Below are 57,101 nucleotides of genomic sequence, written 5' to 3'. Positions count from 1 at the left end.
CTGGTGCTTGCCAGGGCTGGGCAGACTCCCATCCCTCATCTTCTGATCGCGTGGCCCGATCTGCTTCCGTTGCCGCCCGCGGCCTGTGCGGCCGGGCTGCTCGGCGCTCTCGCGTTCGGCGAGGAATTCCGGTATCCGGCGCTAGCCGTGGTCCATGGCATTGTTCCGAGACGATTCGGCCTGCTGGCCGCCAAACTCGCCGTCTCGGGTGCGGCAGCCCTTCTGCTCGCGCTGCTCACTGCCGCTGCGGACGCGGGAATTCTCCGCCTCGTGTACGGCGGTGACTTGGCCGGTGTTCCACACAACTGGCTCTCGCTGGTCGTGGGTTGGGCGGGGCTGGCGGTCGGCTGTGCCTGGGCGGGGCTGCTGGGTGCGGGTGTCTTCAGGAGTACGACCGCCGGGCTGGCCGCCGTTCTGTCCGTCCCCGTTGCCGTCGTACCGCTGGTACAGGCGGCGCTGGCGGCACCGGCCGCCCGCTCTGTCACCGGGCTCTCCGCCAAGCTCCGTGAACTCGCCTGGGGCTGGCCCCACGAAGCGGACCGGTGGCTGATCGCGGTTCTCCGCCTCCTGGTGCAGCCCGTAGGTACGGCCCTGGCCCTGTCGCTCACCGCTCTGCTCTGCGCATATCTGCTCACGGGCCTTTGGGGCAGAGCTCGTTGGTGACCTTCCTGGCCCGCTTCGCGACGCCTTGAAAGCAACTCCTGGGATAATGCCTGGTTCTTTCCGATAAGGCGTCAATTGCAGGGAGGTCGATGATCACCCTTTCGTGTGCTTTTCACCAAAGACCTCAAGGGGCGCCCGAGGCACGCCGACAAAGGATGCGTGACTACCCTTGCGCACTCCATGATGACCAACGCCCGCTCTGCCGAGTCCGGCCTCGCAGGCTCGGGTGAACTCGACCGCTATCCGTACGCAGAGGCGCCCGGTGCCGGGCGTGCCGGAACTCCTTCCTGGGGCGGCGACGCCGAGATGGCCAGGGCTGGTCGGCGGGCTACCGGCAGCCGCGGCCGCGGACTGCACGGCCAGCTGGTTCAGCAGCTCGGCCAGATGATTGTCTCCGGCGACCTCGGTGCCGACCGCCCGCTGGTTCCCGAGGAGATCGGCCAGCGTTTCGAGGTGTCCCGCACGGTTGTGCGGGAGTCGTTGCGTGTCCTGGAGGCCAAGGGCCTGGTCAGCGCCCGCCCCAATGTGGGAACCCGGGTCAGGCCGGTCAGTGACTGGAACCTGCTCGACCCGGACATCATCGAATGGCGGGCATTCGGACCGCAGCGTGACGACCAGCGGCGGGAACTGAGCGAGCTGCGCTGGACGATCGAGCCGCTGGCCGCGCGCCTGGCGGCAGGGCATGGGCGCGAGGACATGCAGCAGCGTCTCGCGGACATGGTCGAGATCATGAGCCACGCTCTGGCTCAGGGCGATGCGGTCACTTTCTCCCGTGCCGATGCCGAGTTCCACGCCCTGCTGATCCAGCTCGCGGGCAACCGCATGCTGGAGCACCTCTCGGGCATTGTCTCGGGCGCCCTCCAGGTCTCCGGCGGTCCCGTCACGGGGTGTGACCGGCCCACCGAGGTCGCTCTCGTTCAGCACGCGCGTATCGCCGACGCGCTCGCCGCGAACGACCCGCAGGCCGCGGAGGCCGCCATGCGTCAACTGCTGACCGTCCACCCGGAGGTGGAGCGCGTCGTTCCCGCGCCGCGTGTGCATTGAGCGCGCGCTGCGGCCGGGGCGCGGGCCGGAAACCGGTGCCGCCGGATCCCCGGAGGGTCCGGCGGCATAATTGTGGGTATGCGTCCCTTGGGGAGTCGTATGTCGCTAATAGGGTGTGACTCGGGCCACGCGGATTGGGCGTAACACTCTTTGAGACAGCGCGATGACCTAAGAGGTGGTAGCCGAAGAGGGAATGCAGGCGTCGTTGGCGGCGCTGTACAGCTCCGAAGCTCAGCCCGCGCCGTCGGTACATCCCCAGCCGGCGGTCGTCGGTTCCAGGCCCGTCAAGGGCGGAGCCGGAAGCCGTTTCCATCGTTTCGAGAGGTTGTTCGTGTCGGCCAGCACATCCCGTACTCTCCCGCCGGAGATCGCCGAGTCCGAGTCTGTCATGGCGCTCATCGAGCGGGGAAAGGCTGATGGGCAGATCGCCGGCGACGATGTACGCCGGGCCTTCGAGGCTGACCAGATTCCGGCCACCCAGTGGAAGAACGTTCTGCGCAGCCTCAACCAGATCCTCGAGGAAGAGGGTGTGACTCTGATGGTCAGTGCCGCGGAGTCGCCGAAGCGCCCCCGCAAGAGCGTCGCAGCGAAGAGCCCGGTGAAGCGCACCGCCACCAGGACTGTTGCGGTCAAGGCGACCGCGGCGAGGACTGTGGCGGCCACTGCCGCTCCTGCTGCCGACAGTGTGGACGCTGTGGCCGACGATGCCGAGCCCGCGAAGAAGGCTGCCGCCAAGAAGGCCGCTGCCAAGAAGACCACCGCGAAGAAGACGGCGGTCAAGAAGACCGCGGCGAAGAAGACCGCCTCCAAGAAGGACGCCGACGAACTCCACGACGGTGATGAGGCAGCCGAGGAGACCCCGGTCGCCAAGTCCGGCGAGGAGGAGGAAGAGGGCGGCGAAGCCAAGGGCTTCGTTCTCTCGGACGACGACGAGGACGACGCGCCCGCGCAGCAGGTCGCTGTCGCCGGTGCCACCGCCGACCCCGTCAAGGACTATCTGAAGCAGATCGGCAAGGTCCCGCTCCTCAACGCGGAGCAGGAGGTCGAGCTCGCCAAGCGCATCGAGGCCGGCCTCTTCGCCGAGGACAGGCTGGCCAATGCCGACAAGCTCGCGCCGAAGCTCAAGCGTGAGCTGGAGATCATCGCGGAGGACGGCCGCCGGGCCAAGAACCACCTGCTTGAGGCCAACCTCCGTCTGGTCGTCTCGCTCGCCAAGCGCTACACGGGCCGCGGCATGCTCTTCCTGGACCTGATCCAGGAGGGCAACCTCGGTCTGATCCGTGCGGTCGAGAAGTTCGACTACACCAAGGGCTACAAGTTCTCCACGTACGCCACCTGGTGGATCCGGCAGGCGATCACCCGCGCCATGGCCGACCAGGCCCGCACCATCCGTATTCCGGTGCACATGGTCGAGGTCATCAACAAGCTCGCACGCGTCCAGCGTCAGATGCTCCAGGACCTGGGCCGCGAGCCCACTCCGGAGGAGCTGGCCAAGGAACTCGACATGACCCCTGAGAAGGTCATCGAGGTCCAGAAGTACGGGCGCGAGCCGATCTCCCTGCACACCCCCCTGGGTGAGGACGGGGACAGCGAGTTCGGTGACCTCATCGAGGACTCCGAGGCGGTCGTCCCGGCCGATGCGGTCAGCTTCACACTTCTCCAGGAGCAGCTGCACTCGGTCCTGGACACGCTCTCCGAGCGTGAGGCGGGCGTGGTCTCCATGCGCTTCGGTCTCACCGACGGTCAGCCGAAGACGCTGGACGAGATCGGCAAGGTCTACGGCGTGACGCGTGAGCGTATTCGTCAGATCGAGTCGAAGACCATGTCGAAGCTGCGTCATCCGTCGCGTTCGCAGGTGCTGCGCGACTACCTCGACTAGTCCAGCGAGCCGCAGGACGTACTGATGCGGGCTCGTGTCTCTCCGTGACGAGAGATGCGGGCCCGCTCTGCGTTTCGGGTCCGGTGTGTGTTTTCGGTGTGGGTGTATGCGCCATGGGGCTGATTCACTCTGAGTGAGACAAGTTCACTGGAGAGTCAGGAAGTCGTATGTGTCGTCCTATCGTCCGAGCACTGACCGGCGTGCTGGCGCTGACCGCGGCCGCGCTGCCACTGGGCGTGTCCGCTCCCGCGTCCGCCGCAGGGCGGGTGACGGTGATCGGTGGCCAGGGGGTGTCGGTGGCCGACAGCCCCTGGGTGGTCGCTGTGGCCAGTCGTGAGCGCTTCGGGTCGGGCCGGGCGGGCCAGTTCTGCGGGGGAGTGGCGGTGTCACCGCGCGAGGTGGTGACGGCGGCCCACTGTCTGAGCCGGGAAGTGCTGGGCGCTCCGCTGGGCCAAGTGCGTGATCTGTCGGTCGTCGCGGGCCGCAGCGACCTGCGTACGTCGGCGGGTCAGGAGATCCGGGTGCGGTCCACCTGGACCGACCCCCGGTACGACCGGGTCAGCAATGCGGCCGATCTCGCCGTGCTGACCCTTTCCCGGGCGCTTCCCCGCCCGTACGCGATCAGGATCGCCGATCCGCACGATCCGGCCGAGGAGCCCGGAACGGATGCGACCGTCTACGGCTGGGGCGACACCGCCGGCACCGGCGACTACCCCTCCGGGCTGCACGCCTCCCATGTTTCGGTACTGCCCGACGCGCAGTGTGCGTCCGCGTACCCCGGGTCATCGAGCGGTACTTTCCAGGCGGCAACCATGCTGTGTGCCGGTGAGCCCGAAGGGGGCCACGATGCGTGCCAGGGCGACAGCGGGGGGCCGCTGGTAGCCCGGGGTCGGCTCATCGGGCTGGTTTCGTGGGGTGCGGGCTGCGGCCGGGCGAAGAGCCCGGGTGTCTACACACGGATGTCGGCGATGGCACAGGCTGTGGCGTCCCACGGCTGATGCCACGCGGCTGACGGCATGCGTCGGATGAGCCCGATGCACATGCCCCGCAAGGTCTGCCCTGCCGGTGCCGGGTCTGCAGGGCCATCGGCCGGGCGTGTGACGACGGCGTGATGGCGCGCCGGGGGTATCAGGGGGTATCGGTCTCCGGCACTGGGCGTGCGTGCCCGGCACCGCGGCCAGGAGTGGTGCCGGGGGGCTTCAGGGCCCGCCTGACGCCCCCCGGGGCCGGGCATGAGAACGGGCGGCCTCTCCTGTGGGTGCAGGCGGGGCCGCCCGTCGACCGGGCTGATACCGGTCCTTGGCTCGTCGTGGGTGCGAGGTGTCAGCGGTCCTCTTCGTCGGAATGGTTCGGGACGGCCGTCAGGCGATCCGTCTCATCCTGGATGTCCGCGGCGATCTTCTTGAGTTCTGGCTCGAACTTGCGACCGTGGTGGGCGCAGAAGAGCAGTTCGCCACCGCTGGTGAGGACAACGCGCAGGTATGCCTGGGCGCCGCATCGGTCGCAGCGGTCAGCGGCCGTCAGCGGGCTCGCGGGGGTCAGAACAGTAGTCACGTCGCCTCTTCTCTAGCTCGACGAGCTGTCGTACCAGGGTCAACATCCAACCAGGCCCAAAACGTTCCCGCTCGTGGCTTTTCCTTGAAACTTTCTGTTCAAGGTGGCTGTCTGCTGCCGGGTGGCGGCGAATAAGCCGTATTGCGGTGGCTTTACGGTTTCGCGTTGCTTGTCTTCGGTGGATCCTCCCGGCTGGCTGCCGGTTGTTGATGAGGACGTGCCCGGAGCCTAAATGGTTCATGCCTGGAAGGGAACGTGATGTGGGCTTCACTCCATCCAGCTATCGAACAGGTGTACGGTGCGGGTTTGGCGCCGGACTCTTCTAGGGTGGCGTAACAACGGCTCTACCAGGGCTCGGTAGGCTCTGACGGGCGACCGACGCCCGGGCCATACCCATGGGGCCCGAAAATAAATTCAGCGAGGAGCGAACCGCGTGACCGCCGATATGTCCGTGCCTTCCACTGCGCTGCTGAGCGGTGCAGACCGTGATGGCTCCAACTACACTGCGCGGCACCTGCTCGTACTCGAAGGGCTCGAAGCGGTCCGCAAGCGGCCCGGTATGTACATCGGGTCCACCGACAGCCGCGGTCTGATGCACTGCCTCTGGGAGATCATCGACAACTCGGTCGACGAGGCTCTCGGCGGCTACTGCGACCACATCGATGTGATCCTCCACGAGGACGGTTCCGTCGAGGTCCGGGACAACGGCCGGGGCATCCCGGTCGACGTCGAGCCCAAGACCGGGCTCTCCGGCGTCGAGGTCGTGATGACCAAGCTGCACGCGGGCGGAAAGTTCGGTGGCGGCTCGTACGCGGCCTCCGGCGGGCTGCACGGCGTCGGTGCCTCCGTCGTCAACGCTCTCTCCGCCCGGCTGGACGTCGAGGTCGACCGCGGCAGCGCCACCCACTCCATCAGCTTCCGCCGCGGCGTTCCCGGGATCTTCACCGAGTCGGGCCCCGACAGCCCCTTCGACCCGGCCAACGGGCTGCTGAAGGGCAAGCGCGTGCCCAAGACCAGGACGGGCACCCGGGTCCGGTACTGGGCGGACCGGCAGATCTTCCTCAAGGACGCCAAGCTCTCCCTGGACCATCTGCACCAGCGGGCCAGGCAGACAGCCTTCCTGGTCCCCGGGCTGACCCTCGTGGTGCGCGACGAGCGCGGTCTCGATGGCGCGGGGAAGACCGAGGAGACCTTCCGCTTCGACGGCGGCATCAGCGAGTTCTGCGAGTACCTCGCTCAGGACAAGGCCGTCTGCGACGTGCAGCGGCTGTCCGGGCAGGGCACCTTCAAGGAGACCGTCCCGGTCCTGGACGACCGCGGTCATATGACCCCGACGGAGGTCACCCGCGATCTGGGAGTGGACATCGCGCTCCGCTGGGGTACCGGCTACGACACCACGGTCAGGTCCTTCGTCAACATCATCGCGACGCCCAAGGGCGGCACGCATGTGTCGGGCTTCGAACGCTCCCTGACCAGGACGGTCAATGAGGTGCTGCGCTCGGCGAAGCTCCTGCGGGTGGCCGAGGACGACGTGGTGAAGGACGACGCGCTGGAGGGGCTGACGGCGGTCGTGACCGTACGCCTCGCCGAGCCGCAGTTCGAGGGCCAGACCAAGGAGGTGCTCGGCACGTCGGCGGCCAGCCGGATCGTGTCCAACGTCGTCGCCAAGGAACTCAAGGCCTTCCTGACCTCCACCAAGCGCGACTCCAAGGCGCAGGCCCGTGCGGTGCTCGAGAAGGCCGTGGCTGCAGCCCGCACCCGGATCGCCGCCCGCCAGCACAAGGACGCCCAGCGTCGCAAGACCGCTCTTGAGTCCTCCTCGCTGCCGGCCAAGCTCGCCGACTGCCGCAGCGACGACGTGGGGCGCAGCGAGCTCTTCATCGTCGAGGGGGACTCCGCGCTCGGTACGGCCAAGCTCGCCCGGAACTCCGAATTCCAGGCGTTGCTGCCCATCCGGGGCAAGATCCTCAATGTCCAGAAGGCGTCGGTCTCGGACATGCTGAAGAACGCCGAGTGCGGCGCCATCATCCAGGTCATAGGAGCAGGCTCCGGGCGGACCTTCGACATCGACGCGGCTCGTTACGGCAAGATCGTGCTGCTGGTCGACGCCGACGTGGACGGCGCGCATATCCGCATCCTGCTGCTGACGCTCTTCCAGCGGTACATGCGACCCATGGTCGAGGCGGGCCGGGTCTTCGCCGCGGTACCGCCGCTGCACCGCATCGAGCTGGTCCAGCCCAAGAAGGGCCAGGACAAGTACGTCTACACGTACTCCGACAACGAGCTGCGGCAGAAGCTGCTGGAATTCCAGCGCAAGAACATCCGCTTCAAGGACTCGATCCAGCGCTACAAGGGGCTGGGTGAGATGGACGCCGACCAGCTGGCGGAGACGACCATGGATCCGCGGTTCCGTACGCTGCGGCGCATCAACATCGGTGATCTGGAGTCGTCCGAGCAGGTCTTCGACCTGTTGATGGGCAATGAGGTCGCGCCCCGCAAGGAGTTCATCACCAGCTCGGCCGCGACACTGGACCGCTCGCGGATCGACGCCTGAGCCTCCAGCCTCCTGCCGGCTGTGCTCTGCTGTGCGCTGCTCCGCTGTGCGCCGCGCGGGGCTCGCATCCTCGGGCCCTCCACCCCTGGGTGGAGCCGCAAGCTCCACCCAGGGTCCACCTCTGCTCCGATCTGCTGACCCGCACGTTTCCGTAGCGTCGAAGGCGTCAACCTTCCCCGCTCACCGGAGGCACTCATGTCAGCGTCCACGCTCACCGATGTCGTGGTGGCTGTCGCGGTCATCGCGCTGGTGCTCGTGCGGCAGTTCCGCCCCCAGCAGGTCAACCACGACAGGCGCTGGTGGCTGCTGCCCGCCATTCTGGCCTTCGTCGCCCTGCGCCAGCACGGCCTGATCGACGCGCACCACCGTTCCCTGTCCGTCCTGCTGATCGGGGTGCAACTGCTGACCGGGCTGCTCATGGGTGCGGGCTGGGCCTGGACCACCAAGATATGGAGCGAGCCGGACGGGTCGACCTGGACCAGGGGCACCAAAGCCACGGCTGCCGTCTGGATACTGGGGCTGCTCGTACGGCTCGGGGTCGCGGGTCTCGGCGCCCTGGCGGGAGTGAGCCTGGGGACCGGAGCCATGCTGCTCGCCCTGGCGTCCTCCCTGCTGGTGCGGGCCGGGGTGGTCGCCTGGCGGGCCGGGCACATCAACCCGTCGTACGGTGTCCCTGCCGCAGCGATGCCCGGAGGGGCAGGGAAGGACCGCGTATGACGCCCGGCGCCTGGACGAGCTGGCCCTCCCGGGAGGCTCTTTCCCGGGTGGGCGTGACCGGCGCGCGGCGCTCGCTCAACTGGGCTGTCCGGTTCGTTGCCCTGGGCGCTCTCCTGTGGAGCGTCTTCACGAGGATCGGCGACGACGCGTGGGTGCTGGCCGCCGCTGCGGTCTCCATCGGTGTCTGCGTCGCGGCGGTCCGCGCCTTCTACTGGGCCAGTCTGGAACATCGCCTGTGGTCCTCGGTGGCACTGCTCGTCGTCCTGCTGGGCGTTGCCGTGCTGGCGCAGCAGGCGAGATTTCCCGGCCCGGCTGCTGTCCTCTGGTGCGGCTGCGCCGTCATCGCACTGGAGCGGCTGCCGCTCATGGCGGGGCTGCCCTGTACGGCGGCGGCCTTCGGCGCCTACGCGCTGCTGGGCGACGACCGGCTGCTGACGGTCGCCGTGACGACCGCAGGGCTGGCTCTCGTCGGATATGTGCTGCGGCTCGACGGGGAGGCCAGGGGTGGTGCTCAGCGGCTGCTGGAGCAGGAGCGGGCGGCCCGGGTGGCCGAGGCCGAGTCCGCGGCGCTTGCGGAGCGGTCCAGGATCGCCCGGGAGATCCATGATGTTCTCGCCCACAGCCTCTCCGCGCAGATGGTGCATCTGGAGGCAGCCAGGTTGCTGATCGAGCGTGATGCGGGGCGGGACCAGATCCTGGAACGCGTGGTGGCGGCGCGCGGGATGGCCAGGGAGGGGCTCGCCGAGACCAGGCAGGCGCTCTCGGCGCTGCGGGGTGAGATGACGCCGGTCGAGGAGTTCCTGGAGGAGGTGGCAGGAGGCTCGCGGTTTGCCGTGACGGGGGACCGCAGGCCGCTGCCCGCTGAGGCCTCGCAGGCTGTGCGGCGGGTGGCTCAGGAAGCGATGACGAATGTACGCAAGCACGCCCCGGGCGCCGAAGTCCGGCTTCGGCTGGAGTATCTGCCGGACGAAATCCTCCTGGAAGTAAAGGACTCGGGGCCTGGGGGACCGGTGGATGAACTCGCTGTCAGTGGCTCGGGATACGGTTTGCTCGGAATGCGGGAGCGTGCCGAACTGCTCGGCGGGACGCTGGAGGCGGGGCCCGATGAGGAGGGTTTCTTGGTACGGCTGAAGGTGCCGGCATGACGGCGCGGGTGGTGGTTGCCGATGACCAGTCCGTTGTGCGTGAGGGCATCGTGATGCTGCTGGGGCTGCTGCCCGGCATCGAGGTCGTGGGCGCGGCGAGGGACGGCGTGGAGGCTGTCGCGCTGGTCGGCGAGCACGCTCCCGACGTGGTCCTGATGGATCTGCGGATGCCCCGCTGCGACGGGGTGGAAGCGACCCGTCGTATCCGCGAGCAGTACCCGTCCACGCAGGTCGTGGTGCTCACGACGTTCTCCGATGACGGCTCGCTCTTTCCCGCGCTGCAGGCCGGGGCGCGGGGATATCTCACCAAGGACGCGGGCGGCGAGGAGATCGTCCGGGCCATCGAGGACGTCATGGCTGGGCAGGCGGGGCTCTCGCCGAGTGTGCAGCGGCTGCTCGTCGAGCGGGTCACTGCGCCGTCAGCGCCCGCCCCGCGGACCGCGGTCGAGCTGCCCGACGGCCTTACTCCCCGGGAGGCCGAGATCCTGGCGCTCATCGCGGAAGGGCTCTCCAACGTGGAGATCTCCCGCTCGTTGCACATCTCGCCGGCCACTGTGAAGACGCACATCAACAACCTCTTCGCCAAGACCGGGATACGCGACCGGGCACAGGCCGTGCGGTATGCGTACGGGCACGGGCTCGCAATGCCACCGGGCACGTCCATCACCTAACGGGCACGTCCATCACCTAACGGGCACGTCCATCACCTAAAGGGGTGAAGAGGGGGAGATAAGGGTTCGGACGCCCCCGGAAGTACCCATCCTTGGGCACGCGGCTGAAGCAGTCGCGCACAGGGAGAGGGTATTCGGTGGAGAAGGACGACGGGCTCGACGCCGCTGAGGTGCGGTTGGACGACCCCTGGTACGACGCGTTGGCCTCCGGCTGGGGCGAGTCGGGCGGCGCCGGCGCTCCCGCGGCTGTACCGGCGCAGACAGCCCCGGTGCAGTCGAGCCCGGCACAGGACCCCCCGGCACAGTCGGGCCCGGTGCAGCCGAACCCGGCACAAGCGGCTTCGGCGCCGTCGAGCCCCGGGCAGGCGGCCTCCGGGCAGCCGACTCCGGAGCAGGGGCGCAGTGCGGCCGATATCTATCTGGAGGTCCAGAGCAGCGCGGCCTTCCAGGAAGTGCGCAGTCGTTACCGGAGGTTCGTCGTCCCCGCGGTGTGCGCGTTCTTCGTCTGGTACCTCGCCTATGTCGTCATGGCCACGGCCGCACCGGGGTTCATGGCCCGCCCGGTGGCCGGAGCGGTGAATGTGGCGATGCTGGCAGGTCTCGGGCAGTTCCTCTCCACTTTCCTGCTCACCTGGGGTTACACCCGCCACGCCCGCCTGCGCAGGGACCGGGCGGCGCTCGACCTCCGCTGGGACACACAGGAACTGACGCGAGAACTGACGCGAGGGATCAGCCGTTGAGCAGCCACACGATCACCTCGCAGCATCAGACCCTGGCACTGCTGCTGTTCAGCGTCTTTGTCGCGGTCACCCTCGCGATCACCACCTGGGTGAGCCGTAACCGCCGCGGGTCCGCGGAGGAGTTCTATGTCGGCGGGCGGCTCTTCTCCCCGATGGAGAACGGTTTCGCCATCGCCGGTGACTACATGTCGGCCGCGTCGTTCCTCGGTATCTCGGGACTGATCGCGCTCTTCGGTTACGACGGCATGCTCTACTCGGTCGGCTTTCTGGTCGCCTGGCTGGTCGTGCTGCTCCTGGTGGCCGAACTGGTCCGCAACTGCGGCCGGTTCACGCTGGCCGACGTCGTGGCGGCGCGGATGAGTGAGCACCCGGTCAGGATCGCGGTGGGCTCCTCGTCGGTCACCGTGTCCGTGCTGTACCTGGTGGCGCAGATGGTCGGCGCCGGCAGCCTCGTCTCGCTCCTGCTGGGCGGGAACAGCGGCGCGGCCCAGGCATGGACCGTGATCGGTGTCGGCGCCCTCATGGTGATCTATGTGACGCTCGGCGGGATGCGGGCCACCACCTGGATCCAGATCGTGAAGGCCATTCTGCTGATGACGGGTTCGATCCTGCTCACGGTGCTCGTCCTGGTGCGTTTCCACGGAGACTTCAACCAACTGCTCACCTCAGCCGCGCACCGTAGTGGCCACGGGATGAAGTTTCTGGCACCCGGGCTCAAGTACGGCGGGGACTGGACCTCCCGTATCGACTTCATCAGTCTCGGTCTGGCGCTGGTCCTCGGAACGGCCGGGCTGCCGCATATCCTGTCGCGCTTCTACACCGTGCCTACTGCCCGCGCCGCCCGCCGCTCCGTCGTCTGGTCGATCGGTCTCATCGGCGGCTTCTATCTGATGACGATCGTGCTCGGCTTCGGTGCGGCGGCGCTCGTCGGCTCGGACCAGGTCCGGGCGTCGAACCCGGCGGGCAACACCGCGGTACCGCTGCTCGCACTGGAGGTGGGCGGGGGAGCCGAGTCCACCGGAGGCACGGTGCTCTTCGCCGTGGTCGCCGCGGTCGCCTTCGCCACCATCCTCGCCGTCGTCGCGGGGATCACACTGGCCTCGTCGGCCTCCGTCGCGCACGACCTCTATGCGACGCTCAGACGCCGTGGCACCCGCGGCAGCGGAGGGAAACAGCGCAGCGAGGTGGCCGTGGCCCGTGTCGCGGCCGCCGGTATCGGCGCCGTGGCCATCGGGCTCAGCCTGCTGGCGAAGGACCTGAACGTCGCGTTCCTGGTGGGGCTGGCTTTCGCTGTCGCGGCATCGGCCAATCTCCCGGCGCTCCTCTTCTCGCTGTTCTGGCGGAACTTCACCACGCGCGGTGCGGTCTGGTCCGTGTACGGAGGGCTCGTCCCGGCGATCGTCCTGGTGGTTCTCTCGCCGGTGGTCTCCGGGAGCCCCACCTCGCTCTTCCCCGGCGTGGACTTCCAGTTCTTCCCGCTGGAGAATCCGGGGCTGGTCTCCATCCCCCTCGGCTTCCTCGCGGGATGGCTCGGTACGGTCACCTCGTCCGAGCCGCCCGACGCGGCCCGGCACGCCGAGACGGAGGTGCGGTCACTGACCGGTGCCGGGGCCGTCTGACCCGGGTGCGGCCCAGGCGTAACGATGCTCGGGCCTCCCGGTGTCCCCGTACTTCAGCGTCAGCCTGAGCCGCCCCGTCTGTTCGAGCTGGCGCAGATAGCGCTGTGCCGTGGAACGGCTGAGCCCGGTCCTCGCGGCCACCTGGTGCGCCGACAGCGGTTGCCGGGCGCCGGTCAGGGTCTCGCGGATCAGGTCGGATGTCGGTACGGAGTGCCCGCTGGGCAAACCCGAGGAAGCGGCCGGCCCGGTGGTCCGCAGTGCGCCGAAGATCCGGTCGACCTGTTCCTGCCCCGCGCACTCTCCGCTGCCTCCGACACGGCTCACGGTGCGCCGCAGCGCCGCGTACCCTTCGAGCCGGGACCGCAGCACCGAGAACGTGAACGGTTTGACCAGATAGTGCAGGGCGCCGTGGCGCATGGCGGCCTGCACGGTCGCCACGTCGGCGGCCGCCGTCACCATGATCACGTCGGTGTGGTGTCCCAGCTCCCGCATCCGCCGGACCAGCGCCAGCCCTGTTTCGTCCGGCAGATAGTGGTCGAGCAGGACCAGATCGATGGGTTCGCGCTCCAGCGCCGCCATCGCCTGGGCGGCGCTGTGCGCGCGGGCGGCGACACGGAAGCCGGGAACCTTCGCCACGTACGCAGCGTTGATCTCAGCGACACGGAAGTCGTCATCGACCACCAGTACATCCATCATCGGGCCGCTCTCTGTCCGTGGCGGTCTGAGCCGTTCCTGTTGACCACGTAGTTGTAGCGCGCGCAAAACGAGCACAACAGTCTCCTGCAGGCAGAAGACCGCCTTGCGCCCACAAGGCTGCCGCTCTGCCGCGTGCCACCTCTACGGTCCGGTCCATGAGCACAGACACGAGCCCCGCCATCGAACTGCGGGGCGCCAGCAAGGTGTTCCGCACCCCGTCGGGGGTCCCGCACACCGCCGTGCGGGAGGTGGACCTCACCGTCGAGCGCGGTGAGTTCGTCGCCGTGGTCGGCCCCACGGGCTGCGGCAAGTCGACCACGCTGACCCTGGTCAGCGGCCTTGAGGAGCCCACCGACGGTGAGGTGCTGGTGGCCGGTGAGCCGGTCCGCGGCATCGGCGACAAGGTCGGATTCGTCTTCCAGCAGGACGCCGTCTTCCCCTGGCGGACCGTCCTGTCCAATGTGATGGCGGGCCCGCGCTTCCGTGGCGCGCCGAAGGCGGAGGCCAGGGAGAAGGCCCGTGAGTGGCTGGCCCGCGTCGGTCTCTCCTCGTTCGAGGACCGCTACCCGCACCAGCTCTCCGGGGGCCAGCGCAAGCGGGTCGCGCTCGCCGCCACCTTTGTCAACGACCCCGAAATCCTGCTGATGGACGAGCCGTTCTCCGCGCTCGACGTCCAGACCAGGGCGCTGATGTCGGACGAACTCCTCGAACTCTGCGCGGGCACCGGTACGTCGGTGGTCTTCGTCACCCACGATCTGGAGGAGTCCATCGCGCTCGCCGACCGGGTGGTGGTGATGACGGCGGGCCCGGCGACCGTCAAGCAGATCTTCGAGATCGACCTGCCCAGGCCCCGCAAGGTCGAAGCCGTGCGCCTCGAGCCCCGGTTCGTCGAGATCTACCGCGAGATCTGGTCCTCGCTGGGCGAGGAAGTCCGTATCACCCGTGAGCGAGGTGCCGCCGATGCCGCCTGAGACCGAGCCCGTGCCCGGCGCCGCTGCCACCACGCTGTCGTCCGCCGCCTCCGCGGCCGCATCCGACAAGAGGAACGGCAGGACCGAGGAGCGCCGGCGGGCAGCACGCAACCGCCGTGCGGTGGTGTACGTGAGCCGTGTGCTGCTGCTGATCGCGGTGGTCGCCCTCTGGGAGATCCTGGCCCGCACCAAGGTGATCGACCCCTTCAACTTCTCGATGCCGTCGAAGATCTGGGACCAGATACGGGAGTGGGCGCTGCACGGCACCGCGCAGGGATCTCTCTGGGAGCAGATCTGGTACACGATGTACGAGGCGCTGCTCGGCTGGATCATCGGTGTGGTCGCAGGGGTGGTTCTGGGTATCGCCCTGGGCCGGATCCGGTTCCTCTCCGATGTGCTCGGCCCGTACATCAAGGTGCTCAACGCCATTCCGCGCATCGTGCTGGCGCCGGTCTTCCTCATCTGGTTCGGGCTCGGCCCCGCCTCGAAGGTCGCGTCCGCCGTTGTGCTGGTCTTCTTCCCGGTCTTCTTCAACGCCTTCCAGGGCGCCAGGGAAGTCGACCGCAACCTTGTCGCCAACGCCCGGATCCTCGGCGCCAGCAACCGGCGTGTCACCTTCCAGGTGGTCATCCCCTCCGCCACCTCCTGGATCTTCACCAGCCTCCATGTCAGCTTCGGCTTCGCGCTCATCGGCGCGATCGTCGGGGAGTACATCGGTGCGACCAAGGGCCTCGGACTGCTGGTCTCCGCGTCGCAGGGCACCTTCAACGCCGCGGGTGTGTACGCGGCGATGGTGATCCTTGCGGTGGTCGCGCTGATCACCGAAGGGCTGCTGACCTTCGCCGAGCGGCGGCTGTTCCGGTGGCGGCCGGTGGACACGGGCAGCGAGCGCTGACGGCGCAGCCCCGTCGGCCGCTTTGCGGACCCGGTGCCTCCGGGGCCCGGCCTCCGGCAATTCCGTACTGACCTCCTGGTAATTCCGTACAGATCACAGGGACGTGATGAACATGCGCAGCATCAGCAGGGTGTCGGCAGTCGCGGTGACGGGTGTGCTGGCGCTGACCGCGCTCACCGGCTGCGGCGGCGGCTCCCCGGGCGGCGGCAAGGACGGCGGCAAGATCAAGATCATGGTGGGCGGTCTGGACAAGGTGATCTATCTGCCCGTGATGCTCACCCAGCGGCTCGGGTACTTCAAGGACGAGGGCCTCGACGTCTCGCTGCTGACCGAGCCCGCGGGTGTCCAGGCCGAGACGGCGCTGGTCTCCGGCGATGTCCAGGGCACCGTCGGTTTCTACGACCACACGCTCGACCTTCAGTCCAAGGGCAAGCACGTCGAATCGGTGGTGCAGTTCTCGCATGCCCCCGGTGAGGTGGAGGTGGTCTCCAACAAGGCCGCGGGGTCGCTCACCGGCCCCAAGGACTTCAAGGGCAAGAAGCTGGGGGTCACCGGGCTCGGTTCGTCCACCGACTTCCTCACCAAGTATCTGGCGGTCCGTGCGGGCGGGCAGAGCGGCGACTTCACCCCGGTCGCCGTCGGCGCGGGGCAGACGTTCATCGCCGCGCTCAAACAGGGCTCGATCCAGGGCGGGATGACCACCGACCCGACGGTCGCGAACATCGTCGACCAGAAGCTCGGCCAGGTCCTCATCGACATGCGTACCCCCGAGGGCTCGCAGGCGGCGCTCGGCGGACCGTACCCCTCGTCCAGCCTCTATATGAACGCCGACTGGGTCGACGGCCACAAGCCCGCGGTGCAGAAGCTGGTCAACGCTTTCGTGAAGACCCTGAAGTGGATGTCGTCGCACTCGCCCGACGAGATCGCGGCCAAGATGCCGGCCGACTACGCACAGGGCGGAAAGGGGCTCTACGCACAGTCGATCAAGGCCACGCTGCCGATGTTCACCAAGGACGGTGTGATGCCGGCCAACGGCCCCGAGACGGTCGAGAAGGTGCTGAAGGCCTTCAACCCCAACCTCAAGAACGCCACGGTTGATCTGTCCAAGACATATACGACGGAGTTCGCGAAGAAGGCCCGCTAGGACCCGGTGGTCCTGTCGTAGCGGGGCGCGCGTGCGCGCCACTGCTCGATCCGGTGGGGGCGCGGCTGCACGACGTTGTGCCGCTCGTGATCACCACATCCAGGGTCTCTGCATGGACATCCCAGACACACGCCTGGATCGCGCCCGCCGGCGCCGGGCCACCGCGCATACGATCCTCGACCGGCTCGGGCTGTTCGAGCGGTGGCGGCCGCTCGGCGCGCCCGTGCTCGTCGGATCCGTCGCCCTTGACCTGGTGGTGGAACCCGACATCGATATGGAGGTCTACTCCACCGCTCCGTCCGTGGCCGAGGGGTTCGCTGTGCTCGCCGCCTGCGCGCAGCTGCCCGGGGTACGCAGAGTTCGCTTCACGAACGCCCTCGATCTGCCGGACCGGGGACTGTACTGGCGACTGGACTACGAGTTCACGCATGACGAGACCTGGAAGATCGACATGTGGTGGCTCCCCAGTGATCACCCCGGTCCCCGCGCGGCTGACCTCGTCGCCCCCGTGCGCGCCGCCCTGGACGACTCGACCCGCGACGCCGTCCTCTCCATCAAGGAGGACGCGGCGGCGCGGGGCGAGGCGACACAAGGGGTGTGGGTCTACCGGGCGGTCCTGGATCACGGGGTCCGCACCTATGACGAGTTCCGTGCCTGGTGCGCCCGGACCCCCACGGACGGTCTGGTGTCGTGGCAGCCGAGCGCCACGCGGACGGCGGAGTAGCCCGTCTTCAAGCTTCCGGCATCCTCCCGGAGGGCGCCCCGGCTCCGTACCCGCCGCGCCGTCCCGGCCTGCGACCCCCTGGGCCGTCGGAGCGGGCCGTGTCGGTGATGGCGCAGGCGAGGTGCAGATCGACCCGGTCGCGGGCGTGGGAGAGGTCGCGGCCCGTCAACTGCTCGACACGGCCGATGCGGTAGTGCAGCGTGCTGACGTGGATGTGGAGTTCGGCCGCTGTCGTACGCCAGGCGCCGTTGTGCTCGAGGAACACCTCCAGCGTGCGCAGGAACTCCGCGCCGTGGGTGCGGTCGTACTCCTCCAGGGGGCCGAGGAGCCGTCTGCGGAAGGCCCTTCTGATCTCGACCGGGACTCCGGCGAGCAGAAGGAGGTGGGAGTCGAGGTCGCGGGCGGTGACCAGGGAGAGCCGCTCCGCTCCCAGCCCGGCCAGGTGCCCGGCGTGCCGGGCTTCCTCCAGCGCCCGGAGCAGGCCGCCCGGAGTGGATACGGTGCCGCTGAGTCCGAACGAGATCCGGCCGTCTCCGGTTGCACCCGCGAGCACGGCGAAGCGCTCGCGGAGCAGCTCCGCCACCTTCAGGTCGTCGCGGATCACCCCACCGAGTGAGACGAGGACGGTGAGACCGCGGCCGTCCCCGGCGACCACCGCACAGACCTGCGGATCGTGGTCGAGTGCGCTCTCGACCAGGTCGGCGGCCAGGTCCCAGGGCCGTAGGCTCCCCAGGCTGGTGGCGGTCAGGACCAGGTAAGGGCCCTGGACCGCGAGGCCGGCGGCGCGCAGCCTGGGCGTCAGCACAGCGGCCGGTGCTCCGGACTCGACGAGTGCGACCAGTTCGGTGAGGAAGTGCTGCTCGGTGCGGCGCCGTTCGTCGCGCCGGGCCCCGCCCAGGGCGAGCAACTCGGCTGTCTGGGTGGCCGATTCCACTTCATCGGAGGCCAGGAGCTCTCCGGCCACCACGAGGTGCCCGCCGCCGCTGCCGCGCCGGCCGATCGGCAGAACGGTGTAGCGGACGGCAGCGGGCCGGCGGTCGGCGGGCCCCGCGGAGCCCGGCCGGGACGCGTCGGCCGTCACCGTCGCGGGAAGCCGGCCGGAGCGCTGTGCGGCCGCGCTCAGTGCCGCGCGGCTGCCGGCCGGCAGTGCCGCCGGCGGCCCGGCGAGCAGGCGTCCCGCAGGTGACAGGACCCAGCAGTCGCGGCCCAGTTCGGTGGCGAGCATGGCGGTGAGCCCGCCGAGATCGGCGCCGTCGACCAGGGCCTGGACGAGGCGCCGGTGGCGGCCGAGCATCTCGCCCAGCTCCCGGCCGCGCTCATGGTTGATGCGGTCGATGACGGTGCGGGACAGGCTGCTGTACGACACCTCGGCGGCGGCTGCCAGGAGCGGCAGGCCGTGGCGGCCGCACGCCTCGGCCAGGGCGGGCGGCACCTCGCCGAGCAGCAGGTCACCGGCGACGACGGCGGCCGCGCCGCCCGCGCTGAGGGAGGCGGCGAACAGGGCGCAGTCGGCGGGCTCGCGGTACCAGCCCTCGCTGGTCAGCACCAGTTCGCCACCGGTCAGGAACGCCTCGGGCTCCAGCAGATCCGTCGTGTACACCCAGCGCAGCTCACGGCTGAGGGCTTCGGTGTCACCGGTGAGCAGTTCGAGCCGCAGGCCGGGCAGGGCCAGCAGGTCCGCGACGTTCATGTGCGGGGTCCGATCGTTGGGTTACTCCGACGATCGTAGGAGCCGGGCGCTGTTTCCGGCCAGGGTTTCGCACCCTCGTAGCCTGCCCCGCCCGCCACCGCCACTGGTCTACTTCGGGTGCTGCAGTGCTCCCGTCAACTGCCCGGACACGCCGTCGGGGCAGACTGAATCCAATGATCGATGGAATGGGGCTCTCATGGCCCAGCACGGTTGCATCGCCCGTACCGTCCGCGCCGCCACCACCGTCGAGACATCCGGGGTCGAACCGATCCCGGACGCCGAACGCACGGGGGGATCCGGCGCTTCGTTCACCCTCTGGTTCAGCTCCAACGTCCAGTTCTCCAGCCTCAGCAGTGGTCTGCTCGCCACCGCCGCCTTCGGGCTGGGCTGGCTGCAGGCCCTCGCGGCGATCGTTCTCGGCAGCGCGATCGGTGCCGCCGCGATCGGTGCGATGTCCACCTTCGGCCCCCGGGCCGGAGTGGGACTGCTCGTCCAGTCACGTATTCCGCTCGGCCGTCTCGGCAGCGCTGTCCCCGCGGTACTGGTCTTCTTCAAGGCGTGCGCCTGGTTCGCCGTGAACTCGGTGCTCGGCTCCTTCGCCCTGCAGTCCCTCCTGGGCGCCGGGTTCGGTCCGGCCTTCGCCATAGTGACGGTCAGCCAGGTGCTGATCGCTCTGCTCGGGTACGGCTTCATCCACCTGGTGCAGAAGGCGATGGCGGTCGTCCTGCCGCTTCTCTTCGTCGGCGTCTCCGTCTACGGATTCGCCAAGAGCGATCTGGGCTCGTCGTTCGACGCACACAAGGCGGGTCCGCTGGGCTTCGCGGGGGCGTTCGCGCTCACCGTCGCCGTCCAGGCCGCGCGCTCGCTCAGCTTCTCCTCGTACTCCGCCGACTACACCCGCTACCTGCCGGCCGGCACTCCGCAGCGGAGACTGTTCGGCAACGCCTTCGGAGGAGCGCTGCTCGGCTCGGTGTGGATCGCGAGCCTGGGCGCGGCGATCGGCACGCTCACCTTCGTCGGTACCCCCACCGACCTGGTCAACAACGTCCTGCCTTCCACACTCGGGGCGCTCACCATGCTGGCGCTGGGGGTGTCCACCATCACCTCCAGCTGTCTGGACTGTTACTCCGGCGCGATGGCCTGGCTGGTCGTCGGGGTACGGATGGCCCGCTGGCAGGCTGTCCTGGTCGTCGGTGCGATCGGCTCGGCCATCGGCTGGGCGGCAGGGCAGGGCGACTACTGGGAGTCATTCCAGAACTTCCTGATCCTGCTCGGCAACTGGATCGCGCCCTGGCTCGCGGTCATGCTCGTGCACCGGTTCTTCGCCGGGGCGCCATCCGATGCGCGGCCCGTCCGTTTCGGGGCGGGGTTCGTCTCCTGGCTGCTCGGTATCGCCGCGGCGGTTCCCTTCATGAGCCAGCCCGGTGTCTTCACCGGGCCCCTCGCCCGGAGCCATCCGGCACTTGGCCCCTACGCTGCGGCCGTCGCCTTTGCCACGGCCGGGCTCATCCATCTCCTGCTCGTACGGGCGCTGCCGACCGGTACGCCCCGCACGGACAGGTCCGTCACCACCGAACCCGACCCCGGCCCGCACACCGACTCCAACCCCAACCCCAATCCCGACTCCAACCCCAATCCCGACCCCGATCCCAGGGAGATTCCCGCATGAGCACCGCCCAGGCACCCGCAGAGACTGCCTCCGCCCTCGACGTACAGCACCTGCACACCGCGGTCACCATCGCCCAGCGCTCCCGCACCGCGGGCAACCACCCCTTCGGCGCGCTGCTCGCCGGCCCCGACGGCACGGTCCTGCTGGAGGCGGAGAACACTGTCACGACCGAACGCGATGCCACCGGCCACGCCGAGACCAATCTGGTGCGGCTGTCCAGCGCCGCGTACGACGCGGAGTTCCTGCGCACCTGCACGCTCTACACCAGCACCGAGCCCTGTGCGATGTGCTCCGGCGCGATCTACTGGTCCCACATCGGCCGGGTCGTCTACGCGCTCGGCGAGGACCAGCTGCTCGCCATGACCGGCGCCAACCCGGAGAACCCCACCATGGCCCTGCCCTGCCGTGATGTCTTCGCAGCGGGCCAGCGGGTCCTCCCGGTCGTCGGCCCGGTCGCCGTCGACGCCGCCCGTACCGTCCACGAGGGTTTCTGGGGCTGAGCCGGTACGGAGCCGGGCCGGGACACGCGTACAGCGGCAGCGTGCCCCGGCCCGGCTCCCGTTCGTCCCGCTCCTGTCCGTCAGCCCCGCACCTCCCGCGCGGTCCCCGCCCGTTGCCCGGCCAACGCCTCCGGGAGTACGACGGTGAACTCGGCGCCGCCGTCCGGGCCGGTACCGACCCGGGCGCTGCCGCCCTGCCGTTCGGCGAGTCTGCGGACCAGCGGGAGGCCCAGACCCCGCTTCCCGTGCGCGGGGAGCTTCTTGGTCGACCAGCCCTCGGTGAAGATCAGTTCACGCTGTTCCTCCGGTATCCCCGCTCCGCTGTCACAGACACGCAGGACGGCCGTATGGCCCTCGGCGAGCAGCTCGGCCTCCACCCGCGCACCGGCCGAACCGGACACCGCATCCAGGGCGTTGTCCACCAGATTGCCCACGATCGTCACCAGCCCCTGCGGGTCGACCAGCCGGTCCGGCAGCAGCGTTTCCGGGGTCAGACGGAGGGCGACCCCGCGCTCGGCCGCCACCGTCGCCTTGCCGACCAGCAGGGCGGCCAGCAGCGGATCGTGGATCTTCCCGGTGATCTGCTCGGCGGTGGTGCGGTGTGCTCCGACCACCTCACTGATGAACTCCGCGGCCTCGTCGTGCATCTCCAGTTCGAGGAGGCCGAGGAGCGTGTGCATCCGGTTGGCGTGCTCGTGGTCCTGGGCGCGCAGGGCGTCGATCAGCCCGCGGGTGGAGTCGAGTTCACGGCCCAGCCGCTCCAGCTCGGTCCGGTCACGGAGGGTGGCCACCGCGCCTCCGTCGTCGGTGGGCATCCGGTTGGCGACCAGGACGCGGCGGCCGCATACCGCCAGCAGGTCCTCGCCCGTGACGCGGCCTGCCAGCACATCGGTGGTGCGCCCCTCGCCCAGCGCCTCGGTGAGGGGGAGCCCGATGATCCCGGGGCCGAGGTCCAGAAGGCGCTGGGCCTCGTCGTTCATGAGCCGTATCCGGCCGCCGCCGTCCAGCGCGACGACCCCTTCACGGATGCCGTGCAGCATCGCCTCACGCTCGGCGAGCAGCGCCGAGATGTCGGAGAACGCAAGGTCGTGCACCTGCCGCTGGAGCCGCCGTGAGATCAGATACGCGGCCAGCGCCCCCGCCGCGAGTGCCCCGCCCGCGTACGCGAGGAGCCCCGGGATCATCGCGAGCAGATGCGCGCGCACGCTGTCGTATCTGATGCCGACCGACACCGCGCCGACGATCCGGCGGTGGCTGTCGCGCAGGGGGACCTTGCCCCGGGCGGAGCGGCCCAGGGTGCCGCTGTCGATCTGCATGACCTCGTGGCCCGACAGCGGTCGCCGGGCACTTGTCGAGACCGGACGGCCGATCTCCGAGCGGGTGGTGTGCGACCAGCGGATCCCGCGTACGTCCATGACCACGATGTACTCCGCGTGGGTCGCACGCCGGATGCGTTCGGCCTCGGCCTGGACCGGGCCGCCGGGCGTCGGCCGGGAGGCGAGGAGCTCCGCCGCCAGCCGGGGCGAGGCGGTAGTCTCGGCGATCGCGAGGGCGCGGCGCATGGCCTGGTCGTCGAACTGGGCGCCGAGCGGGCGCAGGAAGAGACCGGTTGCCAGGGCGAGCACTCCGCCGGCGATGGTCAGCTGCATCAGCAGCACCTGCGAGAACACCCGCCGGGGCAGTCCGATACGGCGTTTCCGGGGCTGTCCGCTGTTCATGTGGCAGAACCGTAGAGTGCGGGCGGGGCCACCGGAAGTTCCCCACCGTACGCAAACCGCTTGCGGCCTTTGCGCTAATCTTGCGCGCATGACGCGACGACTTGCACAGGTGGCACAGAAGGTTGGGGTCAGTGAGGCCACGGTCAGCCGGGTACTCAACGGCAGGCCCGGCGTCTCCGAGGCGACGCGGCAGGCTGTTCTGTCCGCACTCGACGTGCTGGGGTACGAACGTCCCACCCAGCTGCGCGGTGAACGCGCCCGGCTGGTGGGCCTGGTCCTCCCTGAGCTGCAGAACCCGATCTTCCCGGCCTTCGCCGAAGTGGTCGGCGGCGCCCTCGCGCAGCAGGGTCTGACGCCCGTGCTCTGCACCCAGACCAAGGGCGGTGTGTCGGAGGCCGACTACGTCGAACTCCTGCTGGAGCAGCAGGTGTCGGGGGTGGTCTTCGCGGGCGGTCTCTACCAGCAGCTCGACGCCCCGCACGAGCACTACAAGGTGCTCGCGGACCGCAGGATTCCGGTCGTCCTGATCAACGCGACCCTGCCGGACCTCGGTTTCCCGGGTGCCTCCTGCGACGACGCGGTCGCCCTCGGGCAGGCCTGGCGCCATCTGGCCTCGCTCGGTCACGAGCGGATCGGCCTGGTGCTCGGGCCCGGTGACCATGTGCCGTCGCTGCGCAAGCTCGACGCCGCCCGGGTGATCGCGGCCGAACTGGGCGCCGAACTCCCCGACGAGCGGGTCGTACGGGCGATGTTCTCGCTGGAGGGCGGCCACGCGGCGGCGGGCCGGCTGCTCGACCAGGGGGTCACCGGAGTCATCTGCGCGAGCGACCCGCTCGCACTCGGCGCGGTGCGCGCCGCCCGCCGCCGGGGCCTCTCGGTGCCCGGCGACATCTCGATCGTCGGCTACGACGACTCGGCCTTCATGAACTGCACCGAACCCCCGCTGACCACGGTCCGCCAGCCCATCGAGGCGATGGGGCGCGCCGCGGTCGAGCTGCTGTCCGTGCAGATCGGAGGCCATACGGTCTCATCGGACGAGCTGCTCTTCGAGCCCGAACTGGTGGTGCGCGGTTCCACGGCGCAGGTGTCGCGCAGTGGGGAGCAGTAACTGTCAAAAATTTGCGGAATCTGCGCGACATCTTGCGGAGTGCTGTTGTCGGTGGTTGAGTTTGCGCCGCCCCACAGCGACGCAGTTGTGGGCTTCCAGCGCTCCTGCCCACAAGGGGACCACCGATGAGAAGCACCTGGTTCCGCCCGACCCACCGCCGTACCGCGACGGCTGCCCTCGTCTCCGCGCTCGCCCTGACCGCACTGGCCGCCTGCGGCACCAGCAGCAGCGACACCAGCAGCGGATCAGGCGGCGGGAGTTCGGATCCGTCCGCTCCGCTCGACCCGAAGACCAAGGTCACGCTGACCATGGACTGTATGCCGCCGGCCGCGAAGGCCGCCGAGCTGCGCGAGTGGAAGGAGGACATCAAGGCGTTCAACAAGCAGTACCCGAACGTCACGATCGACGGTAAGTCCACGCCCGGCCAGTGCGAGGAGCCCACACGCTTCACCGCCGCTCTCAAGGGGAAGTCGCAGCCGGACGTCTTCTACACGTACTTCACCGATCTCCAGCAGGTGCTGGACAACGGCGGCGCCGCCGACATATCGGCGTATGTGAACGCGAAGAACGTTCCCGCGCTGGGCAGTATCGACCCGGACGTGATGAACGTCCTGAAGAAGGACGGCAAGACCTACGGCCTGCCCACCAGCAACTACACGATGGGCTTGATGATCAACCGCAAGCTCTTCAAGCAGGCCGGTCTCGACCCCGACAGGCCGCCGGTCACCTGGGCCGAGGTCCGCAAGGACGCCAAGGCCATCGCCGGTCTCGGTCACGGCATCGCGGGCTACGGCGACTACAGCGCGACCAACCAGGGCGGCTGGCACTTCACCGCCGAGATGTACGGCCTCGGTGGCGACGTCGTCACCCCGGACGGCAGGAAGGCCGCCTTCAACGACGCCATCGGCAAGGAGGTGCTGACGAACCTCAAGGCCATGCGCTGGGACGACGACAGCATGGGCAAGACCCAGCTGCTCAAGTGGGGCGATCTGCAGAAGCAGATATCCACCGACAAGCTCGGGATGTTCCTCGCGGCCCCCGACGACCTCACGTACATGGTCCAGCAACTGGGCGCCAAGTACGCCGACTACGGTATGGGGCCGATCCCCGGCGGGCATGCCACGCTCTTCGGCGGCAACGACTACATGATCAAGGCGGGCAGCTCCCCGGACAAGATCAAGGCGGCCATCGCCTGGGTCAACTTCAAGACGCTCACCCCCGGCAAGGGGCAGTTCGACTGGGCCCGCTCGAAGTCCGACAAGCTGCCGGTCGGTCTGCCGCAGCCGAACTTCTGGACCGGCGACACCAAGGCCAAGGACCTCCGGTCCCGGACCGACAACGCCACCATGCCGGTCGAGAACTTCAGGCCCTTCATGGAGAACCCCGTCAAGGGGAAGGCCGAGCCGGCCAAGGCGCAGGAGATCTACAAGGTCCTCGACGATGCGATGTCCGGGGTCCTGACCAACAAGAACGCCTCCATCGACTCCCTGCTCTCCACCGCCGAACAGCAGGTCAACCAGGTCCTGGCGAACTAGTACCAGTACCGCACGGCGAACCAGTACCGGCACCGCACCACGAAGGGCCGGGACCCAGCGGTCCCGGCCCCGCCCAGACCGAGACCCGGAGAACCGGCGCCAAGGAGAGACGATGTCGGCCCCCACCCTGTCCACGAGCAGCCTGCCGGTGCAGCCGCCGCAGCACGACGGCCCGCCGCCGCAGGCCCGTCGCGAGGTCTTCGTCCGCAGTCTGCGGCGCAACCTCTCGGCACACGGCTTCCTGATCGGCGCCGTCCTCTGCTTCGCCTTCTTCTCCTGGTACCCGATGGTCAGGGAATTCCTGCTGGCCTTCCAGAAGAACGAGGCGGGCAGGACCACCTGGGTCGGCCTGGACAACCTGAAGTACGTCTTCCACGACCCGGCCTTCTGGCAGGCCTGGCGCAACACCCTGCTCTTCACCGGTCTCGCGCTGCTGCTCGGTTTCCTGGTGCCGTTCGTCATCGCGATCGTGATCAATGAATTCCGGCACGCCCAGGGGTACTTGCGGCTCCTCGTCTACCTGCCCGTGATGCTGCCGCCGGTCGCGTCCGTCCTGCTCTTCAAGTACTTCTACGACCCGGGCTACGGGCTCTTCAACGGCATCCTGCACTTCCTGCACCTGCCCGAACAGCAGTGGCTCCAGTCCACCAGCACCTCGATGCTCTCCGTGGTGATCGCCTCGACCTGGATGAACATGGGCGGTGCGACGCTGATCTACCTCGCGGCCCTCCAGGGCATACCGGGCGAGCTGTACGAGGCGGCGGAGCTGGACGGCGCCGGGCTGCTGCGGAAGATCTGGCATGTGACCGTCCCGCAGACCCGGCTGATCCTCTCGCTGCTCCTGCTGATGCAGATCATCGCGACGATGCAGGTCTTCACCGAACCGTTCCTGCTGACCAACGGGGCGGGACCCGAGGGTTCGACGACGACCGTCGTCTACCTCATCTACCAGTACGCCTTCAACTTCAACAACTACGGCGGAGCCGCCGCACTCGGCCTGGTCCTGCTCGTCCTGCTCGCCGGTTTCTCGGCGGCGTACGTCCGACTGAGCCGCGACAGCGAGAGCTAGGGGTACGACGACGATGGCAGAGCGCACACTGATCTCACCCGCCCAACTGGGCAGACCCCGCGGAAAGGCCGTCTACTGGGGTGTCCTCACCCTGGTCGTCCTCCTCTTCACCCTGGTCTTCCTCGGCCCGCTCTACTGGATGGTGACCGGCGGGCTGAAGACCGCGCAGGAGTTCGCCCAGTCACCGCCCACCGCCTTCCCCAGGAGCTTCCACCCGGACAACTACTCCAGGGCCTGGCATGTGATGCAGCTGTCCAAGCTGCTGCTCAACACCCTCTACTACGCCTTCGGGGCGCTCGCCTTCCAACTGGTCCTCGACGTCGCCGCGGCCTACTCGCTCTCCAAGCTCAGACCCGTCTTCGGCAAGGCCATCCTCGGGATGATGCTGGCCACGCTGATGATCCCGGCGACCGTGCTCGTCGTACCGCAGTACCTCACCGTGCTCGACGTGCCGCTCTTCCAGCGCAACCTGCTCAACTCGCCCTGGGTGATCTGGCTTCCCTCCGTGACGAACGCCTTCAACATCTTCCTGCTGAAGCGGTTCTTCGACTCGGTCCCGCGGGAACTGCTGGACGCCGCCTCCATCGACGGGGCATCCCCGCTGCGCACCCTGCGCTCCGTGGTGCTGCCCATCTCCCGGCCCATTCTGGGAGTCGTCTCGATCTTCGCGGTCGTCGGCGTCTGGAAGGACTTCCTCTGGCCGATGCTCACCCTGCCCGACCCCGGCAAGCAGACCCTCAACGTCGGTATCTACTCGCTGGCCCAGGGGGTGCCCGAGAACTGGCTCATCGCCGCGCTGGCCATGGCGTCCGCGCCGACGCTGATCATCTTCCTGATCTTCCAGCGCAACATCATGAGCGGCCTGACCGCGGGCAGTCTGAAGGGCTGACGACCGCCCCGGCACCACCACCCCGGCACCAGCACCGCGGCACCGCCACCGCCTCAGTACCACCGCTCGCTGTGCGTCCTCCTCCCTCCGCGCTCCGCCGCCGGCCCCTTCCCGGCGCCCCGCTGTCCGGGGCCGGCGGCGGAGTCCCACCTGCCCGAAAGGACCGTCACGTGGCAGCCATCCCTCCGCCCGAGGCCACCGAAGACTGGTGGCGCTCCGCCGCCATCTACCAGGTGTACGTACGCAGTTTCGCCGACGCGGACGGTGACGGAACCGGCGATCTGGCGGGAGTGCGCAGCAGACTGCCGTACCTCGCCGAACTGGGCGTCGACGCGCTCTGGTTCACGCCCTGGTATCTCTCGCCGCTCGCGGACGGCGGTTACGACGTGGCCGACTACCGCAGTATCGACCCCGCCTTCGGCACCCTCGCCGAGGCCGAGAAGCTCATCGCGGAAGCACGTGAGCTGTCCATCCTCACCATCGTCGACATCGTGCCCAACCATGTGTCGGACCAGCACGCCTGGTTCAGAGCCGCGCTCGCCGCCGGCCCCGGCAGCCCCGAGCGCGAACTCTTCCACTTCCGCCCGGGCCGGGGCGAGCACGGGGAACTGGCCCCCAACGACTGGCCGTCCCAGTTCGCCGGGTCCACCTGGACCCGGGTCGAGGACGGCGAGTGGTACCTCCATCTCTTCGCCCCCGAGCAGCCCGACCTCAACTGGTCCCACCCCGTGGTGCGCCAGGAGCACGAGAACATCCTGCGCTTCTGGTTCGAGCGCGGCGTCGCGGGCGTACGGATCGACTCGGCCGCGCTGCTCACCAAGGCGGACGGGCTGCCCGACTTCGTGGAGGGGCGCGACCGGCATCCGTACATCGACCAGGACGAGATCCACGACATCTACCGCTCGTGGCGGGCCGTCGCCGACGAGTACGGCGGTGTCTTCGTCGGCGAGGTCTGGCTGCCGGACTCGGAACGCTTCGCCCGCTATCTGCGCCCGGACGAACTGCACACGGCCTTCAACTTCAACTTCCTGAGCTGTCCCTGGGACAGCGCCGGGCTGCGTACCGCGATCGAGGAGACCCTGGCCGAGCACGCCCCGGTCGGCGCTCCGGCGACCTGGGTGCTGTGCAACCACGACGTGACACGGACCGTCACCCGTTACGGCCGCCGGGAGACCGGCTTCGACTTCGCGGCCAAGGTCTTCGGCACCCCCACCGATCTGGAGCTCGGAACCCGCAGGGCACGCGCCGCAGCCCTGCTCTCGCTGGCGCTGCCCGGATCCGTCTACCTCTACCAGGGCGAGGAGTTGGGGCTGCCCGAGGTGGAGATCCCGCTGGACCGGATCCAGGACCCGATGCACTTCCGCTCCGGCGGCACCGACCCGGGCCGCGACGGCTGCCGGGTGCCGCTGCCCTGGACCGCGGTACCGCCCACGGCCGAACCGTGGCTCCCGCAGCCGGACGGCTGGACCCGTTACGCGGCGGAGGTCCAGGCGGCCGACCCGGATTCGATGCTCTCGCTGTACCGCACGGCGCTCGGGCTGCGCAGGACGGCGGCCGGGTTCGGCGACGGGCCGCTGACCTGGCTGCCCGCGGCCGAAGGGGTCCTGGCCTTCGCCCGGTCCGGAGGACTGATCTGCGTCGTCAACCTCGCCGCCGAGCCCGCGGTGCTCCCCGGCCACACGGACACCCTCCTCAGCAGCGGCCCGCTGGACGAAGGGGGGCGCCTGCCGCAGGACACGGCGGTCTGGCTGCGGACCTGACCCCTCGGCTCAGGGTGCGGGCAGGGGCAGGGGAGGGCGCGGGCCGTTGTACTGGCCACTGGGGCGCAGCCGCAGCGGCCGTTCCGCGTACTCCTCCAGGGCGTGGGCGATCCAGCCGGCCGTTCTGGCCACGGCGAACAGCGCCTCTCCTGCCTCGGCGCGCATCCCGGAGGCCACCGAGAGCACGGCCAGCGCCAGATCGACATTGGCGTGCAGTTCGGTGTGGCGGGCCGTCGTGGCCACCACGTCGCGGGCAGCGGCGAGCGCGGGAGCGGCCGCCGGGACCCTGTCGAGCAGCGCGAACAGCACCGCGGCCCGCGGGTCCTCGCCCCGGTACAGCCGGTGGCCGAGCCCCGGGACCCGGCGGCCGGCCCGCAGATGGTCCGCGACGACCGGAGCCGCCCCGCCCCGCTCCAGCACTTCCGCCAGCATCCGGTGCGCCAGTCCGCTGGCCGCGCCGTGCAGGGGGCCCTCCAGGGCGCCGAGCCCCGCGGAGACGACCGCATACGGATGGGCGCGGGCGGACGCCGCGACCCGGGCCGCCAGCGTGGAAGCCGCCAGGTCGTGGTCGATGAGCAGCACAAGTGCCGCCTCCAGTACGGCCAGTGAGTCGCCGTCTGGTGCGCGCGGGGTGAGCCGGCACCAGAGCCGTGGGGCAAGCCCCGCCTTCTCGGCCTCGCCGTGCGGGCCCTCTGCCGGCAGTGAGCCCACCAGCGTGGGGATCAGGGCGCGCGCCGTGCCGAGCACGGCGTCCGGCGCGAGGTCGAAGCGCAGCGGATCGGCCGCCGACGCAGCGACGGCCGCGGCCCGCAGCCGGTCCATCGCCGTGCTGTGCGCGGGCAGCGCCCCGACCGCCCGCTCTCCGGCCGCCAGCGCCTCGGGGGGAGCGGTGAACCGCACACCGGGGCGGAGCGTTCCGGTCCACAGCCAGTCGGCCACCTCCTCGTAGCCGTACCGTCCGGCGAGTTCCGCCGCGTCCACCCCCCGGAAGTAGTAGCGGCCGGCCTCCGGGTCGATCAGCGTCACACCGGTACGGAAGGCGAGGTCGGTGCCGGACGGCTGGGGCTCCCGCCGTGCGCCGCGCGCGGCCAGCGCCTCGACCTCGGCGGCGTCGAAGGTGCTGCCCCGGCCGCCCGGTGCGCGGCGGGAGCCGAGCTGACCCCGGCTGACGTACGCGTACACGGTCTCGGGCTTCACCCCGAGCCGGTCGGCCGCCTCCCTGGTGGTCAGCCGCCGGGGTTCCGCTGCCGCTGGTTGATCGCTCATAGGGTTCACCGTATTTACATTGATTCAATCAACATTGACAGGATGAAAGTCAATCATGGACAGTCGAATCAATGAAGAGGGAACGCGCCACGCCCCACATCCGGCGGGGCGCGCCTGACCGAGGGGACAGCCATGACCACCATCACCGCCCCACGAGGGCTCGCGGGCGTAGTCGTCACGGACACCGAACTGGGCGATGTGCGGGGCCGCGAGGGCTTCTACCACTACCGGCAGTACTCGGCGGTCGACCTGGCCCGGCTCCGTACCTTCGAGGACGTCTGGTACCTGATGGTCCACGGCGAACTCCCGGACGCCGACCGGCGTGCGGCGTTCACCGCCCGTACCGCCGGACTGCGCAGGCTCCCGGATGCCGTCCGGGAGGCGCTGCCCGCCATCGCCCGGGCCGGATCGGGCCCGCTGGCCGGGTTGCGGACCGCGCTCTCCCTGCTCGGCGCCGATTCGGGCTTCCGGCCGGTCTACGACATCGGCGCGGACCGCCGGGTGGCCGACACACTCACCGCCTGCGCGGTGGTGCCCACGCTGCTGGCCGCGCTGTACCGGATCGGCCAGGGTCTGGAGCCGGTCGAACCGCGTGACGACCTGCCCGCGGCGGCCAACTACCTCTATATGATCACCGGTTCGGAGCCGGACCCGGAGCGGGCGCGCGCCGTTGAGCAGTACCTCGTCTCCACCGTCGACCACGGCTTCAATGCCTCCACCTTCACCGCCCGGGTCATCGCCTCCACCGGCGCCGATGTGGCGGCCTGTCTGGTGGGCGCGGTCGGCGCGCTCTCCGGGCCGCTGCACGGCGGGGCGCCGAGCCGGGCGCTGGACACCCTCGACGCGATCGGCACACCGGACCGTATTGACCCGTGGATACGGGAGAGGGTGCTCGCGGGGGAGCGGATCATGGGCTTCGGGCATCCCGTCTACCGCACCGAGGACCCGCGCTCGCGGATGCTGCGGGAGATCGCCCAGGGGTTCGGCGGCCCGCTCGCCGACTTCGCCGTCGAGGTGGAGGAGCGGGTGGAGGCGCTGCTCGCCGAACTCAAACCCGGCCGGGAACTGCACACCAACGTCGAGTTCTACGCCGGGGTCGTCATGGAGCAGTGCGGGCTGCCCCGCGAGATGTTCACACCGACCTTCTGTGTGGCGCGGGTGGTCGGCTGGAGCGCCAACATCCTGGAGCAGGCGGCGGATTCCAAGATCATCAGGCCCGCGGCCCGCTATGTGGGACCGCCCCCGCCGCAGCCGGTGCCGGCCATCGGCTGACCCGGCCCGCGGCTGTCCCGGAACGGTGCGTCCACCCCGGCCACGGCTGCCCGGCCGCACGGTGTGCGGCTCGTTTAGGATCGGTGCCCATGTCCAGGAAACCCGTGCCCGTCGTCGTCCTCGCGGGATTCCTCGGATCCGGCAAGACCACCCTGCTCAACCATCTGCTCCGGCAGAGCAGAGGCACCCGGATCGGCGCCGTCGTCAACGACTTCGGCGCCATCGAGATCGACGCGATGACCGTCGCCGGACAGGTCGACTCGATGGTCTCGCTCGGCGACGGCTGTCTGTGCTGCGCCGTCGACACCAGCGAACTCGATGAGTATCTGGGCCGGCTCTCCCGCCCCGAACTGCGGATCGATGTCATCGTCATCGAGGCGAGTGGCCTGGCGGAGCCGCAGGAACTCATCCGGATGATCCTGGCGAGCGGGAACCAGGACATCGTGTACGGGGGTCTCGTCCAGGTCGTCGACGCCGCCGAGTTCGACGCGACCCGGAGCCGGCACCCGGAGACCGACCGTCATCTGACCCTCGCCGATCTGGTCGTCCTCAACAAGGCCGACCGGGTGGACGCGGCGGGCCGCGCCCGCATCCGCGCCGCGGTCGGCGAGCACGCCGTCGGGGTCCCGGTGATCAGCGCCGAGTACGGGCAGATCGACCCGGGGCTGCTCATCGACCGCAGACCGGCCGGTGAGCGGGTCGGCCAGCTCTCCTTCGACGACCTGCGCGACGACGGTCCAGCGGGCGACGTTGCTCCGCCGGACGGCGCCGGGGAGCCGGGCGGCCCACAGGACGGCAGCACATGTGCGGAGGGCGGCGGTCACAGCGGCCATCTGCACACGCTCTACGAGAGCGTCGGGTTCGTCTCGGCCGAGCCGATGAACCCCCGGCGGCTGATGGAGTTCCTGGACGCGCGCCCCGACGGCCTCTACCGCATCAAGGGTTTCGTCCACTTCGGGGTCCCCGGCCACCCGGAGAAGTACACCCTGCACGCGGTGGGAAACTTCCTGCGCTTCTATCCCTCGCCCCGGGCCGGGGACGCGGGCACGGGCGGCAGCGGCGAGAACCTCACCGAGCTGGTCCTCATCGGGTCCGGTATCGACGCCGGAGCGGTGCGCGACCGGCTCGACGGCTGCCGCGAGCACGCACCGCAGGATGTCCCCGCCGAATCGATGTGGGGCGTCCTGCGCTATGTGCCCGGCCTCTCCGAAGGGCCCGGGGAACCGGACGGGACCGAAGAGGCCGGGCTGTTGTACTGAGCTTCCGGTTACACCGGCCCCGCGAGCCTCGCCACCGCCGAGGTCAGCGGCAGGCCGGAGCCGTCCCGCCGCGGGTCAGGTTCCGGCAGTTCGGCCGGGGCGCCGTTCGCGGCGGCGGCCCGCACCGGGGTCTCGCCCGCCCAGGCGAGCACCAGCAGGTCCTCGCCCTTCAGGAAGCGCTGGCAGCGCACCCCGCCGGTCGCCCGGCCCTTGCGCGGGTACTGGTCGAACGGGGTCAGCTTCGCCGTACGCACCGAGTCGTCCAGCGTGCCGTGCGAACCCGCGATGGTGAAGACCACCGCATCCGCCGCCGGGTCGACCGCGGTGAACGAGATCACCTTGGCCCCCTGGGCCAGCTTGATGCCGGCCATACCGCCCGCCGGACGGCCCTGCGGCCTGACCTGCCCGGCCGGATAGCGCAGCAGCTGGGCGTCGTCCGTGATGAAGACCAGGTCCTCGTCCCCGGTGCGCAGCTCGGCCGCGCCGACGATCCGGTCGCCGTCCCGCAGGCCGATGACCTCCAACTCGTCCTTGTGGGCCGGGTAGTCGGGCACCACCCGCTTGACGATGCCCTGTTCGGTACCGATCGCCAGACCCGGTGACGACTCGTCGACCGTGGTGAGACAGACGACCCGCTCACCGTCGGCGAGCGAGACGAACTCCGCGATCTGCGCACCGCCCGCCAGGCTGGGCGCGGACGCGGTGTCGGGCAGCTGCGGCAGGTCGATCACGCCGAGCCGCAGCAGCCGGCCGGCCGATGTCACCACGCCGATGTCGCCCCGCGCCGTCGCCGGCACGGCCGAGACCACCACATCGTGCTTGGTGCGCTTCTGCCCCTCGGTGCTGAGCCCGTCGGCGGTGGCCGTACGCGCCAGGAGCCCCGTGGACGACAGCAGTACCCGGCAGGGGTCGTCGGCGACCTGGAGGGCGGCCGCGGCCACCGGGGTCCCCGCCGACTCCAGCAGGACGGTCCGGCGATCGGTGGAGAACTTCTTGGCCACCGCGGCCAGTTCGGACGAGACCAGCTTGCGCAGCTCCGCGTCGGACTCCAGGATCCGGGTCAGCTCCTCGATCTCGCTGTTCAGCCGGTCGCGCTCGCTCTCCAGCTCGATCCGGTCGAACTTGGTGAGCCGGCGCAGCGGGGTGTCCAGGATGTACTGGGTCTGCGTCTCACTCAGCGAGAAGTGCGAGATCAGCCGCTCCTTGGCCTGCGCCGAGTTGTCGCTGGAGCGGATCAGACGGATGACCTCGTCGATGTCGAGCAGCGCCACGAGCAGCCCGAGGACCAGATGCAGCCGGTCCTGCCGCTTGGTCCTGCGGAACTCGCTGCGCCGTCTGACGACCGAGAAGCGGTGGTCGAGATAGACCTCAAGCAGCTCCTTGAGGCCCAGCGTCAGCGGCTGCCCGTCGACCAGCGCCACGTTGTTGATCCCGAAGGACTCCTCCATCGGGGTGAGCTTGTAGAGCTGTTCGAGCACGGCCTCGGGCACGAAACCGTTCTTGATCTCGATGACCAGCCGCAGCCCGTGCGCCCGGTCGGTGAGGTCCTTCAGGTCCGCGATGCCCTGGAGCTTCTTCGACGCCACCAGGTCCTTGATCTTCGCCCGCACCTTCTCCGGGCCGACCGCGAAGGGCAGTTCGGTGACGACGATGCCCTTGCGGCGCGCCGTGACGTTCTCCACGGTGGCCGTCGCACGGATCTTGAAGGTGCCGCGCCCGCGCTCGTACGCGTCCCTGATCCCGTCGAGACCCACGATCCGGCCGCCGGTCGGCAGATCGGGGCCCGGCACGAAGCGCATCAGGGTGTCGAGATCGGCGCCCGGGTGCTTGATCAGATGGCGGGCCGCCGCGATGATCTCGCCCAGATTGTGCGGGGGCATATTGGTGGCCATCCCGACCGCGATCCCGGACGAGCCGTTCACCAGGAGGTTCGGGTAGGCCGCCGGGAGCACGCCGGGCTCGCGCTCCTGGCCGTCGTAGTTCGGCTCGAAGTCGACCGTGTTCTCGTCGATCGACTCGGTCATCAGTGACGTGGCGTCAGCCATCCGGCACTCGGTGTACCGCATCGCGGCCGGCGGGTCGTCGTTGCCGAGCGAGCCGAAGTTGCCGTGTCCGTCGACCAGCGGGAGCCGCATGGAGAAGGACTGCGAGAGCCGCACCAGGGCGTCGTAGATCGAGGCGTCGCCGTGCGGGTGCAGCTTGCCCATGACCTCGCCGACGACCCGGGCGCACTTCACATAGCTGCGGTCGGGCCGCAGCCCCATCTCGTTCATCTGGTAGAGAATGCGCCGGTGTACGGGCTTCATGCCGTCACGGGCGTCCGGCAGGGCCCGTGAGTAGATCACCGAGTACGCGTACTCCAGGAAGGAGCCCTGCATTTCATCGACCACGTCGATGTCGAGAATCTTCTCCTCGAAGTCCTCCGGCGGCGGGGTCTTCGTGCTGCGGCGGGCCATCGCTGCTGCGGCTCCTTCACGTGCCTGGTCCGGTACTGACGCCGACCATTGTGGACTGTCCCACCGACAACGCCGACCGCGACCCGTGCACACCGGGATGGCTCCCGGCTGTCGGTGCGCTTGCATACAGTGGCAGGACTGCATTCCAACGCGGTCAACACACGCGATCGAAGGGACGTACATGCCCATGGGTCACACGGCCACGGCCGAGGCCGCCTCCGGCGGCCTGACAGCGACCGAGCACCGGCTGGCCAACGGCCTGCGGGTGGTGCTCTCCGAGGACCACCTGACCCCGGTCGCCGCGGTCTGCCTCTGGTACGACGTCGGTTCACGCCACGAGGTCAAGGGCCGTACCGGACTCGCCCACCTCTTCGAGCACCTGATGTTCCAGGGTTCGGGACAGGTCGAGGGCAACGGCCACTTCGAGCTGGTGCAGGGGGCCGGAGGCTCGCTCAACGGCACCACCAGCTTCGAGCGCACCAACTACTTCGAGACGATGCCCGCGCACCAGCTGGAGTTGGCGCTCTGGCTGGAGGCCGACCGGATGGGCTCCCTCCTCGCCGCGCTCGACGAGGAGTCCATGGAGAACCAGCGGGACGTCGTCAAGAACGAACGCCGCCAGCGCTACGACAACGTGCCGTACGGCACGGCGTTCGAGAAGCTGACCGCACTCTCCTACCCGGAGGGCCATCCGTACCACCACACGCCGATCGGCTCCATGGCCGACCTGGACGCGGCGACGCTGGAGGACGCGCGGGCGTTCTTCCGTACGAACTACGCGCCCAACAACGCCGTCCTCTCGGTTGTCGGCGACATCGACCCGGAGCAGACGCTCGCCTGGGTGGAGAAGTACTTCGGCACCATCCCCTCCCACGACGGCAAGCAGCCGCCGCGGGACGGCTCACTGCCCGACACCCTCGGTGGCGAGGTGCGCGAGGAGCTGTACGAGGAGGTGCCGTCGCGCGCCCTGATGGCCGCCTACCGGCTCCCCGAGGACGGCACCCGCGCGTGCGACGCCGCGGACATCGCGCTGACGATCCTGGGCGGCGGCGAGTCGTCACTGCTCCACAACAGGCTGGTGCGCCGGGACCGTACGGCGGTCGCGGCCGGCTTCGGTCTGCTGCGGCTCTCCGGCGCCCCCTCGCTCGGCTGGCTGGACGTCAAGACGTCCGGCGGTGTCGAGGTCCCGCAGATCGAGGCGGCCGTCGACGAGGAACTGGCCCGCTTCGCGGCCGAGGGCCCCACGGCCGAGGAGATGGAGCGCGCGCAGGCCCAGCTGGAGCGCGAGTGGCTCGACCGGCTCGGTACGGTCGCCGGCCGCGCCGACGAACTGTGCAGGTACGCCGTGCTGTTCGGCGACCCGCAGCTGGCGCTGACCGCGGTGGGCCGGGTGCTGGACATCACGGCCGACGAGGTGCAGGCGGTCGCCAAGGCCCGGCTGCGCCCCGACAACAGGGCTGTCCTGGTGTACGAGCCCGTCACCGCCGATGAGCCCGAAGAGACCCGTGCGGACGCCGAATCCGACCCGGCCACCGCAGCCACCGACAGCAACAGCACAGAGGCGGACCAGTGACCGACCCCGCGGCCGTGACCATGACCTTCCACCCGCAGCCCCAGGCGGGTGCCCCCAGGCCCTGGGCCTTCCCGGCCCCCGAGCGCTCCACCCTGCCCAACGGGCTGACGGTGCTGCGCTGCGACCGCCCGGGACAGCAGGTCGTCGCTGTCGAGATCAGCCTCGACGCCCCGCTGGACGCCGAGCCCGAGGGGCTCGACGGCATTGCCACGATCATGGCGAGGGCCTTCTCCGAGGGCACCGACAAGCACAGCGCGGAGGAGTTCGCCGCCGAGCTGGAGCGCTGCGGCGCCACCCTCGACGCGCACGCCGACCACCCCGGTGTCCGGGTCTCCCTCGAAGTCCCGGTCTCCCGGCTGCCCAAGGCGCTCGGCCTGCTCGCCGACGCGCTGCGGGCGCCTGCCTTCGCCCCGAGCGAGGTCGAGCGGATCGTGGGCAACCGGCTTGACGAGATCCCGCACGAGCTGGCCAACCCGGCCCGCCGCGCTGCCAAGCAGCTCTCCAAGGAGCTGTTCCCGGCCACCGCCCGTATGTCGCGTCCGCGCCAGGGCACCGAGGAGACCGTGGGGCGTATCGACGCGGCCGGTGTCCGCGCCTTCTACGACGCGTACGTCCGCCCGTCCACGGCCACCGCGGTCGTCGTCGGCGACCTGGCGGGGACCGACCTGGACGCGGTGCTCGCCGAGACCCTCGGCGAGTGGAAGGGCAACGCGGGCACGCCCCGCCCGGTCCCCCCGATCACCGCGGACGACACCGGCCGGGTGGTCGTCGTGGACCGCCCGGGTGCGGTCCAGACCCAGCTGCTGATCGGCCGGATCGGCGCGGACCGGCACGACCGTGTCTGGCCCGCCCAGGTCCTCGGCACCTACTGCCTGGGCGGCACGCTCACCTCCCGTCTGGACCGAGTCCTGCGTGAGGAGAAGGGTTACACCTACGGAGTGCGGGCCTTCAGCCAGGTGATCCGCTCGGCCGCCGACGGGACGGGCGCCGCCATGCTCGCCATCAGCGGTTCGGTGGACACCGAGTCGACCGGGCCCGCGCTCGACGACCTCTGGAAGGTCCTGAGGACGCTGGCCGCGGGCGGGCTGACCGACGCCGAGCGGGATGTCGCCGTACAGAACCTGGTGGGGGTCGCCCCGCTGAAGTACGAGACGGCCGCCGCGGTCGCGGCCACCCTCGCCGACCAGGTCGAGCAGCATCTGCCGGACGACTTCCAGGCCCAGCTGTACGCCCGTCTCGCCGCGACCGGCACGGTCGAGGCGACCGCCGCCGTGGTCTCCGCCTTCCCCGACGACCGGCTGGTGACGGTGCTGGTCGGGGACGCCGCGCAGATCGTGGAGCCGGTCAGGGCGCTGGGCATCGGGGAAGTGACCGTGGTCAGCGGCTGAGCGCGCCGGCCGCCCCTGCCACAGGGCGGCCCATGCTGCGGGGTCCCGGCGGGCGGTGAGTCCGCCGGGACCCCGTCCGTTCGCGGCGGGGTCCGTTGCCCGGGCTGTCCCGAGGCCGCGCGGCCAGGCCCGGTACCGGCTGCGGGCAGCTGGACATGGGCCGCTGGGTACCGGCTGTCGGGGATGGGCTGCTGGACGTCGGATGTGGGATGTGGGATGTGCGACAGAATCCGCTGTCCGTTTGGTGCGGCCGGGACCGACGGCTTAGCGTCACACTCGCTGTCCGTCGGACATAAGCCGCGACCGCGGCGCCGGACAGCGATCGCCGAGTCCCCGTCAGGCGCGAGCCGGGGGAGCCGGGGACCCACTCAGTCCCTGGGGTGAATCGGGGCCGCTCCGCAGGGGCGGGCCCGTAGGGGACCTTCCTGCTCCGAACCCGTCAGCTAACCCGGTAGGCGACAGGGAAGGAAAGGACCAGCCCCTCCATGGCGTTCAGCCGTCCCACCGGCAAGCACCGTGCCCCCAACCGCCCGGCCCGCACGGACCACCCGAGCCGTCCGAACCGCAGGGCCGTCGGCATCGCCGGAGCCGCCACCCTCGCAACAGCCGGTGTCATCGGCGCCCTCGCCTCCCCGGCGGTGGCCGACGGCGCGCAGGTCTCCACCGCGCAGGAAGCCCGTCTCGACCGGACCATCCTCGTGGGGGACACGGTCGCCGACCGGATAGCCGCCCAGGCCACCGCACAGCAGCACGAGGCCGACCACGCCGAGGCCGTGGCGAAGGCCAGGGCCAGGGCGGCAGCGAAGGCGAAGGCCGAGCGGGAACACGCCGCCAGGGCTGCCGAACAGCGCGCGGCCCGCGCCCAGGCCCGTGAACGCCTCAACGCCTATGTGGTCCCGGTCGCCGACTCGTACGTCTCCACCGGCTACAAGACCGGTGGCAGCCTCTGGTCCTCCGGCAGCCACACCGGTATCGACTTCCATGCCGCGAGTGGCACCCCGGTCCACGCCGTCGGCGCCGGCACGGTCGTGGAGGCCGGCTGGGGCGGTGCGTACGGCAACAACATCGTCATCCGGATGCATGACGGCACGTACACGCAGTACGGCCATCTCTCGTCCATCGGCGTCTCGGTCGGCCAGTCCGTCACTCCGGGCCGGCGGATCGGGCTCTCCGGCGCCACCGGCAACGTCACGGGCCCGCACCTCCACTTCGAGGCCCGCACGGGTCCCGACTACGGCTCGGACATCGACCCCGTCGCTTATCTGCGCTCGCACGGCGTCCACGTCTGACCCGGCAGGGCCCCGGGCGGTCCACGTCCGACCCCGGCAGGCCCGGGCGAGCCACGTGTGCCCCCGGCCGGTCCCCGGCCGGTCCTCTTCCGCCGCCCCGGCGCGTCCGCCGCGCGCCGGGGCCACTCGCGTTCCGGATCCGCGCACGAGGCATTTCCAGCGCCCGGTGTTCGCACGGCCGGTTTCTGCCTGGCCAAAAGATATCCATGATTTACCGGGGGCCTTCGGGAATTGACCCGCCCTGCCATAGAGTCACCGCACAGCTGTGGACAGGCCGCGATAGGCGGACGTCGATGCGGAGGTTGGGGCATGCGTATTCCCGCGCATTCGGTATGCACGGCAATCCGTGACGACATCATCTCGGGGGTGTACGAGCGCGGCGGCCGGCTGACCGAGGAGGTGCTCGCGCGCCGTTACGGCGTCTCGCGGGTCCCGGTCCGCGAGGCTCTGCGGACCCTGGAGTCCGAGGGGTTCGTGGTCACCCGCCGCCATGCGGGCGCCTGTGTCGCCGAACCGACCGAGCGTGAGGCGGCCGACCTGCTGGAGATGCGGATGCTGCTGGAGCCGATGGGCGCGGCGCGCGCCGCGCAGCGGCGGACCGAAGCCCATCTGAAAGTGCTGCGCGGCCTGGTGAGGCTGGGGCAGGAGCGGGCCGGGCGGGGGCAGGGCGAGGACCTGCGGTCTCTCGGCGGCTGGTTCCACGAGACGCTCGCGCAGGCATCGGGCAGCTCGGCGCTGACCACGCTGCTGGGCCAGCTGCGGCAGAAGATCGGCTGGATGTACGCCGTCGAGCAGCCGGTCCTTCCGGTCGTGTCCTGGGCCGAGCACGGCTCGATCGTGGACGCGGTGGCGCGCGGCGACGCGGAGCGGGCCCGTGCGCTCACCGCTCTGCACGCGGAGCACGCCAGGGCGGCGCACCGGCTGCGGAAACCGGGGCGCGGGAAGGATCCGAAACATGCCGTAAACACTGTCGGCATCACCGATTAACAGTGCTGCCGTATACAGGGAGCAGATAATTTCGGCTTGCCGGCCGCTGCTCTTTCGCGCCCGTCCGAGAGGAATCCGGTAATCCATCTCCTCTTTCGTGCTGTCTTTTTCTGTGCAGTCTTTTTATGTTCTGCTTTTCGGATGTTCCGGTGCGTTCGCTGCGCAGCCGCATGCCCGGCACCCGGAAAGACAGAATACTCAGACGGTCTCGGGGAGTTCGTCGAGCCCGTCGGTGACCAGCTTGGCCAGCCGGTCCAGGGCGGCGTCGGCGCCCTCCACGTCCGAGGTGAGCACGATCTCCTCGCCGCCCTCCACGCCCAGGCCGAGTACGGCGAGCATCGATGCGGCGTTCACCGGGTTGCTGCCGTTCTTCGCGATCGTCACCGGCACCCCCGAAGCCGTGGTGGCACGGACGAAGATGGAGGCCGGTCGGGCGTGCAGTCCCTCGGTCCAGCCGACCTTGACGCGACGCTCAGCCATGGTGTTGCCCTTCGAGTTCTGCGACAGTTGTCTAGACCATTCTTGCACGGGTGTACCGTGGTGCGGCTCTGCCGGATCACCAGCCTGCACCGCTCCCCGTGCCACCGCGACCCGTACGCTTTCAGCATGCAGCCCCCGCTGGAGGAGAACCCGCACCAGGAGTACCCGGCCCACTGGGAAGCGGACGTGGTGCTGCGCGACGGCGGCACCGCGCGGATCCGGCCGATCACCACCGAGGACGCCGACCGGCTGGTGAGCTTCTACGAGCTGGTCTCACCCGAGTCGAAGTACTACCGGTTCTTCGCACCGTACCCCCGGCTCTCCGCCAAGGACGTCCACCGCTTCACCCATCACGACTACGTCGACCGGGTGGGTCTCGCCGCGACCGTCAACGGCGAGTTCATCGCCACCGTCCGCTACGACAGGATCGCCGCGCACGAGGCAGAGGTCGCCTTCCTCGTCCAGGACGCCCACCAGGGGCGCGGCGTGGCATCCGCGCTGCTCGAACACATCGCGGCGGTCGCCAGGGAGCGCGAGGTCAGCCGTTTCGTCGCCGAGGTCCTGCCGGCCAACACCAGAATGATCAAGGTCTTCACGGACGCCGGGTACGAGCAGAAGCGCAGCTTCGAGGACGGCTCGGTCCATCTCACCTTCGACCTGGAGCCCACCGAGGCGTCCCTGGCGGTGCAGCGCGCCCGTGAACAGCGTGCGGAGGCGCGGTCGGTGCAGCGGTTGCTGGCCCCCCGTTCCGTCGCCGTCGTCGGAGTGGGGCGCGGGGCCGGCGGGGTGGGGCGCGCGGTCCTGCGCAATCTGCACGGCTCCGGCTTCACCGGGCGCACCTACGCGGTGAACCGGGCCTTCCCGGAGAGCCTCACCGAGGTGGACGGCGCCCCCGCCCACCGCTCGGTGTCCTCCGTGACCGCTGCCGGGGAAGTGGTCGACCTGGTGGTCGTGGCCGTTCCCGCCGCGCAGGTGCCCGGGGTGGTCGACGACTGCGGGGCGAACGGGGTGCAGGGGCTCGTCGTGATCTCCGCCGGTTACGCGGAGAGCGGGCCCGAAGGACTGCTGCGCCAGCGCGAACTGCTGCGCAGGGCCCGCTCGTACGGTATGCGTGTCATCGGGCCGAACGCCTTCGGCCTGATCAACACCGCCGAAGCCGTCCGGCTGAACGCCTCGCTCGCGCCCGAGTCGCCGGTGCGCGGCCGGATCGGACTCTTCACCCAGTCCGGCGCGATCGGCATCGCCTTGCTCTCCGCGCTGCACCGGCACGGCGCCGGGCTCTCCTCCTTCATCTCGGCGGGAAACCGGGCCGATCTGTCGGGGAACGACTTCCTCCAGTACTGGTACGAGGACCCGGACACCGATGTCGCCCTGATCTACCTGGAGTCGATCGGCAATCCCCGTAAGTTCACCAGGCTCGCCCGGCGCACCGCTGCGGTGAAGCCGGTCGTGGTCGTCAAGGGCGCCCGGCACAGCGGCAGCGCCCCGCCGGGGCATGCGGTGCCGGTCACCCGGGTCCCGGACGCCACGGTCTCGGCGCTGCTGCGGCAGGCCGGTGTGATCCGGGTCGACACCGTCACCGAACTCGTCGACGCGGGCTTGCTGCTGGCGGGGCAGCCGCTGCCATCGGGGCCGCGCGTCGCGATCCTCGGCAACTCCGAGTCGCTCGGACTGCTGACCTACGACGCCTGTCTCACCGAGCGCCTGCGGCCGCTCCCGCCCGTCGATCTGACGACGGATGCGACCCCGGAGGACTTCCGCGACGCGCTCGGCCGGGCCCTGGCGGACGACGGATGCGATGCGGTGCTGGTCACGGCGATCCCCTGGGTGGGCGAGAACGGCGTGACCGAGTCGGGTGACGGAGAGGTACTGGCGGCCGCCCTGCGGGAAGCGGCCGAGGACGCCCCCGCCAAGCCGGTCGCCGTGGTGCATCTGGAGATCGGCGGTCTCGCGGAGGCACTGGCGGCGGCCACCGGTACGGTACGCGGCCCCCGGGGAACGGCCGCCGCGACCCCACGCACGGGCCCGGCCGCCACCCCGGACAGCCCGGCCGACCGGGACGGCGGCGGGGGAGGGGCCCCGGCCGGTGCGCCCGTGGGGGATACCGGAGACACAGCGGACACGTCGGGCGCCGCGGCCACCGCAGCCGGCACGCCAGGCGGCGACGACACGACCAGCCGGGCCGACAAGGGTACGGGCGCACCCGCCACGCCCCCCGCCCTCCGCACCGGAGGCATCCCCGCCTACCCGGCAGCCGAGCGGGCCGTCCGCGCGCTCGCCCAGGCGGTCCGGTACGCGCAGTGGCGCCGCGAGGCCGCCGAGCCCGGCCGGGTACCGGAGTACGACGACATCGACGAGAACGCCGCAGCCGACCGGATCGATGCGCTGCTCGCCACCGCCCGCGTCGATGTCACCCGCGGCCTGGCACTCTCGCCCGACGACACCTGCGAACTCCTCGGTCTGTACGGCATCCGCGTCCGGCCCGCCCACCCGGCCCCGGACGCGGACACCGCCGTCGCCGCCGCGGAGCAGCTCGGCTACCCCGTGGCGCTCAAGGCCACGGCGCCCCATCTCCGCCACCGCCCCGATCTCGGCGGTGTGCGGCTCGACATCGCGACCGAGGCGGGGCTGCGGCGCGCCTACGCCGAACTCTCCGGCGACCTCGGCAGCCCGGCCGAGGTCCGGCCCGTGGTGCAGGCCATGGTCGGGCGCGGGGTGGACACCGTCGTACGGTCCGCGATCGACCCCGCCGTCGGCGCTGTCCTCTCCTTCGGGCTGGCCGGGGCGCCGTCCGAACTGCTCGGCGACACCGCCCACCGTCTCGTCCCGGCCACCGACCGGGACGCCGCGGGGCTCATCAGAAGCGTCAGGACCGCCCCGCTGCTGTTCGGCTGGCGCGGCTCGGCGCCCGTCGACACCGCGGCGCTCGAAGAACTGCTGCTGAGGGTGTCGCGGCTGGTGGATGACCACCCGGAAGTGGTGTCCGTCGCTCTCGAACCGGTGGTGGTCGGGCAGTGCGGACTCTCCGTGCTCGGCGCCGCCGTACGGCTCGCACCGGCCAACGTACTCGGCGACCTGGGCCCCCGCCGTCTCCCCAGCTACTGACGGCCGGCCGCCGACCCCGTACCGGCAGGGTTCCGCAGGCCCCGCGCCCCGGACTGCGGACTGTGCGATCGGGGCCGGCGGGAGTAAATGCGTCGACAGCGTCCGTCGCCGCCCGCCACAGTGGCTGTCCATGACGAGCAGCGAACTGTGGACCCGTGCGACAGCCGAACGCTACGACGCCGAGCAGACCGACATGTCATCGGCCGCCGTTCTCGAACCTACTCTCGCCTTCCTCGCGGAACTCGCCGGAGACGGCCGGGCACTGGAGTTCGCCATCGGGACCGGACGGGTCGGCGTACCGCTCCGGGAGCACGGCGTGCCGGTCGTGGGCATCGAACTGTCCGCGCACATGGCAGCGGTCCTCCGGCGCAAGGTCGATGAGGACATGCTTCCGGTGTCCGTCGGAGACATGGCCACCACTGTCGTCCCCGGCGGGTTCACCCTTGTCTATCTCGTGTACAACACCCTCTCGAACCTGCTCACACAGCACGAACAGGTCGAGTGCTTCCGCAACGCCGCCCGCCATCTGGAACCCGGCGGCCGGTTCGTCATCGAGCTGGGTGTGCCGCCGCTGCGGTTCCTGCCTCCCGGCCAGGTCGCGGTGCCCTTCGACGTCTCCGAGCGGCATCTCGGCTTCGACACCTTCGACCTGGCCGAGCAGATCCTCGTCTCCCACCACTTCACCCGCGACGGCGACGACGGCCGCTACCGTCGTGGCAGCTCCCGGCACCGGTACGCCTGGCCCGCGGAGCTCGACCTGATGGCACGGATCGCCGGGCTCGAACTGGAACGTCGCGTCGCGGACTGGGACGGGGAACCGTTCACCCAGGACTCCGCGAAGCACATCTCCGTGTGGCGCAAGCCGGTCTGAGGGCCGCCCCCGGGCTGCCGCCGGCGGAGCAGTGCGCATCCGGAAGCGGGAATCAGCTCGGTGCGATGAACGCCGGCGTGACCTGACGCACATTTCCCGGCAGGGGCGCCGATCCCGTACAAGCGGCATCCGTGCACCCCGGTCAGGTCGCTTCCGGCGGCAGAGCACACGCAGGGCACCCGGCGCGGCAGGGGCCACCGCCCGGTTCCGGCAGCCGAGCGACGTGGTGACGCCGATGGCGGCGTCTAAGATGGAGCCCATGGCGAAGACCGGTACAACGACCCAGGGGCTCCGCGCGGCCATCGAGCGCAGCGGCTACTACCCGGCCCTCGTGGCCGAGGCGGTGGAGGCCGCTGTCGGCGGCGAACCGGTTTCGTCGTACCTGGTGCACCAGGAGACGACATTCGACTCCAACGAGGTCCGCCGCCATGTCACGGTCCTCGTCCTGACGGGCAACCGCTTCATCGTCAGCCACACCGACGAGCAGGCCGCCGACGGCAGCTCGCCGACGCCGTTCGCCACCACGTCGACCGAGTCGGTGAAGCTGGGCCGGATCTCCTCCGTCGTGCTCAGCCGTGTCGTGGCGAACCCGGAGAAGTACGTCCCCGGAACCCTGCCCCGCGAGGTCGTCCTGACCATCGGCTGGGGCGCCGTCGCCCGGCTCGATCTGGAGCCCGCGGCCTGCGGCGACCCCAACTGCGAGGCGGACCACGGCTACACGGGCAACTCCACGGCCGACGATCTGAGCCTGCGGGTGAGCGAGGCGGGCGACGGCCCGGACACCGTGCGCCAGACCCTCGCCTTCTCCCAGGCGCTCTCCGAGGCGACCGCGGCGGCCGGCCGCTGATGGCTCTGCCCGACTGGCCGTACGAGGACGACACCGCCCCGCTCGCCCTCTCCACCGCCCCGGTGCCGGAGTACGGCTCGGGTTCGCTCGCCGACCTGCTGCCGACTCTCGCCGCGGGACTGGGAGTTCCCGGTCTCACCTCCGCGATCCCGGAGTTGACGCCCGCCGACCGGAACTGCGTCTTCCTGATCGACGGTCTCGGCTGGGAGCAGATCCGCGCGCACCCCGAAGAGGCCCCGTACCTCCACTCGCTGCTGCCGACCTCGCGCGGCTCCACCGGCCGTCCGCTCACGGCCGGATTCCCCGCCACCACGGCGACCTCGCTCGCCTCGGTCGGCACCGGACTGCCACCCGGCGCCCACGGCCTCACCGGGTACACCACCCGCAACCCGGCCACCGGCGAGCTGATGAACCAGCTGCGCTGGCGGCCCTGGACCGACCCGCACCTCTGGCAGCCGTACCCCACGGTCTTCCAACTCGCCGACGCGGCGGGCGTGCACACCGGGCAGGTCTCCGCGCCCGACTTCCAGAACACCCCGCTCACCAAGGTCGCACTGAGCGGCGGCACTTTCAGGGGCCGGCTCACCGGCGAGGACCGGATGGACCTGGCCGCCGCCCAACTGGGCGCGGCCGACCGCTCGTTGATCTACACGTACTACAGCGAGGTGGACGCCAAGGGCCACCGCTTCGGCATGGAGTCGGATGCCTGGCGCGGCCAGCTGATGTACGTCGACCGGCTCGTCCAGCGCCTCGCCGAGCAGCTCCCGCCCCGGGCGGCGCTGTATGTCACGGCGGACCACGGCATGGTCGACATCCCGTTCGACGAGGAGTCGCGTATCGACTTCGACGAGGACTGGGAACTGGGCGCCGGCGTCGCCCTGCTGGGCGGCGAAGGCCGGGCCCGGCACGTCTACGCGCTGCCCGGTGCGCAGAGCGATGTGCTGGCGGTCTGGCGTGAGGTGCTCGGCGGGCAGTTCTGGGTGGCGAGCCGCGACGAGGCCATCGCCGCGGGCTGGTTCGGCCCCGCGGTCGACGAGCGGGTGTACGGGCGGATCGGCGATGTCGTCGCCGCTGCCCAGGCCGACGTGGTGATCACCGCGTCCCGCCGCGAGCCGCACGAGTCGGCCATGGTCGGGGTACACGGTTCGATGACCCCCGCGGAGCAGCTGGTACCGCTGCTCGAAGTACGCTCGTAACCGCGCCTGCCACGCCCGCCGCGCCCCTCCCCGCAGACCCGAAAGGCCCGCGACCTCCCATGCCTGAGCTGGTTTTCTTCTCCGGAACGATGGACTGCGGGAAGAGCACGCTCGCTCTGCAGATCGAGCACAACCGCTCGGCGCGCGGGCTCCAGGGCATGATCTTCACCCGCGACGACCGGGCCGGCCAGGGCAAGCTCTCCTCCCGGCTCGGCCTGGTCACCGAGGCGGTCGAGGCGGGGGAGGGGTTCGACTTCTACGCCCATCTCGTCCGCCATCTCTCGCACGGCGGCCGTGCGGACTACGTCATCGCGGACGAGGCGCAGTTCCTCGCCCCCGGGCAGATCGACCAGCTGGCCCGGGTCGTCGACGACCTCGGTGTCGACGTCTTCGCCTTCGGGATCACCACCGACTTCCGCTCCAAGCTCTTCCCCGGCTCACAACGGCTCGTCGAACTCGCCGACCGGGTCGAGGTGCTCCAGGTGGAGGCGCTCTGCTGGTGCGGCGCCCGCGCCACCCACAACGCCCGCACGGTCAACGGGGAGATGGTCGTGGAAGGCGCCCAGGTGGTCGTCGGCGACGTCAACAACCCGCCGGGCGAGGTCGGTTACGAGGTCCTCTGCCGACGGCACCACCGGCGGCGGACGACCGCGTCGGCCGCACGCGCGGCAGCCCTCTCGCCCGATGTCCTCCCGGTGGACCGTACGGACGTCAGCGCTCCGTCCTGACGGCCGACGGCGCAAGCATCGTCCTGATGAACCGGGACGTCAGCGCCCTGTCCTGGCGAACCGGGACGTCAGCGCTCCGTCCTGACGACCGTGAAGACCGCGCCCTCCGGGTCGGCGACCGTGGCCAGCCGCCCGGTCTCGCCCTGGCACGGCTGCTGGAGCACCTGCCCGCCCAGTTCGGTCACCCGGCGCACCGCCGCGTCGACGTCCGCCACCTCGAAGTACGTCATCCAGTGCGCGCCCCGGTCCCGGGGCAGCGCCTGGCCGACCCCGTGCAGCGAGGCCACCGCCCGCCCCTCCAGATACAGCGTCAGACGGTCGAGGTCGGCCGAGACCACCGCCTCCGACTCATAGCCGAACACCGCCTGGTAGAACTTGCCGACCGTGCCGGTATCCCGGGTCACCAGCTCGTTCCACACCGGCGTCCCGGGCACACCCCACTCCGCGGTGCCCACATGTGCCGCCGCCTGCCAGATGCCGAAGACCGCGCCGTCGGGGTCCGCCCCTATGGCCAGCCGACCCGCCTCTCCCGCGTCGAGCGGACCCACGCCCACCGTCCCGCCGCAGTGCCTGACGGCCGCCGCGGTCGCATCGGCATCGTCCGATGCCAGATACGTCGTCCAGGCGATCGGCAGATGGCGGTCCGGCGGCAGCTGCCCGATCCCCGCGACCTCACGGCCGTCCAGCAGCGCGCGGACGTACGGGCCCAGTTGGCCGGGCCCCGGCCGGAACTCCCAGCCGAACAAGTCGCCGTAGAACTCCTGGGTCTCGGACAGGCCGTGCACCATGAGACTCACCCAGCAGGGGGTTCCGGGCCTGCGCCGCGAGGCTGCCTCGGTCATTTTCGCTCTCTCCTCGGACCATCGGTGGTGGCCGTGCGGGGGCCGGTGGACCGCCCCCCGCCCAGATGCTTCCACCACCTGCCGTGCGCCGCGCCCCGGCCGCGCCGCATTTTGCACGTTCCAGCAGGAGGATGCCTGTTTTGGTACTCCTCGTCCTTTTCTACGGCGTTACGCGTGAGCCGGACTCTGGGCGAGGATGGCAGCCATGACACCCATCATCACCGCATCCGATCTCGCGAGCGAGTCGGCCGGACCCCGTCCGCCGGTCCTCCTGGACGTCCGCTGGCAGCTCGGCGGCCCGAACCTGCGCCCCGATTACGAGGCAGGCCACATCCCCGGTGCGGTCTTCGTCGACCTGGACACCGAGCTGGCCGGGCCGCCCGGCGCGGGTGGCCGCCACCCGCTGCCCGACCCGGCGGAGCTGGGCGCTGTGCTGCGGCGGGCCGGCGTCTCGCAGGGCGCCCCGGTCGTCGTGTACGACGGCGGCCAGGGGTGGGCCGCGGCCCGCGCCTGGTGGCTGCTGCGCTGGACCGGCCACCCGGATGTCCGGGTGCTGGACGGCGGTCTCGCATCCTGGCCGGGCCCGCTCTCCACCCGGACCCCGGCGCCCGAGCCCGGCGACTTCGTACCGGCGCCCGGGGCGCTGCCGCTCCTCGACGCGGACGGCGCGGCCGGCCTGGCCCGCAAGGGCGTACTGCTGGATGCCCGCGCCGCTGAGCGCTACCGGGGCGACGTCGAGCCCGTCGACCGGGTCGGCGGGCATATCCCCGGCGCGCTGTCGGCCCCGACATCCGAGAACACCGGGGCGGACGGGCACTTCCTCCCCGCCGGTGAACTGGCCGCGCGGTTCGCCGCGTTGGGGGCGGCCGGGCAGGACACGGAGGTCGGTGTCTACTGCGGATCGGGTGTGTCGGGGGCGCATGAGGTGCTGGCCCTGGAGATCGCGGGGATCCGGGCCGCGCTCTACGCGGGTTCCTGGTCGCAGTGGTCGTCGGACGAGACCCGCCCGGTCGCCAAGGGGCCCACGCCCGACGGGGCCTGAAGCACGCGGCGGGGCCCGCGTCGCGTACGGGCTCCTGAGCGCACGGCCCGGGGCCCGTACCGCACACCGCACACGGCCCGGGGGCCCGTACACCTCGCGTACGGGCCCCCGGGCCTGCTGCACGTACCGCTCCGGCTACTCCTGCTTCTTGCGCCGCGTCCCGAAGACGATCTCGTCCCAGCTCGGTACGGCGGCCCGCCGGCCGGGACGGACGCCGTCCGCCTCGGCCTGCCGGTCCGTCGTCCCGGTCAGCCGGTCGCGGTGACCGGCCACCGCACGCGGCATCAGTACGTCCGCGTACGCCGAACCGGCCCCGGCGGACGCCGCGGGCGGCTCCTCGGACTCCGGCTCCTGTACGGGCTCGGACGGCGGGAGCTCGGGCGGCGCGGGCCGCTCGGGCACGATCATGTCGCCCCGGAAGCTCGGCACCGCCTCCAGCAGGCTGGTCAGCGAGTCCCGCTCACCGCTGCCGCTCTCCTCCGGCTCGGGAGGGGCGGGCACCGGCGCGGTGGGCCGCTCCATCTGCCGGTCCAGGGCCCGGTCGAGCGGCCGGTCCAGCGTGCGGTCGAGCGGCCGGTCGCGGGGGAGCCTGGCGATGCGCGGTACGAACGGGAAGCTCGGCTCCGGCGCCGCCAGCGAGTCGTCGGACTCGCCGATCAGCGAGCGGGCCTCGTCGTCCATGGCCTGCACCAGACGGCGCGGCGGGTCGTAGGTCCAGCTCGCCGAGTGCGTCTCGGTGGCGACCCGGTAGACGAGCAGGACCTCCCAGGTCCCGTCGTCGCGGCGCCACGAGTCCCAGAGCACGGTGTCACGCTCGGCGCCGCGCAGCAGCAGCCGTTCGTTCACCGCCTCGCCGAGCTGCGGGCCGGTACCGGTGTTCTCACCGGCGCGCCGTACCGGAGTCTTCCGGGCGCGCTCGGCCATGAACGCGCGCTCCGCGAGCACGGGGCCCTCGAATCGGCGGACCCGGTCGACCGGGATCCCGGCCATCTGGGCCACCTCTTCGGCGGAGGCACCCGCTCTTATACGCGCCTGGATGTCACGGGGACGGAGGTGGCTCTCCACCTCGATCTCGATCTGGCCGAGGCGGGCGCGGTCGTTGCGGACCGCGGCACGCAGCCGCTCATCGATCGGAAGCGTGTACTCCGTACTGTCCGCAGCTTTGAGCACCAGTCGTGTGCCGTCATTCGAGACGGCCACGACACGCAGTTCGGGCATGGGAACCTCCCGGGTGGTGCCTGCCGACGTCACGTGCGTCGCTGCTTCCGCTAGTCGAGTGTGGCCTGCCCGGGTACGGCACGCCACAACCTTGCCGAGTTATCCGGCGTGTCGGGCCTCAGCCCTGGAACGCCGTTATGGCACGGTTACCTGTTTGCGACGCAGAGCGACCGTCGGTCACTCTGTGCAGCGAGGCGCCCGTGCGTTGCCATGGTGCCGCCGGTTCGAGTGCCGCCTTAGGCTCCCTTCCGCCTGTCCGGACACCCCTGAGGGAGGCCGGGCCCAGGGCTCGCCACAGTACTCCATTCGGGCCAAGGGGGTGGACGGCTCGCCGCCGAACTTCCCATGGTCCGGCGGAGGGGAGGCCGGTATGTGCCGCCAGCGTATGCGCGCAGGTGTTGTGCTTCACACAATCTTCCGAAATGGAACTATCCACTTCGCTCACATGTCCCTTTCTGGTGCAAGGTGTACCCAGATGGGCAAACAGGGGCTGGTGATGGAGCAGAAGCCGGACGGCGGCACGGAGACCGGAAGCGGGAAGCGGAAGCAGTTCGATCTCAGCGTTCCGCAGGTCGCGGGCAGTGCGTTCGCGGCTGTGGTGGCGGCGGTACTTGCCTCGCAGCTCGGTGTGTACGGAACGATCATCGGCGCGGGCCTGGTGAGCGTGATCGCCACCTGTGGCGGCACGATCTTCCAGCACCTCTTCCGGCGCACCGGGGAGCAGATCCGCGAGGTGACGGTCCAGGTCAAACCGAAGGTCCTGAAGGTCCCGGTGCGGCAGGTGCCGGGGGCGCCGGAGCCGGGCGAGGCGCCGCCGACGATCGCGGTGCCGTGGGCCCGGGGCACGGGCGCCGACGGGACCGAGTGGACCGCGCGGCTCCCCGCGGACGCGGAGCCGGACGCGACACGGCTGCTGACCCCGGTCGCGGGCGAAGCACTGACCGGCGAGGAACTCCCCGGCGAAGAGTTCACCGAGGCCACGACCCACGGGACGCGGGTGCGGGGCTGGAAGCGCTCCGCCCTCGCGGCCGTGGTCGTGTTCGCCGTGGCGATGCTCGGGATCACCGGCTTCGAGCTGGTCTCGGGGCACGGCCTCAGCGGCGGCTCGGGGACGACCGTGGGCTCGGTGGTCCAGGGCGGTGGCGGCACCCGGCACCACGCGCCGGAACCGGCGGTGTCGACCGACCCGCAGCAGAGCCAGGACCCGCACCGGACCGACCGGCAGCAGAGCCCGAGCCCGGACCCCTCGGCGAGCACCGGCTCCGGATCGGGCTCCGGCGACACCGGCCGGTCGAAGCCCGACCCGGGGAAGAGCGGCACGTCGGCCGATCCGACCCCCAGCCCCTCGCAGTCGGCGGGCGACGGGGCGCAGTCTCCGGACCCGACGCCGTCCGGTGACAGCTCCGGCTCCGCTCCCGGGCACGACGACACCGGCCGGCAGGACAACGCGCCGGACACCGGAGCGGAGAACCCGGCGGGATAGCGCTCCCGCCGGGTGACGGCCCCGGGGATCCGGGATCCGTGGTGCCCGAAATCCAGGGCGGCCGGGTGCCTGAGGGCCTGGGCGGCTGTCAGTCGCCCAGGACCCGGCGCAGATAGTCGTTGCCGAACAGCCGCTGGGGGTCGAGGCGGTCCCGTACCGCCGTGAACTCGCCGAAGCGCGGGTACACCCCGGCCAGATACGCCGCGTCGCGGGTGTGCAGCTTGCCCCAGTGCGGGCGCCCGCCGTGCGCGGTCATGATCCGCTCCACCGCGGTGAAGTACGCCCGGTGCGGAGTGCCCCGGTACAGATGCACCGCGATGTACGCGCTCTCCCGGCCCGAGGCCGTCGAGAGCGCGATGTCGTCGGCGGGCGCCGTACGGACCTCGACGGGGAAGCTCACCCGCAGCGGCGAGCGCTCCACCATCGCCCTGACCTCACGCAGCGCCGCGACCGCGGCCTCCCGGGGCAGGGCGTACTCCATCTCCACGAAGCGCACCCGGCGCGGACTTGTGAAGACCTTGTACGGGATGTCCGTGTAGGTGCGGGCGGACAGCGCCCGGCTGGAGATCTTCGCGATCGCGGGGATCGTCGCGGGGACGGCCCGGCCCAGCGAACACGCCGCCTGGAAGACACCGTTGGAGAGCAGCTCGTCGTCGATCCAGCCGGACACCCGGCCGGGTGGGGCGGCGGGGCCCGCGCTGCGGTTGTTGCGCTTGGTGTTGCAGTTGGCGGTGTGCGGGAACCAGTAGAACTCGAAGTGCTCGTTCTCGGCGACCAGCTGGTCGAAGTCGGCGGTCACCCGGTCGAAGGGCATCGGCTCCTCGCGGGCCGTCAGCAGGAAGACCGGCTCCACCGCGAACGTGATGGCCGTGACGACACCCAGCGCGCCGAGCCCGATCCGTGCCGCGGCGAAGACCTCCGGGTGCTCGTCGGCCGAGCACGTCAGCACCGAGCCGTCGGCCGTCACCAGTTCGAGCGCCCGGATCTGCGCGGAGATCGACGCGGACTCACGGCCGGTGCCGTGGGTGCCGGTGCTGGTGGCACCCGCCACCGTCTGGTCCATGATGTCGCCCATGTTCGTGAGGGTCAGCCCCTCACGCGCCAGCGCCTGGTTGAGCCGCTTCAGCGGGGTCCCGGCCTCGACGGTCACGGTGCCCGCCGCGCGGTCGATCCGCCGGATACCGGTGAGGAGACCGGGACGTATCAGCAGCCCGTCGGTGGCCGCGGCGGCGGTGAAGGAGTGGCCGGTGCCGACCGCCTTCACCTTCAGGCCGTCCTCCGCCGCGCGCCGGACGGCATCGGCCAGTTCGGCGGTGGACGCGGGGGTCACCTCGCGCGCCGGACGGGTGCTGACGTTCCCCGCCCAGTTACGCCAGGTCCCCGGCGCCCGTACCGCCGTCGCCGTCCGTGCCGGTGTTGCTGGTGTACCGGTCATCCGCCCCGCTCCCGTCTCGTGACACCGGCGCAGTGAGCCGGCGGTATCCGGGCAACGCCACCGCGGCCGCGAGCGCTCCCGCCACCAGCGGTACCAGATAGCCCTGGCGTGCCCCGCCCGCGTCGACCGCCCAGCCGGCGGCCGACGAGCCGAGCGCCACCCCGACGGCCAGCCCGGTACTGGTCCAGGTCATGCCCTCGGTCAGCCTGCTGCGCGGTACGTGCTGCTCGACGAGGGCCATCGTGGTCACCATCGTCGGTGCGACGAAGAGCCCCGCGACAAAGAGCGCCCCGGCCAGAAACGGCAGGTTCCCGGCCAGTTGGAGGGGGATCATACTCAGCGCCATCGCGGACACCCCCACCAGCCATCTGCGGGAAGCGGCCCCCTGGAGGTGCAGCAGCCCGAAGACCGCCCCGGCCAGACAGGATCCGAGCGCGTACACCGCGAGCACCAGACTGGCCAGCGGCTTGTGGCCGTGCTCGTCCGCGAAGGCGACCGTCACCACGTCGATCGCGCCGAAGATCGCCCCGGTGGCCACGAACGTCAGCACCAGCAGCCGCAGCCCGGGAGAGCCCAGGGCGGAGCCGCCGGGGCCGTGCCCGTGCGGATGCGGGGCCGGCTCGGTGGCGCGCTGCGCCGTCAGCCAGCACACCCCCACGACGAGGAAGCCGCCGGCCATCAGCGGCCCCGCCTCGGGGAACCAGGCGGTGGAGAGCCCGATGGAGAGGATCGGGCCGAAGATGAAACACACCTCGTCGACGATCGACTCCCAGGAGTACGCCGCGTGCAGCCTGCGCGGATCTCCCCGGTGGATCGACGCCCAGCGGGCCCGGACCATGGAGCCCACGCTCGGGACACAGCCGGCGCCGGCCGCGAAGACGAAGAGCGTCCAGTCCGGCAGCCGCTGCTGGGCACAGACCAGCAGCCCCGCCACGGCGGCTGCCGACACGGCGGTCGCCGGACGCAGCACCTTCCGCTGCCCGTGCCGGTCGACGAGCCGGGAGATCTGCGGTCCGATGGCGGCCGCGGAGAGCGCCAGCGTCGCGGAGAGCGCGCCGGCCAGTCCGTACCGCCCGGTGAGCTGCGAGATCATGGTCACCACGCCGATGCCCATCATGGACAGCGGCATCCGGCCGAGAAGTCCGGCCGCCGAGAACCCCTTGGTGCCGGGGGCGGCGAAGATCGCACGGTAGGGACTGGTCAAGAAGGGCTCCGGTAAAGCGTCCGGTAAGGCGTACTGATGGTGTGCGCAGCTTACGGGCGGTGATCTACCCAGGGCATCGGGGGGCGGCCTCGACCAGGCGTTCCGTGGGGCGTCCCGGAGGCTGTCGGACCCGGGTGGCAGGATCTGTGGCATGTCCGATCAGCGCGATCCAGCTCCCTACGACGCCCTCCTGCTGCTCTCCTTCGGCGGCCCCGAGGGCCCGGACGACGTGGTCCCGTTCCTGGAGAACGTGACCCGCGGCCGCGGCATCCCCAAGGAACGGCTCAAGGAGGTGGGGCAGCACTACTTCCTGTTCGACGGGGTCAGCCCCATCAACGGCCAGAACCGCGCCCTCCTCGACGCACTCCGCAAGGACTTCGCGGGACACGGTCTGGACCTCCCGGTCTACTGGGGCAACCGCAACTGGGCGCCGTATCTGACCGACACCCTGCGCGAGATGACCGCCGACGGGCACCGCAGGATCGCCGTCCTGGCCACCAGCGCGTACGCCTCGTACTCCGGCTGCCGCCAGTACCGCGAGGACCTGGCGGGGGCGCTGGCCACTCTGGAGGCGGAGGGGCTGGAGCTGCCCCGGGTGGACAAGCTGCGGCATTACTTCAACCACCCGGGTTTCGTCGGGCCGATGGCCGACGGCGTGCTCAACTCCCTGGCGGAGCTGGACGGTGCGGTCCGGACCGGCGCCCATCTGGCGTTCACCACGCACTCCATCCCCACCTCCGCCGCCGACAGCTCGGGCCCGGCGGGCGGGGCGTATGTCGCCGAGCACCTGGACGTGGCACGGGTGATCGTCGAGCGGGTCCGCGCCGAGACGGGGACCGACCACCCCTGGCAGCTCGTCTACCAGTCGCGCAGCGGCTCCCCGCAGACCCCCTGGCTGGAACCGGACATCTGCGATCACCTCACGGAGCTGCACGGGGCGGGGGTGCCCGCGGTCGTGATGGTGCCCATCGGCTTCGTCTCGGACCATATGGAGGTCCTGTACGACCTGGACACCGAGGCGGTCGCGAAGGCGGCCGAACTGGGCCTGCCCGTCGTACGGTCGGCGACCGTCGGCGCCGACCCCCGTTTCGCCGCGGCGGTGCGCGACCTGCTCCTTGAGCGGGCGGCCACCGAGCGGGGCCGCCCGGTGGAGCGCTGCACGCTCGGCGCGCTGGGGCCCTCGCACGACGTCTGTCCGGTCGGCTGCTGCCCGGCCCGTACGGCCAAGCCGGCGGCCGCGGGCGCCGACAGCCCGTACGCGTAGACCAGCCGGCGGGGCCGTACATGTGAACCAGCAGCCCGGACCGCAGGTGTGAACCAGCAGCCGGGCCCGTAGGTGTGAACCAGCCGTCCGACGCGTGACCAGAGGGAGAACCGTGACCGACCCGCTCCACACCGAACTGCTCGAACTGGCCCTGGAGGCCGCCCGGCGCGCGGGCGCGCTGCTGCGGGACGGGCGCCCAGCCGATCTGGGGGTCGCGGCGACCAAGTCCAGCCCCATCGACGTCGTCACGGAGATGGACATCGCCGCCGAGAAGCTGATCACCGGCTATCTCACCGACTTCCGCCCCGAGGACGGCTTCCTGGGCGAGGAGGGCGCCAGCTCCGAGGGCAGCAGCGGCATCCGCTGGGTCATCGACCCGCTGGACGGCACCGTGAACTACCTCTACGGGCTGCCCACTTGGTCCGTCTCGATCGCCGCCGAGCAGGACGGCGAGACGGTCGCGGGGGTGGTGGCGGCCCCGATGCGCGGTGAGACCTTCCACGCGGTGCGCGGCGGCGGTGCCTATCTCGGCGAGGCCCGGCTGCGGTGCAGGCCCGCGCCGCCGCTCGACCAGGCCCTGGTGTCGACCGGCTTCAACTACGTGGCGACGGTCCGCACCCACCAGGCCGCCGTGGCCCAGCGGCTCATCCCGCAGCTCCGCGACATCCGGCGCGGCGGCTCGGCGGCCATCGACCTCTGCGACGTGGCGGCCGGCCGGCTCGACGGGTACTACGAGCGCGGACTGCACCCCTGGGACCGGGCGGCCGGCGGCCTGATCGCCCGTGAGGCGGGGGCGCTGACCGGAGGGCGGCCGGGGGAGCGCCCGACGGACGATCTGACGGTCGCCGCGTCACCCGGTGTCTTCGAGCCGCTCCAGGCGCTGCTGGAGCAGTACGGAGCCTGGCACGACTGAGCGTGGGGGGGGGGGCCGCCCCCCCCCCC

47 protein-coding genes and 1 riboswitch (1 of these 48 running past the window's edge) are annotated in these 57,101 nt (G+C 70.6%); of the genes, 36 read left to right on the top strand and 11 right to left on the bottom strand.

What is annotated here, in order from left to right; all coding sequences use genetic code 11:
- From ACFXBC_RS10725 to ACFXBC_RS10710, 4 genes are all read left to right on the top strand, one after another.
- Nucleotides 1-663: the 3' end of an ATP-binding cassette domain-containing protein gene (locus ACFXBC_RS10725; RefSeq protein ID WP_385021498.1), read on the top strand. The gene continues 1,260 nt to the left of window position 1, outside the view; only the last 663 of its 1,923 coding nucleotides appear in the window; its start codon lies off the left edge, out of view; it ends in the stop codon at nt 661-663.
- Between the two features lie 105 nt (nt 664-768).
- Nucleotides 769-1,707: a FadR/GntR family transcriptional regulator gene (locus ACFXBC_RS10720; protein ID WP_385021495.1), complete on the top strand. Its 939-nt coding sequence runs from the start codon at nt 769-771 to the stop codon at nt 1,705-1,707.
- A gap of 331 nt (nt 1,708-2,038) precedes the next feature.
- Nucleotides 2,039-3,586 (top strand): RNA polymerase sigma factor, encoded by a 1,548-nt coding sequence (locus ACFXBC_RS10715; RefSeq protein ID WP_385021492.1) that lies wholly within the window; start codon nt 2,039-2,041, stop codon nt 3,584-3,586.
- A 167-nt stretch (nt 3,587-3,753) separates the two neighbouring features.
- The gene (locus ACFXBC_RS10710) at nt 3,754-4,584 is read left to right on the top strand and encodes a S1 family peptidase (RefSeq protein ID WP_385021489.1); all 831 of its coding nucleotides are present in this window, start codon (nt 3,754-3,756) and stop codon (nt 4,582-4,584) included.
- A 325-nt stretch (nt 4,585-4,909) separates the two neighbouring features.
- On the opposite strand, the gene ACFXBC_RS10705 is transcribed toward ACFXBC_RS10710, so the two are convergent.
- Entirely contained in the window at nt 4,910-5,140 is a 231-nt protein-coding gene (locus ACFXBC_RS10705; protein WP_385021486.1) for a hypothetical protein, read from the bottom strand.
- Nucleotides 5,141-5,573: 433 nt separating this feature from the next.
- Here ACFXBC_RS10705 and ACFXBC_RS10700 point away from each other — a divergent pair, with 433 nt between their 5' ends.
- The 6 genes from ACFXBC_RS10700 to ACFXBC_RS10675 all read left to right on the top strand — a co-directional run bounded on the left by ACFXBC_RS10700 (nt 5,574) and on the right by ACFXBC_RS10675 (nt 12,586).
- Nucleotides 5,574-7,694, top strand: a complete 2,121-nt coding sequence (locus ACFXBC_RS10700) for a type IIA DNA topoisomerase subunit B (protein WP_385021483.1) — start codon at nt 5,574-5,576, stop codon at nt 7,692-7,694.
- A 195-nt stretch (nt 7,695-7,889) separates the two neighbouring features.
- Nucleotides 7,890-8,411 carry a DUF1453 domain-containing protein gene (locus tag ACFXBC_RS10695; RefSeq protein ID WP_385021480.1) on the top strand — a complete coding sequence of 174 codons (522 nt, stop codon included), beginning with the start codon at nt 7,890-7,892 and terminating at the stop codon, nt 8,409-8,411.
- Nucleotides 8,408-9,556 (top strand): sensor histidine kinase, encoded by a 1,149-nt coding sequence (locus ACFXBC_RS10690; RefSeq protein ID WP_385021478.1) that lies wholly within the window; start codon nt 8,408-8,410, stop codon nt 9,554-9,556. Before ACFXBC_RS10695 ends, ACFXBC_RS10690 begins: the two co-directional genes overlap by 4 nt.
- The gene (locus ACFXBC_RS10685; RefSeq protein ID WP_385021475.1) at nt 9,553-10,227 is read left to right on the top strand and encodes a response regulator; all 675 of its coding nucleotides are present in this window, start codon (nt 9,553-9,555) and stop codon (nt 10,225-10,227) included. Before ACFXBC_RS10690 ends, ACFXBC_RS10685 begins: the two co-directional genes overlap by 4 nt.
- A gap of 92 nt (nt 10,228-10,319) precedes the next feature.
- Nucleotides 10,320-10,967 carry a DUF485 domain-containing protein gene (locus tag ACFXBC_RS10680; RefSeq protein WP_385021472.1) on the top strand — a complete coding sequence of 216 codons (648 nt, stop codon included), beginning with the start codon at nt 10,320-10,322 and terminating at the stop codon, nt 10,965-10,967.
- Between the two features lie 11 nt (nt 10,968-10,978).
- Nucleotides 10,979-12,586 carry a cation acetate symporter gene (locus ACFXBC_RS10675; protein ID WP_385021563.1) on the top strand — a complete coding sequence of 536 codons (1,608 nt, stop codon included), beginning with the start codon at nt 10,979-10,981 and terminating at the stop codon, nt 12,584-12,586.
- On the opposite strand, the gene ACFXBC_RS10670 is transcribed toward ACFXBC_RS10675, so the two are convergent.
- Nucleotides 12,560-13,282, bottom strand: coding sequence for a response regulator (locus ACFXBC_RS10670; protein WP_385021469.1), 723 nt, complete (start codon nt 13,280-13,282; stop codon nt 12,560-12,562). The genes ACFXBC_RS10675 and ACFXBC_RS10670 overlap by 27 nt on opposite strands.
- Before the next feature lie 155 nt (nt 13,283-13,437).
- On the opposite strand from ACFXBC_RS10670, the gene ACFXBC_RS10665 reads away from it, so the two are divergent.
- The 4 genes from ACFXBC_RS10665 to ACFXBC_RS10650 all read left to right on the top strand — a co-directional run bounded on the left by ACFXBC_RS10665 (nt 13,438) and on the right by ACFXBC_RS10650 (nt 17,016).
- Nucleotides 13,438-14,253, top strand: a complete 816-nt coding sequence (locus ACFXBC_RS10665; RefSeq protein ID WP_385021466.1) for an ABC transporter ATP-binding protein — start codon at nt 13,438-13,440, stop codon at nt 14,251-14,253.
- Nucleotides 14,243-15,148, top strand: coding sequence for an ABC transporter permease (locus ACFXBC_RS10660; RefSeq protein ID WP_385021463.1), 906 nt, complete (start codon nt 14,243-14,245; stop codon nt 15,146-15,148). Before ACFXBC_RS10665 ends, ACFXBC_RS10660 begins: the two co-directional genes overlap by 11 nt.
- Nucleotides 15,149-15,260: 112 nt before the next feature.
- Nucleotides 15,261-16,292, top strand: coding sequence for an ABC transporter substrate-binding protein (locus ACFXBC_RS10655; RefSeq protein ID WP_385021460.1), 1,032 nt, complete (start codon nt 15,261-15,263; stop codon nt 16,290-16,292).
- 112 nt (nt 16,293-16,404) lie between these two features.
- Nucleotides 16,405-17,016 (top strand): hypothetical protein, encoded by a 612-nt coding sequence (locus ACFXBC_RS10650; RefSeq protein WP_385021457.1) that lies wholly within the window; start codon nt 16,405-16,407, stop codon nt 17,014-17,016.
- Nucleotides 17,017-17,023: 7 nt separating this feature from the next.
- On the opposite strand, the gene ACFXBC_RS10645 is transcribed toward ACFXBC_RS10650, so the two are convergent.
- The gene (locus ACFXBC_RS10645) at nt 17,024-18,706 is read right to left on the bottom strand and encodes a helix-turn-helix domain-containing protein (protein ID WP_385021455.1); all 1,683 of its coding nucleotides are present in this window, start codon (nt 18,704-18,706) and stop codon (nt 17,024-17,026) included.
- Nucleotides 18,707-18,902: 196 nt separating this feature from the next.
- On the opposite strand from ACFXBC_RS10645, the gene ACFXBC_RS10640 reads away from it, so the two are divergent.
- Nucleotides 18,903-20,375: a purine-cytosine permease family protein gene (locus tag ACFXBC_RS10640; protein WP_385021452.1), complete on the top strand. Its 1,473-nt coding sequence runs from the start codon at nt 18,903-18,905 to the stop codon at nt 20,373-20,375.
- Nucleotides 20,372-20,875, top strand: coding sequence for a nucleoside deaminase (locus ACFXBC_RS10635; protein ID WP_385021449.1), 504 nt, complete (start codon nt 20,372-20,374; stop codon nt 20,873-20,875). Before ACFXBC_RS10640 ends, ACFXBC_RS10635 begins: the two co-directional genes overlap by 4 nt.
- 80 nt (nt 20,876-20,955) lie before the next feature.
- Here the strand turns inward: ACFXBC_RS10635 and ACFXBC_RS10630 are convergent, their stop codons facing one another.
- Entirely contained in the window at nt 20,956-22,593 is a 1,638-nt protein-coding gene (locus tag ACFXBC_RS10630; protein WP_385021447.1) for an ATP-binding protein, read from the bottom strand.
- An 88-nt stretch (nt 22,594-22,681) separates the two neighbouring features.
- Here ACFXBC_RS10630 and ACFXBC_RS10625 point away from each other — a divergent pair, with 88 nt between their 5' ends.
- The 5 genes from ACFXBC_RS10625 (at nt 22,682) to ACFXBC_RS10605 (ending at nt 28,954) form a co-directional block, all read left to right on the top strand.
- A complete protein-coding gene (locus tag ACFXBC_RS10625; protein ID WP_385021445.1) occupies nt 22,682-23,701 on the top strand; it encodes a LacI family DNA-binding transcriptional regulator in 1,020 nt (339 codons plus the stop codon).
- A gap of 125 nt (nt 23,702-23,826) precedes the next feature.
- A complete protein-coding gene (locus ACFXBC_RS10620) occupies nt 23,827-25,236 on the top strand; it encodes an extracellular solute-binding protein (RefSeq protein ID WP_385021442.1) in 1,410 nt (469 codons plus the stop codon).
- Nucleotides 25,237-25,348: 112 nt separating this feature from the next.
- Nucleotides 25,349-26,305: a carbohydrate ABC transporter permease gene (locus ACFXBC_RS10615; RefSeq protein WP_385021439.1), complete on the top strand. Its 957-nt coding sequence runs from the start codon at nt 25,349-25,351 to the stop codon at nt 26,303-26,305.
- Between the two features lie 13 nt (nt 26,306-26,318).
- Nucleotides 26,319-27,194 (top strand): carbohydrate ABC transporter permease, encoded by an 876-nt coding sequence (locus ACFXBC_RS10610; protein ID WP_385021436.1) that lies wholly within the window; start codon nt 26,319-26,321, stop codon nt 27,192-27,194.
- 170 nt (nt 27,195-27,364) lie between these two features.
- Nucleotides 27,365-28,954: a glycoside hydrolase family 13 protein gene (locus tag ACFXBC_RS10605; RefSeq protein ID WP_385021433.1), complete on the top strand. Its 1,590-nt coding sequence runs from the start codon at nt 27,365-27,367 to the stop codon at nt 28,952-28,954.
- Nucleotides 28,955-28,963: 9 nt separating this feature from the next.
- Here ACFXBC_RS10605 and ACFXBC_RS10600 read toward each other — a convergent pair whose 3' ends face one another.
- Nucleotides 28,964-30,220 (bottom strand): citrate/2-methylcitrate synthase, encoded by a 1,257-nt coding sequence (locus tag ACFXBC_RS10600; protein ID WP_385021430.1) that lies wholly within the window; start codon nt 30,218-30,220, stop codon nt 28,964-28,966.
- 132 nt (nt 30,221-30,352) lie between these two features.
- Between ACFXBC_RS10600 and ACFXBC_RS10595 the strand changes: the two genes are divergently transcribed.
- Both ACFXBC_RS10595 and ACFXBC_RS10590 read left to right on the top strand, forming a co-directional pair.
- Nucleotides 30,353-31,492, top strand: a complete 1,140-nt coding sequence (locus tag ACFXBC_RS10595) for a citrate synthase (protein WP_385021427.1) — start codon at nt 30,353-30,355, stop codon at nt 31,490-31,492.
- An 89-nt stretch (nt 31,493-31,581) separates the two neighbouring features.
- Nucleotides 31,582-32,751 (top strand): CobW family GTP-binding protein, encoded by a 1,170-nt coding sequence (locus ACFXBC_RS10590; RefSeq protein WP_385021423.1) that lies wholly within the window; start codon nt 31,582-31,584, stop codon nt 32,749-32,751.
- Between the two features lie 8 nt (nt 32,752-32,759).
- On the opposite strand, the gene ACFXBC_RS10585 is transcribed toward ACFXBC_RS10590, so the two are convergent.
- On the bottom strand, nt 32,760-35,207 hold the full coding sequence (locus ACFXBC_RS10585; protein WP_385021420.1) for a DNA topoisomerase (ATP-hydrolyzing) subunit A: 2,448 nt from the start codon (nt 35,205-35,207) through the stop codon (nt 32,760-32,762).
- Nucleotides 35,208-35,388: 181 nt separating this feature from the next.
- Here ACFXBC_RS10585 and ACFXBC_RS10580 point away from each other — a divergent pair, with 181 nt between their 5' ends.
- The 4 genes from ACFXBC_RS10580 to ACFXBC_RS10565 all read left to right on the top strand — a co-directional run bounded on the left by ACFXBC_RS10580 (nt 35,389) and on the right by ACFXBC_RS10565 (nt 40,444).
- Nucleotides 35,389-36,780, top strand: a complete 1,392-nt coding sequence (locus ACFXBC_RS10580) for a M16 family metallopeptidase (protein ID WP_385021417.1) — start codon at nt 35,389-35,391, stop codon at nt 36,778-36,780.
- A 20-nt stretch (nt 36,781-36,800) separates the two neighbouring features.
- Entirely contained in the window at nt 36,801-38,168 is a 1,368-nt protein-coding gene (locus ACFXBC_RS10575; RefSeq protein ID WP_385021560.1) for a M16 family metallopeptidase, read from the top strand.
- Between the two features lie 313 nt (nt 38,169-38,481).
- A riboswitch (cyclic di-AMP (ydaO/yuaA leader) is annotated at nt 38,482-38,641 on the top strand.
- Nucleotides 38,642-38,653: 12 nt separating this feature from the next.
- Nucleotides 38,654-39,457, top strand: a complete 804-nt coding sequence (locus tag ACFXBC_RS10570) for a M23 family metallopeptidase (protein ID WP_385021414.1) — start codon at nt 38,654-38,656, stop codon at nt 39,455-39,457.
- Nucleotides 39,458-39,766: 309 nt separating this feature from the next.
- On the top strand, nt 39,767-40,444 hold the full coding sequence (locus tag ACFXBC_RS10565) for a GntR family transcriptional regulator (RefSeq protein ID WP_385021411.1): 678 nt from the start codon (nt 39,767-39,769) through the stop codon (nt 40,442-40,444).
- Between the two features lie 198 nt (nt 40,445-40,642).
- On the opposite strand, the gene ACFXBC_RS10560 is transcribed toward ACFXBC_RS10565, so the two are convergent.
- On the bottom strand, nt 40,643-40,924 hold the full coding sequence (locus ACFXBC_RS10560) for an HPr family phosphocarrier protein (protein WP_385021408.1): 282 nt from the start codon (nt 40,922-40,924) through the stop codon (nt 40,643-40,645).
- Between the two features lie 126 nt (nt 40,925-41,050).
- Between ACFXBC_RS10560 and ACFXBC_RS10555 the strand changes: the two genes are divergently transcribed.
- From ACFXBC_RS10555 to ACFXBC_RS10535, 5 genes are all read left to right on the top strand, one after another.
- Nucleotides 41,051-44,029: a GNAT family N-acetyltransferase gene (locus tag ACFXBC_RS10555; RefSeq protein ID WP_385021405.1), complete on the top strand. Its 2,979-nt coding sequence runs from the start codon at nt 41,051-41,053 to the stop codon at nt 44,027-44,029.
- A 130-nt stretch (nt 44,030-44,159) separates the two neighbouring features.
- The gene (locus tag ACFXBC_RS10550) at nt 44,160-44,900 is read left to right on the top strand and encodes a class I SAM-dependent DNA methyltransferase (protein WP_385021402.1); all 741 of its coding nucleotides are present in this window, start codon (nt 44,160-44,162) and stop codon (nt 44,898-44,900) included.
- A 259-nt stretch (nt 44,901-45,159) separates the two neighbouring features.
- Nucleotides 45,160-45,747: a DUF5998 family protein gene (locus ACFXBC_RS10545; RefSeq protein ID WP_327294837.1), complete on the top strand. Its 588-nt coding sequence runs from the start codon at nt 45,160-45,162 to the stop codon at nt 45,745-45,747.
- Complete coding sequence (locus ACFXBC_RS10540) at nt 45,747-46,943, top strand: alkaline phosphatase family protein (RefSeq protein WP_385021398.1); 1,197 nt, start codon at nt 45,747-45,749, stop codon at nt 46,941-46,943. The genes ACFXBC_RS10545 and ACFXBC_RS10540 overlap by 1 nt, the downstream gene beginning before the upstream one ends.
- Before the next feature lie 59 nt (nt 46,944-47,002).
- Complete coding sequence (locus ACFXBC_RS10535) at nt 47,003-47,671, top strand: thymidine kinase (RefSeq protein ID WP_385021395.1); 669 nt, start codon at nt 47,003-47,005, stop codon at nt 47,669-47,671.
- Nucleotides 47,672-47,739: 68 nt separating this feature from the next.
- On the opposite strand, the gene ACFXBC_RS10530 is transcribed toward ACFXBC_RS10535, so the two are convergent.
- Nucleotides 47,740-48,513 (bottom strand): VOC family protein, encoded by a 774-nt coding sequence (locus ACFXBC_RS10530; RefSeq protein WP_385021392.1) that lies wholly within the window; start codon nt 48,511-48,513, stop codon nt 47,740-47,742.
- Nucleotides 48,514-48,718: 205 nt separating this feature from the next.
- Between ACFXBC_RS10530 and ACFXBC_RS10525 the strand changes: the two genes are divergently transcribed.
- Nucleotides 48,719-49,555: a sulfurtransferase gene (locus ACFXBC_RS10525; protein ID WP_385021389.1), complete on the top strand. Its 837-nt coding sequence runs from the start codon at nt 48,719-48,721 to the stop codon at nt 49,553-49,555.
- A gap of 135 nt (nt 49,556-49,690) precedes the next feature.
- Here ACFXBC_RS10525 and sepH read toward each other — a convergent pair whose 3' ends face one another.
- Nucleotides 49,691-50,773, bottom strand: coding sequence for a septation protein SepH (gene sepH, locus ACFXBC_RS10520; protein WP_385021386.1), 1,083 nt, complete (start codon nt 50,771-50,773; stop codon nt 49,691-49,693).
- Nucleotides 50,774-51,248: 475 nt separating this feature from the next.
- Here sepH and ACFXBC_RS10515 point away from each other — a divergent pair, with 475 nt between their 5' ends.
- Complete coding sequence (locus ACFXBC_RS10515; RefSeq protein WP_385021383.1) at nt 51,249-52,256, top strand: hypothetical protein; 1,008 nt, start codon at nt 51,249-51,251, stop codon at nt 52,254-52,256.
- A gap of 88 nt (nt 52,257-52,344) precedes the next feature.
- On the opposite strand, the gene ACFXBC_RS10510 is transcribed toward ACFXBC_RS10515, so the two are convergent.
- Together ACFXBC_RS10510 and ACFXBC_RS10505 are read right to left on the bottom strand one after the other, a co-directional pair.
- Nucleotides 52,345-53,691, bottom strand: coding sequence for a D-arabinono-1,4-lactone oxidase (locus tag ACFXBC_RS10510; protein WP_385021380.1), 1,347 nt, complete (start codon nt 53,689-53,691; stop codon nt 52,345-52,347).
- Complete coding sequence (locus tag ACFXBC_RS10505; protein WP_385021377.1) at nt 53,624-54,895, bottom strand: MFS transporter; 1,272 nt, start codon at nt 54,893-54,895, stop codon at nt 53,624-53,626. Before ACFXBC_RS10505 ends, ACFXBC_RS10510 begins: the two co-directional genes overlap by 68 nt.
- 151 nt (nt 54,896-55,046) lie before the next feature.
- Between ACFXBC_RS10505 and ACFXBC_RS10500 the strand changes: the two genes are divergently transcribed.
- Both ACFXBC_RS10500 and ACFXBC_RS10495 read left to right on the top strand, forming a co-directional pair.
- Nucleotides 55,047-56,159, top strand: coding sequence for a ferrochelatase (locus ACFXBC_RS10500; RefSeq protein ID WP_385021375.1), 1,113 nt, complete (start codon nt 55,047-55,049; stop codon nt 56,157-56,159).
- Nucleotides 56,160-56,271: 112 nt separating this feature from the next.
- The gene (locus ACFXBC_RS10495) at nt 56,272-57,072 is read left to right on the top strand and encodes an inositol monophosphatase family protein (RefSeq protein ID WP_385021372.1); all 801 of its coding nucleotides are present in this window, start codon (nt 56,272-56,274) and stop codon (nt 57,070-57,072) included.
- Nucleotides 57,073-57,101 lie beyond the last annotated feature (29 nt).

Source organism: Streptomyces sp. NPDC059398 (assembly GCF_042751845.1).
Lineage (GTDB): Bacteria > Actinomycetota > Actinomycetes > Streptomycetales > Streptomycetaceae > Streptomyces.
This window is presented reverse-complemented; position numbering and strand designations above follow the sequence as displayed.

Bases quoted from the DNA above. Each gene is read 5' to 3' on its own strand.
- ACFXBC_RS10710 (WP_385021489.1), top strand. From the start codon at position 3,754: ATGTGTCGTCCTATCGTCCGAGCACTGACCGGCGTGCTGGCGCTGACC.
- ACFXBC_RS10695 (WP_385021480.1), top strand. From the start codon at position 7,890: ATGTCAGCGTCCACGCTCACCGATGTCGTGGTGGCTGTCGCGGTCATC.
- ACFXBC_RS10690 (WP_385021478.1), top strand. From the start codon at position 8,408: ATGACGCCCGGCGCCTGGACGAGCTGGCCCTCCCGGGAGGCTCTTTCC.
- ACFXBC_RS10685 (WP_385021475.1), top strand. From the start codon at position 9,553: ATGACGGCGCGGGTGGTGGTTGCCGATGACCAGTCCGTTGTGCGTGAG.
- ACFXBC_RS10670 (WP_385021469.1), bottom strand. From the start codon at position 13,282: ATGATGGATGTACTGGTGGTCGATGACGACTTCCGTGTCGCTGAGATC.
- ACFXBC_RS10665 (WP_385021466.1), top strand. From the start codon at position 13,438: ATGAGCACAGACACGAGCCCCGCCATCGAACTGCGGGGCGCCAGCAAG.
- ACFXBC_RS10660 (WP_385021463.1), top strand. From the start codon at position 14,243: ATGCCGCCTGAGACCGAGCCCGTGCCCGGCGCCGCTGCCACCACGCTG.
- ACFXBC_RS10655 (WP_385021460.1), top strand. From the start codon at position 15,261: ATGCGCAGCATCAGCAGGGTGTCGGCAGTCGCGGTGACGGGTGTGCTG.
- ACFXBC_RS10650 (WP_385021457.1), top strand. From the start codon at position 16,405: ATGGACATCCCAGACACACGCCTGGATCGCGCCCGCCGGCGCCGGGCC.
- ACFXBC_RS10645 (WP_385021455.1), bottom strand. From the start codon at position 18,706: ATGAACGTCGCGGACCTGCTGGCCCTGCCCGGCCTGCGGCTCGAACTG.
- ACFXBC_RS10640 (WP_385021452.1), top strand. From the start codon at position 18,903: ATGGCCCAGCACGGTTGCATCGCCCGTACCGTCCGCGCCGCCACCACC.
- ACFXBC_RS10635 (WP_385021449.1), top strand. From the start codon at position 20,372: ATGAGCACCGCCCAGGCACCCGCAGAGACTGCCTCCGCCCTCGACGTA.
- ACFXBC_RS10630 (WP_385021447.1), bottom strand. From the start codon at position 22,593: ATGAACAGCGGACAGCCCCGGAAACGCCGTATCGGACTGCCCCGGCGG.
- ACFXBC_RS10625 (WP_385021445.1), top strand. From the start codon at position 22,682: ATGACGCGACGACTTGCACAGGTGGCACAGAAGGTTGGGGTCAGTGAG.
- ACFXBC_RS10620 (WP_385021442.1), top strand. From the start codon at position 23,827: ATGAGAAGCACCTGGTTCCGCCCGACCCACCGCCGTACCGCGACGGCT.
- ACFXBC_RS10615 (WP_385021439.1), top strand. From the start codon at position 25,349: ATGTCGGCCCCCACCCTGTCCACGAGCAGCCTGCCGGTGCAGCCGCCG.
- ACFXBC_RS10610 (WP_385021436.1), top strand. From the start codon at position 26,319: ATGGCAGAGCGCACACTGATCTCACCCGCCCAACTGGGCAGACCCCGC.
- ACFXBC_RS10600 (WP_385021430.1), bottom strand. From the start codon at position 30,220: ATGAGCGATCAACCAGCGGCAGCGGAACCCCGGCGGCTGACCACCAGG.
- ACFXBC_RS10595 (WP_385021427.1), top strand. From the start codon at position 30,353: ATGACCACCATCACCGCCCCACGAGGGCTCGCGGGCGTAGTCGTCACG.
- ACFXBC_RS10590 (WP_385021423.1), top strand. From the start codon at position 31,582: ATGTCCAGGAAACCCGTGCCCGTCGTCGTCCTCGCGGGATTCCTCGGA.
- ACFXBC_RS10585 (WP_385021420.1), bottom strand. From the start codon at position 35,207: ATGGCCCGCCGCAGCACGAAGACCCCGCCGCCGGAGGACTTCGAGGAG.
- ACFXBC_RS10580 (WP_385021417.1), top strand. From the start codon at position 35,389: ATGCCCATGGGTCACACGGCCACGGCCGAGGCCGCCTCCGGCGGCCTG.
- ACFXBC_RS10575 (WP_385021560.1), top strand. From the start codon at position 36,801: ATGACCTTCCACCCGCAGCCCCAGGCGGGTGCCCCCAGGCCCTGGGCC.
- ACFXBC_RS10570 (WP_385021414.1), top strand. From the start codon at position 38,654: ATGGCGTTCAGCCGTCCCACCGGCAAGCACCGTGCCCCCAACCGCCCG.
- ACFXBC_RS10565 (WP_385021411.1), top strand. From the start codon at position 39,767: ATGCGTATTCCCGCGCATTCGGTATGCACGGCAATCCGTGACGACATC.
- ACFXBC_RS10560 (WP_385021408.1), bottom strand. From the start codon at position 40,924: ATGGCTGAGCGTCGCGTCAAGGTCGGCTGGACCGAGGGACTGCACGCC.
- ACFXBC_RS10555 (WP_385021405.1), top strand. From the start codon at position 41,051: ATGCAGCCCCCGCTGGAGGAGAACCCGCACCAGGAGTACCCGGCCCAC.
- ACFXBC_RS10550 (WP_385021402.1), top strand. From the start codon at position 44,160: ATGACGAGCAGCGAACTGTGGACCCGTGCGACAGCCGAACGCTACGAC.
- ACFXBC_RS10545 (WP_327294837.1), top strand. From the start codon at position 45,160: ATGGCGAAGACCGGTACAACGACCCAGGGGCTCCGCGCGGCCATCGAG.
- ACFXBC_RS10540 (WP_385021398.1), top strand. From the start codon at position 45,747: ATGGCTCTGCCCGACTGGCCGTACGAGGACGACACCGCCCCGCTCGCC.
- ACFXBC_RS10535 (WP_385021395.1), top strand. From the start codon at position 47,003: ATGCCTGAGCTGGTTTTCTTCTCCGGAACGATGGACTGCGGGAAGAGC.
- ACFXBC_RS10530 (WP_385021392.1), bottom strand. From the start codon at position 48,513: ATGACCGAGGCAGCCTCGCGGCGCAGGCCCGGAACCCCCTGCTGGGTG.
- ACFXBC_RS10525 (WP_385021389.1), top strand. From the start codon at position 48,719: ATGACACCCATCATCACCGCATCCGATCTCGCGAGCGAGTCGGCCGGA.
- sepH (WP_385021386.1), bottom strand. From the start codon at position 50,773: ATGCCCGAACTGCGTGTCGTGGCCGTCTCGAATGACGGCACACGACTG.
- ACFXBC_RS10515 (WP_385021383.1), top strand. From the start codon at position 51,249: ATGGGCAAACAGGGGCTGGTGATGGAGCAGAAGCCGGACGGCGGCACG.
- ACFXBC_RS10510 (WP_385021380.1), bottom strand. From the start codon at position 53,691: ATGACCGGTACACCAGCAACACCGGCACGGACGGCGACGGCGGTACGG.
- ACFXBC_RS10500 (WP_385021375.1), top strand. From the start codon at position 55,047: ATGTCCGATCAGCGCGATCCAGCTCCCTACGACGCCCTCCTGCTGCTC.